52 protein-coding genes are annotated in these 57,671 nt (G+C 54.1%); 20 read left to right on the plus strand and 32 right to left on the minus strand.

Annotated features, from left to right (window positions below; all coding sequences use genetic code 11):
- Positions 1-95: 95 nt before the first annotated feature.
- From AC3DKE_RS05845 to mobA, 11 genes are all read right to left on the minus strand, one after another.
- A complete protein-coding gene (locus AC3DKE_RS05845; protein WP_379068271.1) occupies positions 96-1,514 on the minus strand; it encodes an aminotransferase-like domain-containing protein in 1,419 nt (472 codons plus the stop codon).
- A gap of 278 nt (positions 1,515-1,792) precedes the next feature.
- Positions 1,793-2,662, minus strand: a complete 870-nt coding sequence (locus AC3DKE_RS05850; protein ID WP_487990217.1) for an ATP-binding cassette domain-containing protein — start codon at positions 2,660-2,662, stop codon at positions 1,793-1,795.
- The gene (modB, locus tag AC3DKE_RS05855; RefSeq protein WP_411729722.1) at positions 2,659-3,351 is read right to left on the minus strand and encodes a molybdate ABC transporter permease subunit; all 693 of its coding nucleotides are present in this window, start codon (positions 3,349-3,351) and stop codon (positions 2,659-2,661) included. The genes AC3DKE_RS05850 and modB overlap by 4 nt, the downstream gene beginning before the upstream one ends.
- Complete coding sequence (gene modA, locus AC3DKE_RS05860) at positions 3,348-4,100, minus strand: molybdate ABC transporter substrate-binding protein (RefSeq protein WP_487990218.1); 753 nt, start codon at positions 4,098-4,100, stop codon at positions 3,348-3,350. The genes modB and modA overlap by 4 nt, the downstream gene beginning before the upstream one ends.
- A gap of 1 nt (position 4,101) precedes the next feature.
- On the minus strand, positions 4,102-5,139 hold the full coding sequence (gene moaA / locus AC3DKE_RS05865) for a GTP 3',8-cyclase MoaA (protein WP_411729720.1): 1,038 nt from the start codon (positions 5,137-5,139) through the stop codon (positions 4,102-4,104).
- A complete protein-coding gene (locus AC3DKE_RS05870) occupies positions 5,136-6,359 on the minus strand; it encodes a molybdopterin molybdotransferase MoeA (protein WP_411729719.1) in 1,224 nt (407 codons plus the stop codon). The genes moaA and AC3DKE_RS05870 overlap by 4 nt, the downstream gene beginning before the upstream one ends.
- Complete coding sequence (gene moaB, locus AC3DKE_RS05875; protein ID WP_487990219.1) at positions 6,356-6,922, minus strand: molybdenum cofactor biosynthesis protein B; 567 nt, start codon at positions 6,920-6,922, stop codon at positions 6,356-6,358. Before moaB ends, AC3DKE_RS05870 begins: the two co-directional genes overlap by 4 nt.
- Positions 6,923-6,955: 33 nt before the next feature.
- On the minus strand, positions 6,956-7,375 hold the full coding sequence (locus tag AC3DKE_RS05880; protein WP_340676311.1) for a molybdenum cofactor biosynthesis protein MoaE: 420 nt from the start codon (positions 7,373-7,375) through the stop codon (positions 6,956-6,958).
- 2 nt (positions 7,376-7,377) lie between these two features.
- Entirely contained in the window at positions 7,378-7,623 is a 246-nt protein-coding gene (locus AC3DKE_RS05885; RefSeq protein WP_379068290.1) for a MoaD/ThiS family protein, read from the minus strand.
- Entirely contained in the window at positions 7,620-8,138 is a 519-nt protein-coding gene (gene moaC / locus AC3DKE_RS05890; RefSeq protein WP_379068293.1) for a cyclic pyranopterin monophosphate synthase MoaC, read from the minus strand. Before moaC ends, AC3DKE_RS05885 begins: the two co-directional genes overlap by 4 nt.
- Positions 8,122-8,718, minus strand: a complete 597-nt coding sequence (gene mobA / locus AC3DKE_RS05895; protein ID WP_340676314.1) for a molybdenum cofactor guanylyltransferase MobA — start codon at positions 8,716-8,718, stop codon at positions 8,122-8,124. Before mobA ends, moaC begins: the two co-directional genes overlap by 17 nt.
- An 87-nt stretch (positions 8,719-8,805) precedes the next feature.
- Between mobA and AC3DKE_RS05900 the strand changes: the two genes are divergently transcribed.
- The 13 genes from AC3DKE_RS05900 (at position 8,806) to AC3DKE_RS05960 (ending at position 26,353) form a co-directional block, all read left to right on the plus strand.
- On the plus strand, positions 8,806-9,405 hold the full coding sequence (locus AC3DKE_RS05900; protein ID WP_340676315.1) for an ANTAR domain-containing response regulator: 600 nt from the start codon (positions 8,806-8,808) through the stop codon (positions 9,403-9,405).
- 1 nt (position 9,406) lies between these two features.
- On the plus strand, positions 9,407-10,591 hold the full coding sequence (locus AC3DKE_RS05905) for a CmpA/NrtA family ABC transporter substrate-binding protein (RefSeq protein WP_379068299.1): 1,185 nt from the start codon (positions 9,407-9,409) through the stop codon (positions 10,589-10,591).
- A gap of 260 nt (positions 10,592-10,851) precedes the next feature.
- On the plus strand, positions 10,852-12,219 hold the full coding sequence (locus AC3DKE_RS05910; protein WP_340676317.1) for a CmpA/NrtA family ABC transporter substrate-binding protein: 1,368 nt from the start codon (positions 10,852-10,854) through the stop codon (positions 12,217-12,219).
- Between the two features lie 21 nt (positions 12,220-12,240).
- Complete coding sequence (locus AC3DKE_RS05915) at positions 12,241-13,179, plus strand: ABC transporter permease (protein WP_340676318.1); 939 nt, start codon at positions 12,241-12,243, stop codon at positions 13,177-13,179.
- A 1-nt stretch (position 13,180) separates the two neighbouring features.
- Complete coding sequence (locus tag AC3DKE_RS05920) at positions 13,181-13,978, plus strand: ABC transporter ATP-binding protein (protein WP_340676319.1); 798 nt, start codon at positions 13,181-13,183, stop codon at positions 13,976-13,978.
- A 3-nt stretch (positions 13,979-13,981) separates the two neighbouring features.
- Positions 13,982-16,528 carry a nitrite reductase large subunit NirB gene (gene nirB, locus AC3DKE_RS05925; protein WP_340676320.1) on the plus strand — a complete coding sequence of 849 codons (2,547 nt, stop codon included), beginning with the start codon at positions 13,982-13,984 and terminating at the stop codon, positions 16,526-16,528.
- Positions 16,525-16,884, plus strand: coding sequence for a nitrite reductase small subunit NirD (nirD, locus tag AC3DKE_RS05930; protein ID WP_340676321.1), 360 nt, complete (start codon positions 16,525-16,527; stop codon positions 16,882-16,884). Before nirB ends, nirD begins: the two co-directional genes overlap by 4 nt.
- A gap of 2 nt (positions 16,885-16,886) precedes the next feature.
- The gene (locus AC3DKE_RS05935; protein ID WP_340676322.1) at positions 16,887-18,101 is read left to right on the plus strand and encodes an NAD(P)/FAD-dependent oxidoreductase; all 1,215 of its coding nucleotides are present in this window, start codon (positions 16,887-16,889) and stop codon (positions 18,099-18,101) included.
- Entirely contained in the window at positions 18,101-20,770 is a 2,670-nt protein-coding gene (locus AC3DKE_RS05940; RefSeq protein WP_487990220.1) for a nitrate reductase, read from the plus strand. Before AC3DKE_RS05935 ends, AC3DKE_RS05940 begins: the two co-directional genes overlap by 1 nt.
- A complete protein-coding gene (locus AC3DKE_RS05945; RefSeq protein WP_487990221.1) occupies positions 20,767-21,978 on the plus strand; it encodes an alginate export family protein in 1,212 nt (403 codons plus the stop codon). The genes AC3DKE_RS05940 and AC3DKE_RS05945 overlap by 4 nt, the downstream gene beginning before the upstream one ends.
- 82 nt (positions 21,979-22,060) lie before the next feature.
- Positions 22,061-22,978 (plus strand): PhzF family phenazine biosynthesis protein, encoded by a 918-nt coding sequence (locus tag AC3DKE_RS05950; protein WP_484216413.1) that lies wholly within the window; start codon positions 22,061-22,063, stop codon positions 22,976-22,978.
- A 133-nt stretch (positions 22,979-23,111) separates the two neighbouring features.
- A complete protein-coding gene (locus AC3DKE_RS05955; protein ID WP_340676326.1) occupies positions 23,112-24,071 on the plus strand; it encodes a beta-ketoacyl-ACP synthase III in 960 nt (319 codons plus the stop codon).
- A gap of 98 nt (positions 24,072-24,169) precedes the next feature.
- Positions 24,170-26,353 carry an OsmC domain/YcaO domain-containing protein gene (locus AC3DKE_RS05960; RefSeq protein WP_487990222.1) on the plus strand — a complete coding sequence of 728 codons (2,184 nt, stop codon included), beginning with the start codon at positions 24,170-24,172 and terminating at the stop codon, positions 26,351-26,353.
- Positions 26,354-26,364: 11 nt separating this feature from the next.
- Here AC3DKE_RS05960 and AC3DKE_RS05965 read toward each other — a convergent pair whose 3' ends face one another.
- Complete coding sequence (locus AC3DKE_RS05965; RefSeq protein WP_487990223.1) at positions 26,365-27,360, minus strand: AraC family transcriptional regulator; 996 nt, start codon at positions 27,358-27,360, stop codon at positions 26,365-26,367.
- Between the two features lie 98 nt (positions 27,361-27,458).
- Here AC3DKE_RS05965 and AC3DKE_RS05970 point away from each other — a divergent pair, with 98 nt between their 5' ends.
- Positions 27,459-28,412 carry a sterol desaturase family protein gene (locus AC3DKE_RS05970; protein WP_411729705.1) on the plus strand — a complete coding sequence of 318 codons (954 nt, stop codon included), beginning with the start codon at positions 27,459-27,461 and terminating at the stop codon, positions 28,410-28,412.
- Positions 28,413-28,453: 41 nt separating this feature from the next.
- On the plus strand, positions 28,454-29,233 hold the full coding sequence (locus AC3DKE_RS05975; RefSeq protein WP_379068331.1) for a hypothetical protein: 780 nt from the start codon (positions 28,454-28,456) through the stop codon (positions 29,231-29,233).
- A 24-nt stretch (positions 29,234-29,257) separates the two neighbouring features.
- Here the strand turns inward: AC3DKE_RS05975 and AC3DKE_RS05980 are convergent, their stop codons facing one another.
- The gene (locus tag AC3DKE_RS05980) at positions 29,258-30,154 is read right to left on the minus strand and encodes a fatty acid desaturase family protein (RefSeq protein ID WP_379068334.1); all 897 of its coding nucleotides are present in this window, start codon (positions 30,152-30,154) and stop codon (positions 29,258-29,260) included.
- A gap of 175 nt (positions 30,155-30,329) precedes the next feature.
- Between AC3DKE_RS05980 and AC3DKE_RS05985 the strand changes: the two genes are divergently transcribed.
- Positions 30,330-31,304 (plus strand): AraC family transcriptional regulator, encoded by a 975-nt coding sequence (locus AC3DKE_RS05985; RefSeq protein ID WP_487990224.1) that lies wholly within the window; start codon positions 30,330-30,332, stop codon positions 31,302-31,304.
- Positions 31,305-31,311: 7 nt separating this feature from the next.
- Here AC3DKE_RS05985 and AC3DKE_RS05990 read toward each other — a convergent pair whose 3' ends face one another.
- Positions 31,312-31,956, minus strand: a complete 645-nt coding sequence (locus AC3DKE_RS05990; protein WP_487990225.1) for a TetR/AcrR family transcriptional regulator — start codon at positions 31,954-31,956, stop codon at positions 31,312-31,314.
- A 129-nt stretch (positions 31,957-32,085) separates the two neighbouring features.
- Here AC3DKE_RS05990 and AC3DKE_RS05995 point away from each other — a divergent pair, with 129 nt between their 5' ends.
- Together AC3DKE_RS05995 and AC3DKE_RS06000 are read left to right on the plus strand one after the other, a co-directional pair.
- Complete coding sequence (locus AC3DKE_RS05995; protein ID WP_487990226.1) at positions 32,086-33,255, plus strand: efflux RND transporter periplasmic adaptor subunit; 1,170 nt, start codon at positions 32,086-32,088, stop codon at positions 33,253-33,255.
- Positions 33,252-36,305 carry an efflux RND transporter permease subunit gene (locus tag AC3DKE_RS06000; protein ID WP_487990227.1) on the plus strand — a complete coding sequence of 1,018 codons (3,054 nt, stop codon included), beginning with the start codon at positions 33,252-33,254 and terminating at the stop codon, positions 36,303-36,305. Before AC3DKE_RS05995 ends, AC3DKE_RS06000 begins: the two co-directional genes overlap by 4 nt.
- A gap of 48 nt (positions 36,306-36,353) precedes the next feature.
- Here the strand turns inward: AC3DKE_RS06000 and AC3DKE_RS06005 are convergent, their stop codons facing one another.
- From AC3DKE_RS06005 to ccoN, 18 genes are all read right to left on the minus strand, one after another.
- Positions 36,354-37,115: a COG4705 family protein gene (locus AC3DKE_RS06005; protein WP_487990228.1), complete on the minus strand. Its 762-nt coding sequence runs from the start codon at positions 37,113-37,115 to the stop codon at positions 36,354-36,356.
- 117 nt (positions 37,116-37,232) lie between these two features.
- The gene (locus tag AC3DKE_RS06010) at positions 37,233-38,210 is read right to left on the minus strand and encodes an NAD(P)H-quinone oxidoreductase (RefSeq protein WP_340676337.1); all 978 of its coding nucleotides are present in this window, start codon (positions 38,208-38,210) and stop codon (positions 37,233-37,235) included.
- Between the two features lie 89 nt (positions 38,211-38,299).
- The gene (locus tag AC3DKE_RS06015; RefSeq protein ID WP_487990229.1) at positions 38,300-39,715 is read right to left on the minus strand and encodes a sodium/proline symporter; all 1,416 of its coding nucleotides are present in this window, start codon (positions 39,713-39,715) and stop codon (positions 38,300-38,302) included.
- A gap of 57 nt (positions 39,716-39,772) precedes the next feature.
- Positions 39,773-41,350 (minus strand): AbgT family transporter, encoded by a 1,578-nt coding sequence (locus AC3DKE_RS06020; RefSeq protein WP_487990230.1) that lies wholly within the window; start codon positions 41,348-41,350, stop codon positions 39,773-39,775.
- 116 nt (positions 41,351-41,466) lie between these two features.
- A complete protein-coding gene (pta, locus tag AC3DKE_RS06025; RefSeq protein WP_484216406.1) occupies positions 41,467-43,545 on the minus strand; it encodes a phosphate acetyltransferase in 2,079 nt (692 codons plus the stop codon).
- A 15-nt stretch (positions 43,546-43,560) separates the two neighbouring features.
- Entirely contained in the window at positions 43,561-44,781 is a 1,221-nt protein-coding gene (locus AC3DKE_RS06030) for an acetate/propionate family kinase (protein WP_487990231.1), read from the minus strand.
- 6 nt (positions 44,782-44,787) lie between these two features.
- Positions 44,788-45,333: a superoxide dismutase [Cu-Zn] SodC gene (gene sodC / locus AC3DKE_RS06035; RefSeq protein WP_379068365.1), complete on the minus strand. Its 546-nt coding sequence runs from the start codon at positions 45,331-45,333 to the stop codon at positions 44,788-44,790.
- Positions 45,334-45,415: 82 nt separating this feature from the next.
- On the minus strand, positions 45,416-45,964 hold the full coding sequence (locus AC3DKE_RS06040; protein ID WP_487990232.1) for a DNA-deoxyinosine glycosylase: 549 nt from the start codon (positions 45,962-45,964) through the stop codon (positions 45,416-45,418).
- An 11-nt stretch (positions 45,965-45,975) separates the two neighbouring features.
- Positions 45,976-46,914: an alpha/beta fold hydrolase gene (locus tag AC3DKE_RS06045; RefSeq protein ID WP_379068371.1), complete on the minus strand. Its 939-nt coding sequence runs from the start codon at positions 46,912-46,914 to the stop codon at positions 45,976-45,978.
- A gap of 27 nt (positions 46,915-46,941) precedes the next feature.
- Positions 46,942-47,718 carry a sulfite exporter TauE/SafE family protein gene (locus tag AC3DKE_RS06050; protein ID WP_487990233.1) on the minus strand — a complete coding sequence of 259 codons (777 nt, stop codon included), beginning with the start codon at positions 47,716-47,718 and terminating at the stop codon, positions 46,942-46,944.
- Positions 47,711-47,941, minus strand: coding sequence for a cbb3-type cytochrome oxidase assembly protein CcoS (gene ccoS / locus AC3DKE_RS06055; RefSeq protein ID WP_340676346.1), 231 nt, complete (start codon positions 47,939-47,941; stop codon positions 47,711-47,713). Before ccoS ends, AC3DKE_RS06050 begins: the two co-directional genes overlap by 8 nt.
- A gap of 9 nt (positions 47,942-47,950) precedes the next feature.
- On the minus strand, positions 47,951-50,359 hold the full coding sequence (locus AC3DKE_RS06060) for a heavy metal translocating P-type ATPase (protein WP_487990234.1): 2,409 nt from the start codon (positions 50,357-50,359) through the stop codon (positions 47,951-47,953).
- 21 nt (positions 50,360-50,380) lie between these two features.
- Positions 50,381-50,878: a FixH family protein gene (locus AC3DKE_RS06065; RefSeq protein WP_379068381.1), complete on the minus strand. Its 498-nt coding sequence runs from the start codon at positions 50,876-50,878 to the stop codon at positions 50,381-50,383.
- A 16-nt stretch (positions 50,879-50,894) separates the two neighbouring features.
- A complete protein-coding gene (gene ccoG / locus AC3DKE_RS06070; RefSeq protein ID WP_411730215.1) occupies positions 50,895-52,331 on the minus strand; it encodes a cytochrome c oxidase accessory protein CcoG in 1,437 nt (478 codons plus the stop codon).
- Between the two features lie 102 nt (positions 52,332-52,433).
- A complete protein-coding gene (ccoP, locus tag AC3DKE_RS06075; RefSeq protein ID WP_379068387.1) occupies positions 52,434-53,318 on the minus strand; it encodes a cytochrome-c oxidase, cbb3-type subunit III in 885 nt (294 codons plus the stop codon).
- The gene (locus AC3DKE_RS06080) at positions 53,315-53,500 is read right to left on the minus strand and encodes a cbb3-type cytochrome oxidase subunit 3 (protein ID WP_340676351.1); all 186 of its coding nucleotides are present in this window, start codon (positions 53,498-53,500) and stop codon (positions 53,315-53,317) included. Before AC3DKE_RS06080 ends, ccoP begins: the two co-directional genes overlap by 4 nt.
- Positions 53,501-53,502: 2 nt before the next feature.
- The gene (ccoO, locus tag AC3DKE_RS06085) at positions 53,503-54,126 is read right to left on the minus strand and encodes a cytochrome-c oxidase, cbb3-type subunit II (protein WP_340676352.1); all 624 of its coding nucleotides are present in this window, start codon (positions 54,124-54,126) and stop codon (positions 53,503-53,505) included.
- An 11-nt stretch (positions 54,127-54,137) separates the two neighbouring features.
- Positions 54,138-55,523, minus strand: coding sequence for a cytochrome-c oxidase, cbb3-type subunit I (ccoN, locus tag AC3DKE_RS06090; RefSeq protein ID WP_487990238.1), 1,386 nt, complete (start codon positions 55,521-55,523; stop codon positions 54,138-54,140).
- 440 nt (positions 55,524-55,963) lie between these two features.
- Between ccoN and glnK the strand changes: the two genes are divergently transcribed.
- Complete coding sequence (gene glnK / locus AC3DKE_RS06095; RefSeq protein ID WP_340676354.1) at positions 55,964-56,302, plus strand: P-II family nitrogen regulator; 339 nt, start codon at positions 55,964-55,966, stop codon at positions 56,300-56,302.
- Positions 56,303-56,327: 25 nt separating this feature from the next.
- Positions 56,328-57,635, plus strand: coding sequence for an ammonium transporter (locus AC3DKE_RS06100; RefSeq protein WP_379068395.1), 1,308 nt, complete (start codon positions 56,328-56,330; stop codon positions 57,633-57,635).
- The last annotated feature ends 36 nt before the right edge of the window (positions 57,636-57,671 follow it).

The following is a 57,671-nucleotide window of genomic DNA, read 5'->3' on the forward strand; positions in this document are numbered from 1 at the left end:
GTTGTAGTTATTGAGCTTGGTCATGCTACGAGGATGGGAAGGGGATATAACAGGTACAGATTCGTTTAAAGCAGTGATACAGATGGAGTGGAGCACTAGATGCGTTTCGCCATGTCGCCCAGTTGGGTAATAGCCGATCGCAGTTTGTCATCCAGTGGTGCACCTGCGTTTAAGCGTAGGTAGTCGAAGTGTCTCGGGCCTGCGGAAAATACTGAGCCGGGAAAGATATGAATACCTTTTGCCAGAGCTTGGTCAAATAGCAATCTGGAGTCTATTTGGTCAGGCAGGCCGACCCAGAGTACGCAGCCGCCGGTAGGAGGCTCAATACGAGTTCCTTCTGGGAAAGCCTTAAGTACGGTAGCGACAGTCTCTTGTGTTTGCACAGCAAGCTTTTGTCGCAACTGCTGTACATGCTGCGCATAGAAGCCACTTTCCATGAGCCTCGCCATCAGTAGCTGTGGAGTTGATGCCGTGGTAATGCTGCTGATCTGTTTGAGTTCTCGCAAGCGATGGTGAAAGCGTCCGGGAGCAACCCAGCCGAGTCTGATGCCTGGCATTAATGATTTAGAGAATGAGTTGCAGTAAATAACCATCCCAGCCTCATCGTATGCCTTGGCTGGTAGGCAGTCTCCAGCATAAACAGTATCGCCCCATATATCGTTTTCAATCAGCGGTATGTTGTAGCGAGTGGCTAGTTTCACTAGCTTCTGCTTGCGATCTTCTGACATGGTAAATCCTAGCGGATTTTGTGCATTACATGAGACTAGACAGGCACTTACTTGCTGACGTTTGAATACTTGCTCTAAGGCATCGAGGCATATTCCATTACGATAATCAGTAGGGATTTCAAGCGCTTTGCGCTGCATAACTTCCAGTGCTAGGAGGGTGCCATAGTAGCTTGGAGTTTCTACTGCGACGGTGTCACCACGTTGAGTAACTGTTCTGAGTGCTAGTTCAATAGCCTCCATGCAGCCATTGGTGACTATCAAATCTTCTTGAGCAATGGGTACTGGATAATTCAGGCTGCGCTTAGCTAACTGACTGGTGAACTTAGTGTAGCCATGCGGGTGCATGTAATCCCAAGCGTCTAGAGGCTGCCGGCGAGTTACTCCACGCATAGTACGTAATACATGTTCGATTGGCATGATTTCGCGAGCAGGTAAGGCGATGCCTAAGCGGACTAGATGCTCCTCAATATGAGGCTCCATATAGTGAAAAATATCTTCACTTAAAGATACCTCTACCGGTAGTAGCGGGAAGTGAGCTACGTTACTTGGACAGATTTTAGGCAAGCTATGATTTGTGACAAACACGCCTGAGCGCGGACGAATGTCGATAAGCTCATCGGACTCAAGCTGACGAAAGCACAGCATGATGGTGTTGATGCTGACTCCGAAAACTTGACTGAGTCGACGCATGGACGGGAGCTTTTCTCCTACATGGTAGCTGCCACCCAGTATTTGGTTGCGTAACCGCTGACTGATGTTCTCATAAAGGAAGCGCTCATCTGCCATAGGGCTATTGCCTCGACTACTAGCTTAATTATTGTGATATTGAGTAGAAGCGCAGGCAAACCATGGTCTAAATAAGCGCTTAAGTAGTTAGAGCTTCGCTCACACTCAGTTGAGTGTCCAATTAGCGCGATAATAAAAAGCCGATCAAGTGGCTTGATAGTATCTAGTATGTAATATAGGTGTTATCAAATTAACTCACTGCTCGTGATAATTCGTCGATGAGTACATATAAACGACATCTATTTCATCCCCGCATCATCTCTTGCTGAGTCTGAAAGTTAACGTGCCAGTACTTTTTCTAACGCTTCACAGCGGGCTTTAAGGTGCTGGTTTTCTGCTTTCAATATGGCCATTTCTGTACGCGTTGCATCATAGATTTCGCGCAAGCTAACCAATAGTTCAGGCGCAGGGCCTTGTTGTAAAACCTTGCCATCGACCAAATGAATAATGTCATGCGCCAATGCGGCGACCTCATCGAGATCGTGGCTAACATAGATGATGGGCAGTAGTTGTGCGGCGCAGAGGCGCTGAATATAGGGTAGTACAGTTGCGCGCTGGTGTTGGTCGACACTGGCCAGAGGCTCATCTAAAAGCAGTAATGACGGCTGGCTTAGCAGGGCGCGTGCGAGGGCGACGCGTTGGCGCTCGCCACCAGAGAGCTTCTCTATGCGGTGCTGTAGCAAGGGGGCTAGGGCTAATAGCTCAATGACTTCTTCGGCGGAGACGCGCAAAGTGCGTTTTTGCGCACGGCGTTGAGCATAGTTGAGATTGCCCTGCACGTTTAGGTGCGCAAATAGGTCTGCGCTTTGGCAGACATAGGCGAGGCCGCGCTGATGCGTCGGGACCTGCATTGATGCATCTTGCCAGAGCGTTTGGCGAAAACGAATGCTGCCGCAGGTCATGGCCTGCAAGCCGGCAATACAGCGCAAAAGCGTCGTTTTCCCAGCACCTGATGGGCCATAAATTGCGGTGACACCAGTCAGTGAAAAGTGGGTGCTTATCTGTAAATGAAAGGCTTGTGGGCCATGGCTAAGGTCGATTTCCAGCGCGAGTGTATCGCTAATGTCGTTGTTGCTATTTTCTACGCTAGACGAGCTTATGGTGCCTACGCTGAGGCCGTGCATGCTCTTTTGGGATGGCGCATTCATGGCCGCGATCTCACTAGCATAAGCGCGCGCGGAGATCGGCTATAGAGCACGAGCAAGGTGATGAACGAGAACGCTAGCAGTACCGCTGCCAGTCCATGGGCTTGGCCATAATTCATCGCTTCAACATGATCATAAAGTGCCACCGAGACCACGCGCGTCTCATCGGGAATGTTGCCGCCTATCATTAACACCACGCCAAATTCGCCCACGGTATGAGCAAAGCCAAGCAGGGCGGCGCTGATGAATCCGGGTTTGGCCAGCGGCAATATCACGCTAAAAAAACGATCGATCGGGCCCGCACCTAAGGTGGCTGCGGCGTCGAGCTGGCTTTTCGGTATCGCCTCCATGGCATTTTGGATGGGCTGCACGACAAAAGGCAGCGAGTAGCACACCGAGGCCAGCACGAGGCCGGAAAAATGAAACGGCAAATAGCCCAAGCCCAGCGCGTGCGTGAGTTGGCCAATGGCACCGTGCGGGCCCATGCCCAGTAAAAAGTAAAAGCCGATAACGGTCGGTGGTAGCACCAAAGGCAGTGCGACTATGGCACTGATGGGCCCACGCCAGCGCGAGGCCGTAGTCGCTAACCACCAAGCCAAAGGTGTGCAAATAACTAGCAGCACAATGGTGACGGTGGTGGCGAGTTTCACCGTGAGCCACAGGGCGACGAGGTCATCGGCCGAGAAGCTCATGGCTTGATCTCGGGCGTATCGTAGCCGGCACGGCGAATCCGCTCTTGCGCCGATGCGCTGCGCATGAATTGCCAAAAAGCACGATTGGCGGGCGTGTCGTGCAGCAGTAGCGCATCTTGCCTGATGGCTCGGTGCAGGGTGCTGGGCACTAGCCAATGGCTGCCCGTGTTTGGCTCAGCCTGCCATTGCGCGAGCGCAATGAAGCCCAGCTCGGCATTGCCGGTGGCGACAAACTGATAGGTCTGCGCGATGTTTTCGCCCATGACCCAGCGCGTGCGCGTGGCATCGCTGAGCTTGAGTGCGGTGAGTACGTCGAGCGCCGCTAGTCCATAAGGTGCGAGCTTTGGATTGGCCAGAGCTAAGCGCTGAAAGTTTGTGTGTAGAACCCGGCCTTGAGCATCGACGAGTTTTGCTTGCGACGACCACAGCACCAAGCGGCCAATGGCATAGGTGTAGCGATTTTGCACTGGCGCAAGGCCAGCATCGATGAGCGCTTGCGGCTTACTCGTATCGGCGGAATAAAATAAATCGTAAGGCGCGCCATGAAGAATTTGCGCGGCGAGCAGTCCTGAGGAGCCTGTTACTACGCGTACTTGATGCGCTTGCTCGTGTTGAAAGCGTTCGGCGAGCAGGCGCAAGGTTGGCGCAAAGTTTGCCGCCACAGCCACAGTAATGGTTTCTGCGTGCGTGAGTGCGGGCTGTGCCCAGAGCAATAGACTGACGCAAAGGAAGGCGAGACGAGAGTTCACCTTAGCCACCGCTCACACTCATAAAGCGCACCAATTGCTCGCCATCGTGCTGAAAATCATGGCTCGCGGGCTTATGAGTCAGCGCATTGTGCAGCGCGCGCCGTACTTCATGATCATCAGCGGGATATTGGCGAATGAGATCGCGCAAGGACAAAGACTCTTCTTGTCCTAAGCACAGCAAAAGCCTGCCCTCGGCGGTCAGGCGTAGGCGATTACAGCTAGCGCAAAAGGTGTTGGAGTGTGGCGAAATAAAACCAATGCGGCTGTTCGGATAGCCTTGCGCTTGCATATAGCGCGCAGGCCCAGCGTGGGCATCGGTGTTGATAAGCGGCGTTAACGCGTAGTGCTCGGCTAGGCGCTCGGCAATGTCGGCGCTGCTGATAAAGGATGCAGCGCGATTGCGCCCAACATCGCCCAAGGGCATTTCTTCGATGAAACAAATATCTATCTCACGTGCTAATGCAAAGGCGACTAAATCGAGAATTTCATCGTCATTGCTGCCGCGCAAAATCACGCTGTTAAGGCGTATGCGTTTAAAGCCCTGTGCGACAGCGGCGTCTATGCCAGCAATCACATCGGCGAGTACGCCATGGCGTGTGATGTAGCGGAAGCGCTCGGCTTCTAGGCTATCTAGACTGATATTGAGGCGACTGACGCCAGCTTGTTTGAGTGCGATGGCATGGTTGGCGAGCTGGCGGCCATTGGTGCTGAGTACTAGCTCGTCGAGGCCGGGTAGTGCGGCTAGGTCTTCGCAAATGGCAATGATGTCGGGGCGAGTCAGAGGCTCGCCACCGGTGAGGCGAATTTTGCGCACGCCCTCGGCGACAAACAGACTGGCGAGGCGATGGATTTCAGCGCGCGTGAGCGTCTGTTCGCGCGGCAAAAACTGCATGTCATCGGCCATGCAATAGCGGCAGCGAAGATCACAACGATCGGTGACAGACAGGCGCAGGTAGTTGATTTGCCGGCCAAGGCCATCGATAAGGCCGGTACGCGGAGCGGCGCCGCTGCTAGTGAGGCCGTGCGCAGCGCTAGTCATGACAGCAGGCTGGCATAAGGTAAAAATGGCACCGGCTCGCCAGCGACTAAGCTGCGTCCAGCTTCAATCATCGCCAGGCCATCGCTGGCGCAGGCGGGGCTGAGCATGGCTGAACCTTGCTGTGCATGTAGCGTCACGCCGCCACTGTTGGTGAGCGAAGCGCGAAGATATTGCCGCCGCGGTTTTGCCTTCGGCCATGAAAACTCGGCACTCAGTGCGTAGGCGGCTTCTTGCACATGCTGCTGGCCCTGAAGTCGACGCAGATACGGCTTGGCAATAATCATCGCCGTGATCAATGCCGATGTGGGGTTGCCCGGCAGCCCAAGCCACGGGCGCTGACCGACGCGACCAAAGGCCAGCGGTTTGCCGGGCTGAATGGCGACGCGCCATAGTGCGAGTTCACCAAGTTCGCTGACCACCGCTTTCAGATGGTCTTCCTCGCCAACCGAGACGCCGCCGGAGCTGATTAACACGTCGCATTGGCTGCTTAAAGCACGGAAGGCGGAGCGTAGTGCGGCGGGTTGGTCGGGCACGATGCCGCTATTGATAACATCGAAGCCCCAGCCGCGAAAAAGCGCGGCCAAGCCAGGGCCGTTGGCATTGGCTATTTGTCCGGCAGCCAGTGCTGATCCTGCTTCGCGCAGCTCATTGCCAGTGGATAAAAGGCCTATGCGCAAGGGCTGAAAGACGCTGACTTTGGCTTGGCCTAGGCTGGCGAGCAGAGCGATTTCATTGGCGCTTAAACGTGTGCCGGCGCTGAGTACGAGACTGCCGCGAGCGAGCTCTTCGCCTTGGGCACGGACATTGGCGGCGAGTGTGGTGATGGGGATGCTGATGCGGTCGCCTTCGCGTAGGCAATGCTCTTGCGCTACTACGGTGTCGGCACCAGCGGGTAGTGGCGCGCCGGTGAATATTCGGCGCGCATGGCTAGGTGTTAGTGCAGATCCACTGCCATCGCCAGCGGCTAGGCGGCCATCGATAGCTAGTGATGTCATTGAGGTTTGCAGGTCGGCAGCGGCCACGGCGTAGCCATCCATGGCGCTATTGGCCCACGCTGGTACATCGTGTGGAGCGACAATATCTTCAGCTAAAACTCGGCCAGATGCTGCACTCAGCGGCAATCGGATACGGGCAGTGGGCGCGATCGCTTGGGCTAATAATTGCGCAATGACGGCATCGACGGTGAGCAGTCCGGGGCTGTCGCAGGCAGAAGTAGTCATCCTCGTGACTCGCAAGCGGCGGTGCGGGTATCTCGCAAATGCGGGACGAAATTACAGGGGCGCGTGCGGCTATCAAGCTGCCCACTGAGCAACTCCTGCCATGCCGTGCGGCAGGCATTGGTCGAGCCCGGCAAGCAGCAAATCAAGGTGCCATTACTGATGCCAGCTAGGGCGCGCGACTGCATGGTGCTATTGCCTATATCGGCAAGTGAGACTTGGCGAAAGCGTTCACCAAACCCATCCACGACGCGCTCTAGCAGAGGTGCCACCGCTTGCGGTGTGATGTCGCGCGGCGTGAAGCCTGTGCCACCGGTCATCAACACGACTTGGATGCTGGAATCGTTAATCCAGGTGCAGAGGCGCTCGCGAATTTGCCAGATATCATCGTGCACGATGGCGCGCGCGGCGAGGTGATGGCCATCGGCTTCGAGCATGTCCACGAGCGTTTGCCCTGAGCTATCGGTGGCATGTGTGCGTGTATCGCTGATGGTGAGCACAGCGATTTGTAGCGACTCGGGCGCGCTGCTTGCTTCTGTGCTGTGTGCGGCAATAGGCGATGACATGATGTTTTCCAATACAATTAAGGGGTTAGGCCGTTACGTGGGGATTAGCCAAACGCGCTGCGCGCTGTCCAGCTGGGTTTCGCGCTTCCATAGCGGCACTTGGCTTTTCAGTTGATCCATGAGGTAGCTTGCCGCTTCAAAGGCGGCTTGCCGATGCGCGCTGGCGACGGCAACAAAGACGATAACTTCACCGCAAGCCAAGTCACCGACACGATGCACGATGTCGACGGCGTGCAGAGGCCATTGTGCACAGGCGCTGATCTCTAGCTCGTCGAGCATGCGCTCGGTCATGCCGGGGTAGTGCTCTAAATACAGTGAGCTGACGGCTTGGCCATGGCTGGCATCGCGCACCAGGCCGGTAAAGCTGACGACTGCACCAGCGCTATGGCTGGGCTCGAAGGCGTCGAGTCGGTGACCTGGCCGGATGACATCTGTTGTGATTGATGTGGCCATGTTTAGCCCCCCGTCATCTGCGGGAAAAATGCGATTTCATCGCCATCGGCGATAGCGCTTTTAAGGCTACACAATGTTTGATTACGCGCGCAGCAGAGCTTTGGGTCGGCCAATACAGCCCAGTTATCGCCGCGACCCAGCAGCGCATCGCGGAGATCGGCAATGCTTGTCACATCGACTTCGATGCGTTCTCGCTCAATGCCCAGAGCTTCTCGATAGCGAGCAAATAAACAGAGCTCGATGATCATGTTGTCGGTCTCAAAGTGGCCGCTACGTCTGTGTCATCTGCCAAAAAGTGACCACTGGCACCACCAGACTTTTCTATTAAGCGAATGTGCTCAATGCACATGCCGCGATCTACTGCCTTGCACATGTCATAGAGCGTTAGTGCAGCCACGCTAGCAGCGGTCAACGCCTCCATTTCCACGCCGGTGCGGCCGTTGAGTTTGCAGCGGGTGCGGATGCGCACAGCATCATTTGCGCAGGCTGCTAGTTCGACTTCAACGGCGCTGAGCGCGAGGGCGTGGCAGAGCGGAATGAGATCGTGTGTGCGTTTTGCTGCGCAGATACCAGCTATGCGTGCGACGGCAAAGACATCGCCTTTCGGCATATCGCCGGCAATGAGCCGCTCAAGCGTACTTGGCAGCATGCGCACAATGGCCTCCGCCCGAGCTTCACGCACAGTCACAGCCTTGTCGCTAACATCCACCATCTGCGCATGGCCTTGTGCATCGAGGTGGGTGAATTTAGGGACAGATGGCATGAAGTTGCTCCGGATTATTGATATTGACCAAGCGGCTATCGCCTACGGGGTACTGCAAGGCTTGTGCCTGTTGTGCCAGCAGAAACCGCAACGGGCTTCGCTCACCAGCCAGCCATGCCTGATCTAAGGCAGGGCCTAAGTGGCTAGGCCAGAGGCTAAAGAGTGGTTGCCATTGCTGTGCTTGTTGCAGCATGACTGCTTGATTTTGGTGTGCTGAACTGTGCACTCGTAGCGCATTTAAGATTTCAGTGGTCACTTTTGGTGCATCACAAGGCAATACCAGTAACTGCGTATGCCGGCAGTGCGCTAGGCCGGTGCGAATGCCTGCTAGTGGTCCAGAGAAATCATCATTGTCATCGCTTAGACAGTGCCGGCTATAACGGGCGTACTCATCCTCGTGGCGATTACATGAAATCAGCACGTCATTGCTGACTTCATGTGCCATGTCGGCTAGCCACGCTATTAAAGGGCGGCCATGCCAAGGCAGTAGGCCTTTATCACGCCCACCCATGCGCAAGCCGCGTCCGCCGCAAAGCAGCAGAACGGAGCAAGGTGGCAGTAGGGTCAAGTCAGTATTCATGCTGAATTTATGCAATGACCGTGCCCAACTCAATTTTTGGCATATGCCTTGCAGCAACTAACTATCGATTTTTGAGTATTTACCGCCGTGACCCCACCTTCTCCTGCGCTCAGTGTCATGTTGGTTGATGACCAAGCGCCGCGCATGGCCTTGCTCGAGCAAGCGCTCAGCGATCAGGGCTTTCGCGTGGTCGCCAAATTGATTAGTGCCGCTGGCCTGATTGCCGCTGTGCGTGCCCATGAGCCCGACGTCATCATCATTGATATCGATTCGCCCGACCGCGACACCTTAGACGCCATGGCGAGCTTGCATCGCGATGCGCCGCGTCCGGTGGTTATGTTTACTGCCGATGGTGACAGCAGCACCATTGAGCGAGCGGTGCAGGCTGGCGTGAGTGCTTATGTCGCTGGTGGTGTGAAGGCCGATCGCGTGCGCCCAATTGTGGATGTCGCTATTGCGCGCTTTCGTGAGTATCACGCGTTGCGCTCGGAGTTAGAGGCCACGCGCCATCAATTAGCCGATCGCAAACGCATTGATCAAGCCAAACTTATGCTGATGAAAAGCCGTGGTTTAAGCGAGGAAGAGGCCTACAAAGCACTGCGCAAATTGGCCATGGATCGTGGTCAGCGACTGGGTGAAGTAGCGACCAATGTGCTGGCGGTATTGCAGCTATTAGAGGGGAAATAGGGTGTCTAAGTCTGCAGTGGTGCGTATCGGCTATATGCCGTTGACCGATAGTTTGCCGCTACTGGCAGCCGAAGCGTGGGGCTATTTTGCCGATGAAGGCGTGCAGGTGGCGCTACAGTGCGAAACCTCCTGGGCAACTTTGCGCGACCGCTTAACGGTCGGACAAATTGATGCAGCACCTTTATTAGCCCCCATGGTGTTATCGACAACGCTGGGGCTGGCGGGTCTGCAAGTGCCTTTAATGACTGCCTACGGCCTTGGCCGCAACGGCAATGCCATCACGGTATCAAAGGCGCTGTTTAGTGAACTCAGCGATGTTGCTGTCGCTGACTCGCCGCTAGCGTGCGCCCATGCGCTAGCCGACTGCATACGCCAGCGACGCCAGCGCCATCAAAAGCAACTGGTCTGGGCTGTGGTTTTCCCTTTTTCTAGCCACGCCTATTTGCTGCGCTATTGGCTGGCCTCGGCGGGTATTGATCCTGATCAAGACATCAAGATGGTGGTGTTGCCGCCGTCGCAGATGGCTGACCATTTGCGCTTGGGTCATATCGATGGTTTTTGCTCGGGCGAGCCGTGGAATAGCTGGGCGCTGATGAGTGGTGCTGGCCAGGTCTTGCTCACTGGCCATCAGATTTGGCAAAACGCGCCAGAAAAGGTGCTCGGCGTCAGTGTGCGCTGGGCGGAGCAGCATCCGCAGCAGCATGCTGCGCTAGTGCGTGCATTATTTCGCGCCGGCGAGCGAGTTGCGCGAGAGCCTGAGGCGGCCTTAGGCATACTTGCAGAGCAGTACACAATGGCTGTGCCGCAAGACTGTTTAGCTTTGCCGTTCCAGGGGCGGCTGCCGATAGGCTTGGCGCAGCAGCCGGTGGCCGCGAGCCACTTTCATCAATTTGGTGGAGCCGACGCCAACTTTCCATGGCAGTCGCAGGCGCGTTGGTTATTGCTACAAATGCATTGTTGGCAGCAACTGCCTGAGCGTTTGCCATCTGAACTTATTGCTAGTTGCTGGCGGCCAGACTGTTATCGAGAGTTTTTGCACGACTTAACCGATGCTCCATGTGCCGACGCAAAGGTTGAAGGCGAACATGATCAGTCGGCCTCTATGGCTGGTGTGCGTGACCGCCTAGCCATTCTGCCCGATGCTTTTATTGATGCTGCCTGCTACCCCAGCGTGCTTAGTCCATGATGGTGCATTAGACCCATAGCTAGTGCATTCGTGGTGCAGCGCTACGCGTAAATACCCACATATTGTCCTACAAAATGTGCCTAAGTGATTGAAAGTAGCGTTTTAGCTTGGTTGGCACGGCGGTTGCAATAACTCTTATATGCAAGACCAATGACGGTCTTCACAGCACACAATTTACGTTGAGCAATGGCGCTCACTGCAAAACCCTAGATGTCTGGGGTCAGGCAGTGGGCGTTTTTTTTGTCCAAGGAGATGCATCGATGGCATATCGCAGACTGAAATCTTGGCTTGTAGTGGCCGGCTTAGCCGCCGCACTGCCGGTTATGGCACAGGCCAAAGTAGGCTTTCCGGAAAAAGATGAGCTTAAGCTGGGCTTTATTAAGCTGACTGATATGGCGCCGTTAGCGGTTGCTTATGATCGTGGCTATTTCGAAGATGAAGGCTTGTATGTCTCGCTAGAAGCGCAGGCGAACTGGAAAGTGCTGCTAGATCGTGTGATTTCCGGTGAGCTCGATGGTGCCCATATGTTGGCAGGGCAACCGTTGGGAGCCACCTTGGGCTATGGCACGAAGGCCGAGATCATCACGGCATTCACCATGGACCTCAACGGCAACGCCTGCACTATGTCTAATGACTTGTGGGCGAAAATGAAGAAGCAGGTGCCGATGAAGGGCGGCAAGCCAGTTCATCCGATCTCTGCTAGCACGTTGAAGCCGGTGGTGGATCAAGCCTTAAAGCAAGGTAAGCCACTGAAGTTTGGCATGGTGTTTCCGGTATCGACCCACAACTATGAACTACGTTACTGGTTGGCAGCGGGTGGTATTAACCCCGGATTCTATGCGCCGCAGCGCGGCAATACCGCCGGTAATTTGAAGGCAGACGTGCAGATTTCTGTGACTCCGCCGCCACAAATGCCTTCGACACTAGAGGCTGGCACGATCAATGGTTATTGCGTCGGTGAGCCATGGAATCAGCAGGCAGTCTTTCGTGGCATTGGCGTGCCGGTGATCGCTGATCAGGCCATTCGTAACAATGTCGCGGAGAAGGTTTTCGGGGTTAGCCGGCAATGGGCCGAGGCGCATCCAAACACGCATATTCGCCTCGTGAAAGCGCTGATTCGCGCAGGCCAATGGCTAGATGCAAACAACAACGCCAATCGTCCGGCAGCAGCCAAGCTTATTAGTAAGTCCATCTATGTCGGCGCCGACTATCCCATCATTGCTAACAGCATGACCGGCAAGTTTGAGTTCGAGAAAGGTGATCAACGCTCACTGCCAGACTTCAATGTGTTCTTCCGTTACCACGCTACCTACCCGTTCTATTCCGATGCGGTCTGGTATCTCACGCAAATGCGTCGCTGGGGACAAATCCCTGAAGCCAAGCCTGATGGCTGGTATCTGGAAATGGCCAAGCGCGTGTTTCGCCCTGACATCTACCGTCAAGCAGCGCAGGAGCTGATTAGCGAAGGCAAGTTGAAGGCCAGTGACTTTCCAGACTTCGCCACTGAAAGTGGGTTTCGTCCAGTCAAGGCAACGACGTTTATCGATGGCATCAGTTTCGATGGCCGCAAGCCAAATGCCTATATCGATAGCTTCCGCATTGGCCTGAAAGGCAAGCAAGTTCCTTAAGTTGTGTAAGAGATTGCTCATATGAATTCATTAATGAACGTCACGCGCTCTTGTTTGCGCCAAGCCATAGCTCCGTTATTAGGGCTGCTGGTGTTCCTCATGATCTGGCAAGTGGCATCGAGCCGTATCGATACCATGTTGGGTAAGTTTCCAGGCCCTATGCAGGTTGTGGAGCAGGCGCAAAACCTAGTAGCGGAGCATCGTGCTCAGCGCGCAAAGGGTGATGCGTTTTCTGAGCGCCAAGAGCTTCGCATTGCCGAGCGTTTGGCTGTTGAGCCTGATTGGCAGCCAGTGCGTCGCCAGTACACCGGCGCGCCGACGTTCTTTGATCAGATCATCACCAGCTTGGTGACCGTGCTGGCAGGTTTCGTGGTGGCTTCTGTGTTGGCGATTCCGCTCGGCATCGTGATGGGCCTGAGTCATTTTGCGCATCAGGCCATAAACCCTATCGTGCAGCTGTTTCGACCGGTGTCGCCATTGGCTTGGTTGCCTTTGGTGACTCTGGTGGTGGCTTCGGTCTACACCAGCGCAGACCCCATGATGTCGCGCTCGTTTGTGGTGTCGATGATCACCGTCACGCTCTGCTGCATATGGCCGACGCTGCTTAACACAGCTGTTGGTGTACAGGCGGTGAGCAGTGATCTCAATAACGTCAGTCGTGTTTTGCGCCTGAACTGGTTCACCCATGTCATCAAAATCGTCCTGCCATCAGCAGTTCCTATGATGTTCGCCGGTCTGCGCGTGTCCTTGGGCATTGCATGGATGGTGTTGATTGCTGCCGAAATGCTGGCGCAGAACCCCGGTCTCGGTAAGTTCGTTTGGGATGAGTTTCAAAATGGTAGTTCGCAGTCGCTCAGTCGCATCATGACCGCGGTCATTGTTATTGGTCTGATTGGTTTTGCGCTTGATCGAGTGATGCTGTTGCTGCAACGAAAAGTCGATTGGCAGTCCGGAGAATGACATGAAGACATTATTAGAAATTTCCAATGTGGGCATGTCGTTTAACACGGCCAGCGGTAGCTATAACGCCTTGAAAGAGGTCAATTTAAAAATTGCTGAAGGTGAGTTTGTCTCGCTCATTGGCCACTCCGGCTGCGGCAAATCAACCGTGCTCAATCTTGTTGGCGGCCTGCTGCAAGCGACTAGTGGCGGCATTATTTTGGATGGCAAAGAGGTTTGCGAGCCAGGTCCAGAGCGCGCCATTGTCTTTCAAAATCACTCCTTGCTGCCATGGCTGACGGTTTGGGAAAACGTCGAATTAGCGGTGCGTACAGTGTTTCGTGGGCAAAAAACGCGCGCTGAAATGAATGAGTGGATAGCGCATAACCTGAACTTGGTGCACATGAGTCACGCCTTGCATAAACGCCCCTCGGAGATTTCTGGTGGCATGAAGCAGCGTGTCGGCATTGCCCGAGCCTTGGCTATGCAGCCTCGTGTATTGCTCATGGATGAGCCTTTCGGTGCCTTGGATGCCCTGACGCGTGCACATTTGCAAGACACCTTGATGGAGATTCAGCGCGACCTAAACAACACCGTGATCATGATTACTCACGATGTCGATGAGGCGGTTTTGCTCTCCGACCGTATCGTCATGATGACCAATGGCCCGTCGGCCACTGTTGGCGAAATCTTAGAGATCGACTTGCCGCGCCCACGTCATCGTTTGGCACTTGCTGACGACCCGCACTACACGCATTTGCGTCATAGCGTGCTGCAATTTTTATATGAAAAACAATCACACGTTGTGGCAGGAGATTAAGACATGAAACCCACACGTTTAGTCGTCATTGGTAATGGCATGGTTGGACAGCGCTTCTTAGAAGAGATCATGGCGCGTGAGCTAGCGCTAGAGATCACGGTGTTTTCGGAAGAAGCGCGAGTGGCCTATGACCGTGTCCAGCTCAGCAGTTATTTCTCTGGCGCCAGCGCAGAAGACTTAAGTTTAGTGACTCCAGGCTTCTTCGCTGAGCACGGCATTCGTCTCATGCTCGGCGAGTCGGTGCAGCGTATCGATCGCGAGCGTTGTGTTGTGGTTGGCTCTGCCGGTAGCGAAGTGCCTTATGACACGCTGGTGCTGGCAACTGGCTCATATCCTTTTGTGCCACCGATCGAAGGTAATGATCGGGAAGGCTGCCATGTCTATCGCACCATCGACGATCTCGATGCTATTGCAGCAACCGCTAAAAGCAGTCGTAGCGGTGTTGTCATCGGCGGTGGCTTGCTTGGCCTAGAAGCCGCCAAAGCGCTTAAGGATTTAGGCTTAGAGACGCATGTGGTGGAGTTTGCCCCACAGCTGATGGCGGTTCAGCTCGATGTCCAAGGTGGCACATTGCTGCGTGAAAAAATTGCCGCTCTAGATGTCAGTGTGCATACCGGTAAAGCGACTCAGCGCATTGAAGCAGGAGATTCGCAGCGCCACCGCTTGGTGTTTGCTGATGGCGAGCTAGAAACCGACTTGGTGCTATTTTCGGCCGGCATTCGTCCTCGCGATCAGCTCGCACGTGACGCTGGGATACTGGTTGGTGAGCGTGGTGGAGTCATTATTGATGATCATTGCGCGACGTCTGATCCTGCGATTTTTGCCATTGGTGAAGTGGCACTTTGGTCAGGCCGCATTTACGGCTTAGTTGCTCCTGGCTATGACATGGCGCGTCAACTCGCAGCGCATTTGGCCAAGGATGAGAAGGCCAAGTTTCAAGGTGCAGACATGAGCACCAAGCTTAAATTGCTTGGCGTTGAAGTTGGCTCTATTGGCGATGCGCAAGCACGCACCGTCGGTGCGCGTATCTGTCAAATCGACGATAGCGTCGCTGGCACATATAAAAAGCTGGTATTGAATGCCGCAGGTGACCGCCTTTTGGGGGCCGTATTGGTTGGCGACACCAGCGATTACGGCACACTGCTGCAATATCATCTCAATGACATGGCCTTGCCTAGCTCGCCACTGTCGATGATTTTGCCGGCAGGCGATGGTAAGCCGGCGCTCGGCGTTGATGCCTTGCCGGATAGTGCACAAATCTGCTCCTGCAATAACGTCAGTAAAGGTGACCTCTGCTCTGCTATTAGCCAAGGCTGCTGCACCATGGCGGGTCTCAAGTCAGAGACGCGCGCCTCGGCGACCTGCGGTGGCTGCACAGCACTGGTCAAACAAGTTTTGGATGCCGAACTGAAACGCCAAGGCGTGGCGGTTAACAACCATCTTTGCGAGCATTTTGCCTATAGCCGCCAAGAGCTCTATCACCTGGTACGCATCAATGGCATTCGCCAGTTTGATGCCCTGATTAAAGATCACGGCCGTGGTCATGGCTGTGAGATTTGCAAGCCAGCGGCGGCCTCGATTTTCGCCTCGTGCTGGAATGACTTTGTGCTCGACAAGCCGCATGTGGGCTTGCAAGACACCAACGATAACTTCCTCGCCAACTTGCAAAAAGACGGCAGCTACTCGGTGGTGCCGCGCATCCCCGGTGGTGAAATCACGCCAGAGAAACTCATTGTTATCGGTGAGGTGGCGAAAAAATACGACCTCTACACCAAGATTACTGGCGGCCAACGCATCGATTTATTTGGTGCTCGCGTGGAGCAGCTGCCGCTGATTTGGCGTGACCTCGTTGACGAGGGATTCGAATCTGGCCATGCCTACGGTAAGTCGCTGCGCACGGTGAAATCCTGTGTCGGCTCTACTTGGTGTCGCTATGGCGTGCAGGATTCAGTGGCCATGGCGATCTTCCTCGAAGAGCGCTATCGCGGCCTGCGTTCACCGCACAAATTGAAAATGGCGGTGTCGGGCTGCACACGTGAGTGCGCCGAAGCGCAAAGCAAAGACGTTGGTGTCATTGCCACTGAAAAAGGCTGGAACTTATACCTTTGCGGCAATGGTGGCATGCGTCCTCGTCATGCGGAGTTGTTTGCCAGCGATCTCGATGACGCCACCTTGGTGCGCTATATCGATCGCTTCTTGATGTTCTACATCCGCACCGCCGACCGTCTGCAACGTACCTCGGTCTGGCGCGACAACCTCGAAGGCGGCCTGAGCTATCTGCAAGCCGTGGTCATCGACGACTCCTTAGGTCTGGCTGATGAGCTGGAATCACATATGCAAGCCGTGGTCGACACCTATGCCTGCGAGTGGAAACGCACCATTGAGGATCCAGTGGCCATGGGTCGCTTCCGTCCATTCCTAAATGATGACAGCGCTGACGAAGCCTTGGTCTATGTGCGTGAGCGTGGTCAAAAGCGCCCAGCGCGCCTTAGCGAAAAAGCCACTGATGCGATGGCAGCGAGAATCCCTGTTTTGGAGACACAGTCATGAGCTTAGCAACGCCAACCCACGCCATCTTTGATGATTGGCACGAAATCTGCGGCAGCGATGAAATCATCACAGGCACGGGTATGCCGGCGCGTGTGCTCGGTCGACAGCTCGCCATTTTCAGCACCGATGAAGGCTACTTTGCCCTCGGTAACTGCGATCCATTTAGCGGCGCTAATGTGCTAGCACGCGGCATCATTGGCGACATTGGCGGCAAGCTAGTGGTGGCTTCGCCGGTGTACAAACAACACTTCTGTTTACGCACCGGCATTTGCTTGGAAGACATGAGCGTAACCGTGCCCGTGTGGCGCGTGAACGTGCGTGATGGCCGAGTTTTCGTCAGCGAAGGCGAGCGCTAATCATGACTGCGCGCCGGCTACTCATCATTGGTAATGGCATGGCTGCTACGCGCCTGCTCGATGAGCTGCTGGCGCGCGGCATGTCAGGTTCAGATATTGCCGTTGTCGGTGAGGAAGATGCGCACGGTTACAACCGCATTGCGCTGTCGCCTTGGCTAGCTGGTGAAAAAAGCTTAGAGCAGCTCATTACCCATGATGCCGAATGGTACGCCGCACACGATATTGCCCTCTATCTTGCCGATCCAGTGGTGAGTGTGGCTATCGCGAAGCGTGAAGTTTGCTTGGCATCAGGTCGGGTATTAGCTTGGCAGCAGCTGGTGTTTGCCACTGGCTCGCGCGCCACACGCCTGAGCATTCCAGGCCATGACCTTGCTGGCGTGAATGTCTTTCGCAGCTTGGCCGATGCCGAAGCGATTGCTGCGACGGCGGTGGCAGGGCAGCGCGCAGTCGTTATTGGCGGCGGCTTGCTTGGTCTGGAGGCTGCGTGGGGATTGCGTCAGCGCGGCCTTGAGGTGAGCGTGGTGCATAACGGCGAGTGGCTGATGAATCGCCAGCTCGATGCCGAGGCAGGCGCGTTGCTGGCGCAAGCTTTGAATGCGCGTGGCATAGCCTTGCATTTTGGCGCGCGCAGCGAGGCTTTTGTCGGCGATGGCGAGCTAGCTGGCTTACGTTTGAGGCTGAGTGCAGGGCAGGAGCAGGTTCTGCCCTGTGAGCTGGCGATTATGTCTTTGGGCATCACGCCCGAGATGAGCCTAGCGATTAGTGCTGGCCTGCGCTGTGCGCGTGCTATTTGCGTTGATGCTTGGCTGCGTAGTTCGGCAGAAAATGTTTTTGCCTTGGGTGAGTGTTGCGAGATCGATGGCGAATCCTTTGGCTTGGTGGCGCCGATTTATCAGCAAGCGAAAATTTTGGCCGATACCTTAATCGGCGTGTGTAACCTCGGTTATCGCCGTATCGCCTCGCCAACGCGCCTGAAGGTTACTGGTATCGATTTATTTTCGGCTGGTGAGCTGCACGATCTTGCCGACTGCAAAAGCATTGCGTGGCGAGATACTCAGCGCGGCCATTATCGGCGGCTATGGTTTCGACACCATCAGCTTATCGCCGCCGTACTTTTTGGCGATGTCGATGATGGCGGGGCCTTCTTTGATGTCATCGAGCAAGGCCTGCCAGTAGCCGATCCAGTGGCGCTAATGCTCACGGGCAGTGCCGCCTGATGGCCGATATCAAGACCACTTGCCCTTACTGCGGCGTTGGCTGCGGTGTCACCGCGACGACTTCTGAAGCCGGCGTTTCAGTGCGCGGCGATGAGTCGCATCCCGCCAATAATGGCCGACTCTGTGTAAAGGGTAGTGCGCTAGGTGACACTGTAGGGCTTGAGCGCCGCCTGCTTTATCCGCAAGTAGATGGTCTGCGTGCCAGCTGGGATCATGCAGCGCAGCAGATTGCTCGCCGTATGCAAGACACCATCGAGCGTTATGGCCCCGATGCGGTCGCGTTTTATGTCTCCGGCCAGCTCCTCACAGAAGATTATTACGTCGCCAATAAGCTCATGAAAGGCTTTATTGGCAGCGCTAATATCGACACCAATAGCCGCCTTTGTATGTCCACTGCGGTGGCGGCACATAAGCAAATTTTCGGCAGCGATAGCGTGCCTGGCTGTTATGAAGATTTGGAGCTGGCCGATTTAATCCTCCTGGTCGGCTCCAATATGGCGTGGACGCATCCGGTCGTCTATCAGCGCATTATCGCGGCAAAAAAAGCACGCCCCAGCCTACAAATTGTCGTGATTGATCCGCGGCGAACGGCTACTGCAGACAGCGCCGATAGTCATTTGCAGCTGACTCCCGGCAGTGATGGCTATCTGTTCGATGGCCTGCTCGCCTATGCCATTGCCAATGATCATCTTGACCATGAGTTTATTGCTGCTCATACCGATGGGTTCGCCGCGATGGCCGCCGCATGTTCAGCGCGCAACGCATCGCTGGCGGTCACTGCTACAGCAACAGGTCTATCTGAGGTCGCTTTAGACGCGTTTTATGCGCAGGTCTGTGCCACGCCGAAAACCGTCACGGTGTTTTCACAAGGCATTAATCAAGCCGCTGCCGGAGTCGATAACGCCAGCGCCATTTTGCAGTGCCACTTAGCGCTTGGGCAGATTGGAAAAAGCGGTGCAGGAGCGTTTTCCATGACCGGACAGCCCAATGCCATGGGCGGTCGTGAGGTTGGCGGTTTGGCGAATCAGCTCGCCGCGCATATGGATATTTTAAAGCCTGAGCACCGAGATCTGGTGTCACGCTTTTGGCAGACCGCCGACCTCGCACCGCGCCCGGGTTTAAAAGCCGTGGATATGTTTGAGGCGATGGCCTCCGGCAAAATTCGTTTTGTCTGGATCATTGCGACTAATCCCTTGGTGTCATTGCCAGATGCCAATCGCGTGCGTGACGCCTTGATCGCCTGCGATTGCGTCGTGGTATCGGATTGCGTGGATGACACCGATACCTTACGGCTAGCTGATATTCGCTTGCCTGCCGCTGGCTGGGGTGAAAAAGATGGCACGGTAACTAATTCTGAGCGTTGTATTTCGCGTCAGCGTGCATTCTTGCCTTTGCCTGGCGAGGCCAAGCCTGACTGGTGGGCGTTGAGTCAGGTGGCGAAGCATTTGGGCCATGCTCAGGCGTTTGACTACAGCAATTCAGCGGCAATTTTTCGTGAGCATGCGGCGCTGTCGGCTTTTGAAAATAACGGCAGTCGTGACTTCGATATTGGTGCGTTGGCGACCTGCTCAGATGCCGATTACGACGCCCTGATGCCCGTGCAATGGCCTATGCCGATAGCAAAGCCCGAAGGCACTGCGCGCTTATTTAGCGATGGCCATTTCTTTACAGCATCGGGGCGTGCTCAGTTTATTGATGCGCACCCGCAAGCGGCAAAAACCAGCTCGCCGAGCTTGCCATTTTTGCTCAATAGCGGACGTATTCGTGATCAATGGCACACCATGACGCGCACCGGTCGCAGTGCGCGCCTGCTCAGTCATATTGCCGAACCATTTATCGCTCTACACCCAGATGATCTCGCGCAAATTGGCGCTGAGCATGAGCAGTTACTCAGCGTGCATAACAGTTTTGGCGAGTGTGTCGTGCCTGCCATGGCGGACTCCGGCATAGCCCGTGGTCATGCATTCATGCCGATTCATTGGAGCGCGAGCAATGCCTCGCAAGCACGTGTCGGCAGCTTGGTTGCACCGCTGTGTGATCCTGTCTCGGGTCAGCCAGCCTTTAAACAATCACCGGTAGCGATTACGCCGCTGCGCAGCCAATGGCAGGGCATTTTGATTAGCCGCGTGGCATTGCAACTGCCTGAAAATCAGTACTGGTGTCGACACGACATTGGCGTTTGGCAGATATACACGCTGATGGGCGCTCGCTTGCCTGTATCCGCTGAGCTGATGGCGTTATGGCAAGGCACCGAAGCTCATCCTGCCAGTAGAAAATGGGCCAGCCTCGACGATGCGCTCGGTCTGCGTCACCACATCATTGGCTATGACAATGAGCAGCCGGTGCTTTGGTTTCTCGCGCAACCCGAACGCCCGCGCATCGATGAAGTATGGCTGCTCGATGCCCTCAGCCAGAACCAACTCAGTGCCCGTGAACTATCGCGCGGCGTGCCTAGCACTGGCAGCGATACCAGTGCGCTGGTGTGTAGCTGCCATCAAGTCAGAAGCCAGCGCTTGCTCGATGCAATTACCGATGGCCATCGTAGTGTTGAGGCTTTGGGCGCTTGTACGCGTGCTGGCACCAACTGCGGCTCCTGTATTCCTGAATTAAAAAAACTGCTCGCCGAGCAGATGCTTGTTGTGTCTCCCAACCCAGAGGTAATGCTATGAAAAACATCCCATGTCATGCCATTTTAGCGTGCGCTAGCGTATTGGCTGCACCGACCTATGCTGCTGATTCCGATGCCTTTGTACAGGCTATTACCAATGGTAAGACCACTGTAAATCTACGTCTGCGTCATGAGCTAGTCGATGATCAGGCGCAGTCACAAGATGCTAATGCCACCACGTTGCGCACGCGTTTGAGCTACACCAGCGCGGCGTGGCATAAGCTGAGTGCTGGTCTAGAGTTCGACTATGTTGCCGCTTTGGGCTCAGATCGCTTCAATGACACGCGCAATGGCAACGCCGCATTTCCCGTGGTGGCAGACCCTGATGGCGCTGATTTAAACCAAGCCTTTTTGCGCTATGAGCAAAGTGGCAATAGCGTCACAGTGGGGCGCCAGCGCATCAATATAGGCAACCAGCGTTTTGTGGGTGGCGTCGGTTGGCGGCAAAATGAGCAAACCTTTGATGCTATTCGTGGCCAATTCACGCCCTCTAAAAATGTGCTGGTCGACTACAGCTACATCGACAATACCCAGCGTATTTTTGGCCCAGAAAAAGGTAAGCCAGCGGCCAAGCTAGACAGTGATCATCATGTCGCGATGGTGACCTGGGCACTACGGCCTGAGCTGACCGCATCGACCTATGGCTATTGGCTGAGCTTTGCCGATGCCGCTGCCTTGTCTTCGCGTACGCTTGGCGTAGCGCTGACTGGCGAGCTTAAGCACAGTGATTTAGCACTAGACTATCGTGTCGAGGCCGCGCGCCAGCAGGACTATGACAATAATCCAGTAGCCTTTAGCGCCGATTATCACCACCTTGTGCTGGGCTTACGAGCCGCTGGTGTGCGTGTTGGTGTCGGCGAAGAACTGCTCGGTGCCGATGCCGGCGCTGGTGTTGCGCTACAAACACCGCTTGCCACAATGCATGCATTTCAAGGTTGGACCGACAAGTTTCTCAACACCCCAGCCACGGGTGTGAAAGATCGGTATATCGATCTTGGCACCAAGGTCTCTGGTGTGGCTTTAAAGGCGGTATGGCATGACTACACAGCCGATACGGGCTCAGCAAATTACGGACAAGAGTGGAACTTGCAGGCCAGTAAAACTTTGTTAAAGCGCTACACACTGACCGCAAAGTACGCAAATTATCGCGCCGATACACTCGCGAGAGATACGCAAAAAATCTGGCTAATGGCAGAGGCGGCGTTTTAGAGGGCAGCAATAGTTAGGTATAAACTATTGCTGAGGCGGAAAGTTAACGTGTCAATTTAGAAAATAATAAAGGATGTTGGTCATGACTCTTGCTTATTCCCTGCTTGATGTATTTGCTGACTCGCCGTTTCAAGGGGTGCAGGTTCCTGTAGTTTCGCTCAATGGTCAGGCGCTTTCTGATGAGCATAAGCAAGCCTTAGCGAGTGAGTTTTTACAGAGCGAAACGGTGTTTATTGACGCTAGTTCTGAGGCTGAGCCAGTCAGTGTATTTAATAGCAAAGGCCGCTGTTTATTTGGTGCACACACGATTCTTGCCGCATCATACGTCGCTTATGAGCAAGGCTTAGTAATTGACAAGGGCAAGTACAGCACACTGACTTTTACGCAGCAGAAGCAGGTTGTTGAAAGCTTTATTGATAAACAAGAAAATGGCCCTGGCGCCATTCAGTACTCACGTACTCTGGCGCCGACCATTGACCGCTATACGCCTGAAATTGCACAGCTTGCGGCTTTACTCAACACTGAAGAGCGCCATATTTCATTTAGCAAATATTCGCCGATGGTAGTAAGTGTAGATCGGCCAGTATTTGTCGTTCCATTCACGCGCCCTGAGCATGTTATTGCAGCCAGCCCTAATATTGAGCGCTGGTCTGAATTAGCAGGCCAAGTTTATACCCCGCAAATCTTCTTATTTTCGCCTGGTAGCATTACAGGCCAAACTCAATTTCATGGCCGCCTACTGAATATGGATCAGCCTCGAGATGATTTGCCCCCGATTGGTAGCATCATGCCCGAGTTTATTGCCTACCTCGCTGAGCAAACTGCGACTGCGCCGGGCACCCATATATTTTCGATTGATCGTGGCAGCATGACGACGCGCAAAAGCATTTTGCATGCTGAGTTTGACAAGCGCTCAGGCAGGGAAGTGCGCTGCCGCATTGGTGGTAATGTCATTAAGATGGGTAAGGGTGAGCTGTTCTACCCGATGCTGACAACTTAACTCGGCGTTTCTGGAAGCAGGTATTTTTGCAATTTCCAGCGCCTGTCGAACATAGACTTTTGACCTAAGTAGCGCACGTGACTGATTGGTCACGTATACTGCCGCCAACAATTTTTGTTGCTGAGCATTTACCATGGTTTATTCCAAAATTGTCGGAACTGGCAGTTACCTACCTGAGCGCATTGTCACCAATAGTGAGTTGCAAACACGCATTGAAACTAGTGATGAATGGATAGTTTCGCGCACGGGCATTGAGGCGCGTCATATTGCCGCTGAAGGCGAGCAAACCACTGATCTTGCTGAACATGCGGCTCGAGCCGCTATGGATTCCGCGGGTGTTTCAATTGAAGACATTGACCTCATCATTGTTGCCACCACCACGCCAGATAAAGTCTTTCCTAGCACGGCGTGTCTGCTACAAGCGCGTTTAGGCGTGAAGCAGGGCGCTGCATTTGATGTGCAGGCGGTGTGCACCGGCTTTGTTTATGCGCTAGCCGTTGCTGATAAATTCATCGCCTCTGGGCAGCATCGCTGCGCATTAGTTGTGGGCGCTGAGATTTTTTCACGGCTATTAGACTGGAGCGATCGCCGTACTTGCGTGCTATTTGGCGATGGCGCGGGTGCAGTGGTGTTAAAGGCATCAGAAACGCCGGGCATTTTGTCTAGCCATCTGCATTCCGATGGCAGCATGGGGCATATCCTGCAAGTCGATGGTGGTGTGTCAGCTGGCAAAATAGCCGACAACCCGTATTTGCAAATGGATGGTGCCGCGGTGTTTCGCCTAGCCACGCGTGTGCTGCATGAGTGCGCGATGGAGGCCTTAGAGCACAACGGCTTTGGCGTGGATGATCTTGATTGGCTAGTCCCGCATCAGGCCAATATGCGCATCATCAATAGCACGACCGACAAACTTGGCTTGCCACGCGAGCGCGTCATCACCACGGTGGCGAATCATGGCAATACCTCGGCGGCGTCTGTGCCGCTAGCGCTCGATGCTGCGGTGCGCGATCAGCGTATTAAGCCTGGCCAATTGGTGCTCATTGAAGGCGTCGGCGGCGGCATGACCTGGGGATCGGTGCTCTTTCGCTTATAACGCGAGCCCGCAATCAGGACGGGCGCCTGCAAAATCGGGATAATGGCTGCGACTAGTGGCCGTCGCGCGCCAGACCCCGTAATGCAGGTGCCTTTGTAATGGAAATTAATGTCAATTTTCTCGACAATCTTAGAGTTGAAGCTAAGTTTGACGATTTCTCGGTCATTGCTGACCAACCCATTCGCTACAAAGGCGATGGCTCGGCCCCCGGCCCATTCGATTATTTCCTAGCGTCATCGGCACTGTGCGCGGCGTATTTTGTTCGGGTCTATTGCTTGGCGCGTGACATCCCCACTGAAAATATTCGTTTATCCCAGAACAATATTGTCGATCCTGAAAACCGCTATAAGCAGATCTTCAAAATTCAGGTTGAGCTACCAGAAAGCATTTCTGACAAAGATCGAGAAGGCATTTTGCGCTCGATAGATCGCTGCACAGTGAAGAAAGTTGTGCAGACTGGGCCAACTTTTGAGATTGAGGCGGTAGAGAGCCTTGGTGCAGATGCTCAGGCGCTTTTGATGACGCTGCCGGCGGACGGTAGCCAAACATTCATCGAAGGTAAAGATCTGCCATTGGAGCAGACCATCGCCAATATGACGGCTATCTTGCAAGACTTAGGCATGAAAATCGAGATCGCCTCATGGCGAAATATCGTGCCGCATGTGTGGTCTTTGCATCTGCGCGATGCGGCTTCACCCTTGTGTTTCACCAATGGCAAAGGCTCCACCAAAGAGAGTGCATTGTGCTCAGCGTTAGGCGAGTTTATCGAGCGCCTCAATAGCAATTTCTTCTACAACGACCAGTTTTTTGGCGAAGACATCGCCAATAGCGAATTTGTGCATTACCCGAATGAGAAGTGGTTTAAGCCAGGCCCCGGCGATAAGTTGCCTGCGGGCATTCTCGATGCGCATTGCTTAGCGCTGTATAACCCCGATGATGAGCTTCGCGGTTCTCATCTTATCGACACCAATTCGGGCAATCGCGAGCGCGGCATTGTGGCGCTGCCATTTGTGCGTCAGTCCGATGCGGAGGTCGTGTATTTCCCGTCCAATTTGATCGAAAACCTTTTTCTCAGCAATGGCATGAGCGCGGGCAACACCCTGGTCGAGGCGCAAGTGCAGTGCCTATCGGAAATCTTCGAGCGAGCGGTCAAGAAAGAGATTATCAATAGCGAAATCACGCTGCCAGATGTGCCACGGCAGGTGCTAGAAAAGTATCCGAATATTCTCCAAGGCATTGATGCGCTTGAGGCGCAGGGCTTCCCTGTGTTGGTCAAAGATGCCTCGCTGGGCGGTGAATTTCCAGTAATGTGCGTGACGCTGATGAACCCCAGAACTGGCGGTGTCTTTGCTTCTTTTGGCGCTCACCCTAGTTTCGAAGTAGCACTGGAGCGCAGCCTCACCGAGCTATTGCAGGGCCGCAGCTTTGAAGGCCTAAACGATGTGCCGCTGCCGACGTTTAACAGCATGGCCGTGACTGAGCCGAACAATTCAGTTGAGCACTTTGTTGACTCGACTGGCGTGGTGTCGTGGCGCTTCTTTAGTAGCAGTGCCGATTACGATTTCTGCGAATGGGATTTCTCCGGCACCACCGAGGAGGAGGCCGCGCGTCTGTTTGGCATCCTTAGCGCTATGGGCAAAGAAGTTTACGTTGCCGTGCGCAATGACTTGGGCGCGCCGGCTTGCCGCATTTTGGTGCCGGGTTATTCCGAGGTGTATCCAGTCGAAGATTTGATTTGGGATAACACTAATAAGGCCTTAGATTTCCGCGAAGATATTCTCAATTTGCATACGCTAAACGATGAGCAATTAGCGAGTTTGGCCGAGCGCTTGGAAGATAGCCAGGTCGATGAGCAGACCGACATCATCACCCTAATTGGCATTGAGTTTGATGAAAATACGGTGTGGGGTCAGCTCACCATGCTTGAGCTTAAACTACTGATAAACCTAGCCTTACAAGAGCATGAGCAAGCCCTAGAGCGGGTCGAATCCTTTCTACAGTTCAATGACAACACCGTTGAGCGCGGGCTGTTTTATCAGGCAGTGAGAGCGGTGCTCGAAGTCCTTCTTGATGATACTTACGAGCTAGACGACTACCTGTTTAATTTCAAACGCATGTTTGGCGAGCAAGTTATGGAGGCTGTGGTCGGCTCGGTGGAAGGCACGACGCGCTTCTATGGTTTGACGCCTACCAATATGCAACTTGAAGGTTTGGATAAGCATCTGCGCCTGATCGAAAGCTATAAGAAGCTGCATGCTGCTCGTGCGGCGAGAAACAGCTGAAGCTGTCCTGCCTAGTTAGCTTTTCGCCATTTCAGCGGTGTTGTGCCGCTCCACTGGCGAAAGGCTCGCGTAAACACACTTTGATCGGCAAAGCCCAAGAGCAGGCTAATTTCCGGCAGCGACAAATCGCTATCGCATAAATAGTCTTTTGCGAGCTCAAAGCGTAGTGAGTTAACCAGCGTTTTAAAGCCCATGCCTCGTGCTTCCAACGCACGGTAGAGACTGCGCTCAGCGAGGCCAATGCGCATCGCGACTTGCGCCATCGTTGGTGCGCCATCTTGCATAATGCCCAATATCGCTTGCTGCACATCAGACAGCAGTGGGTCGAGCTTAGGCAGTGCTTGCAGCATGGCTTCAGCCTGTCGCTCTAGCAGGCCTGAAAGGTAGGGGTCCTGGGTGTTCACCGCCAATGTCATGAAGTGCGCGGGGAAATGCAGCTCACTGACGCTGGCGAGAAACTCCACCGGGCAACCATAAAATCGCTCGTATAAGGCGCGATGAGCTGGCGGGCTATTTGGCGATTTCATCAAGATAGGTTTGATGTCATTACGGCCAGTGAGCAGCGAAATAAAGCGCATTAAGCCAGAGAAAAAAACATCATCCGAGAGCTGTGTGGAGCGCCGTTCTATGCTCCAACCTACGATCACAACGCCAGCTTCGGCGCGAAATACTGTGGGTACGAGGTTGTGTAGTAGAGGCTGAAACCGATGGAAGCGCATCAGAGCTTGGCCTAGCGTGGTGCTGTAAATACCCAAGTAACCGAGCACGCCGGCGTGATGTGGCTGCAGACATTGGCCAATTTTCAAGCCTAAATCATCGCGAGGGCAGAGTGCATGTATCGCCTCCAGCAGCTGCCACCAGGTCTCAATAGCCACTCGCGAACTAGTACGTAATTCGCGTAACTGTGTGCGCAGATCAACCGCCTGCAGGTCTTCCTGATCAAGAAAGCTGCTGAGCAAATCTAAGGCGCTAGGGTCTATTGATGCCGCTGACGATGAGTTTTTCATCTGGCAGATAATGCATAGAATTGGTGATATTGGTCAAGAGCGCTGGTCAGCTCATCTCTACCATGTGTCGTGTAGAAAAACTAAAAAGAGGAAAGACCATGGACGCCGTAACATCATTTTTTATGCCTTGGCTGCAAACGTTTTTTGGCGACAACATTGATTGGAAGCAAGTGTTTTTGATTGGCATGACGCCATTGTTTCTACTGGCCTTTGTTATTGAGTTTGCCGTGCAAAAGCGCCGTAAAAACACTGCTAGCTTTAAGCTCAAAGAGATCTTCGCCAACCTGTCTTTAGGGGCGTCGTATCAGCTGTTTGAAGCCCTTGTGTGGGTGTTGTTTACCGCCGCTGTGTTTTCCTGGGCCTATGGTTATCGCTTGATGGATATTCCAGTGAATGCTTGGACTGTTGTGCCAATCTATGTCGCCGTGGAACTGTGCTTTTATATCTATCACCGCAGTTCGCATCGCGTGCGTTGGTTCTGGACTGCACATGTGCCGCATCACAGCGGGCAGGTGATGAACTTCACCACGGCCATGCGCCAAAGCCTGCTTAATGCCTTTGTCGGCATTTGGATTTTCTACATTCCGCTCTGCCTGTTAGGTGTGCCACCAGTCGTTGTCATGTTCTGCTTGGCGGTGAACTTGGCCTACCAATACTTTATTCACACCGAGACTATTGGCAAGTTGCCGGCATGGTTTGAGGCCATCTTCAATACGCCATCGCATCACCGCGTTCACCATGGCCGCAACCCTGAGTACATCGATAGAAACTACGGCGGCACATTGATTATTTTCGATCGCTTATTTGGCACTTTTGAGCCCGAGGTGGCGAAGGCTGAGTTCGGCATTACGCAGCAAATCAATTCGTATAATCCCGTGGTGCTTAACCTGCACGAAGCCGTCGACATGATGCGTGATGTCATGGCGCCGGGCCCAGTGGCGCAGCGCGTGAAGCATTTGATTATGCCGCCAGATTGGGAGCGCGAAGGCCATACGCCAATACGCACTTGGTCGGTGACACCGCATTCGATCGCTATCAAGCCTAAGGAATAAAGTGGTTTAATTGCCCTCTATTTTTCACGAGCATTTAAACCATGAAAGAAGAAATCATCGCGCTGTCAGAGCACTTTTGGAGTATTCGTGGCGTATTTAAAGTCGCGGGCATTTTAAATATCGGCACCCATGCATCCTTGGTTAAGCAAAAGACTGGCAAGTTCATCTTGCTCGATGCTTACACTTTGCAAGGTGAGCTGAAATCTACAGTCGATGCGTTGACCCGTGACGGCCAAGATATTGAGGCCATCATCAACCTGCATCCTTTTCATACCGTTCACGTGCGCAATGCTCACCAACAATATCCAAAGGCAAAGCTTTATGGCACTCAGCGTCATTTAGAAAAATTTCCTGAGTTGCCATGGCAGCCTGAACTGACTGATTCCGACGCGTTTGCAGGCTTATTTGCCGATGAGTTTGAGTTTTCTGTGCCCGCTGGTGTCGACTTTATTTCGCACAATGAGCACATTCACTTTTCATCTGTGTTGGCCTATCACAAGCCATCGCGCATTATTCATGCCGATGACACGCTAATGTATTTGCAGCTGCCTGGCTTGTTAGGAAAGCTTAAAAAGCCTGAAGTGACTTTCCATTTGACCTTGGCAAGTGCTTTGCAAAAGCGGCCTTTAGCGGCGCAGGAGTTTAGGGCGTGGGCTGTGCAACTGGCGGCGCAATGGCAGGATGCCGAGCAGCTGTGCGCCGCTCATTCGGCCGTACTACTACCCGACGCTCTGCAAGGGCGATCCATCCCTTCGAGAATTCAAACTGCCTTGGCGAAAGTAGAGAAAGTATTGCTGCGCCATGAGCAAAAATACGGCTAAGCCATGTGCCTGTTGCCAAGTAGCTTATTGCGGCGTGCTTGGCGACACCGGTAAGCGGCTAAAAATGCCAATAATTGGTGTGTCGTGAGCCCGCAATATCGGCTCAATATCACGGTGCAAGGCGTGATATTGGTAAAACGGCACGCGTGGGAAAAGGTGATGGATGGAGTGTAGGTTTTGCCCAAACCAAAACCACTCAACAGGCTTCATCCATGCCGGCATGATTAAGCTGCTCGTGGTGCGATAACGCTGTGTTTGGTCGTAGGGAAAATGTGGCCGATAGGCGAACCAATACGCAGTAAAAATTCCACCAGAAATATAGCCTAAAAGTATTACAGCGAAGGTGCCTGGCTGATCGACAAAGGTGAGAAAAGCAATTCGCCAGCCTAATGATGCAGCGACCTCTAGGCAGTAAATGCTCCGCTCTTTTAGCGATGCAGCAGCCCAGCCGTGTTTGACGAAAAAGCTATTTTGCGTCCACAGAAACTTAAAAATCGTGGTGATGAAAGACACGGCGCCCTTACCCATGCCGCTGACAATGAAGTCGGGGTCTTTGTCGGCTTGGTTGGTATAGCGGTGATGAGTAAAGTGCTCAATACGGTGAGAGGCATAAGGAATGGCAATGATGGGCGCGACTAAGTAGCCGCAGAGATCATTAACCCATTTGTACTTATCGTTTTGACCATGGATATTGCCGTGAGCCGCCTCATGCAGCGGGGTATATGACATATATGTCAGTGCCGCACAGGCGATAAACGCCAGCCATGGCGAAAGCGCGCCGCTAGCAAATAATGCCAAACATAAAATAAAAGCAGTCACGACACTGACGGTGAGCGCGATTGTCGGCCAGGCCATTTTGCCCATATAGTGCTTGGCGCTGGCAATGGCTTGCTTGTTCAATACGGCGCGATCAATTTCCATCGTTAGTATTCCTCGTAGTGCTAACTTAGAACCATAGGGCTTCATAGCAAGCATCACTACGGCCGGTGTGGCCATCTGTAGTGAATCTGCGGCCACATTCAGTAACGGAAAAAGGGCTCCACCATCTATGTCCACGCATGAAGAACAGCTGCACCCCGCTGCTGTGAGCCAGGTCATGATCAACTTTGCCCTGCATCGGGGCATGGATAGGGCTAGCTGTTTACTCGGCACCGGTATATCCGAAGAGGCACTATCTAGCGCTGAAGGCATGGTTAGTCGCGAACAGGAAATGCGACTTATTGAGAATATGATGCTGGCCATGCCCGATGGCCTTGCCATGGGTTTTGAACTTGGTCTGCAATATAGCTTGGCTACTTTTGGGGTTTGGGGCTTTGCCTTGCGCACAAGCAAAACTTTGCGTGACGCGGTGTTGATAGGCATTCGCTATCTGCCGCTAAGCACGGTCTACTGCAAAGTCGCCTTGATCGATGAAGGCGATGAGTTTGGCATCAGCCTTGATTCGAGTGTTATATCGCCACATCTTCGGGAGTTTTTGCTAGAGCGTGATATGGCAACCACTATCAATTTAATCAAAGAGCTGTCGCTATCGGGCTTTGGTATAAAAAAATTGCAATTTGCTGGGCAGCCCAGCATTGATGCCACGCTCATCGAGAAGCTCTGTGGCATCAAGCCTGTTTTTTTCGCACAGAAAAATAGCATTACGGTGAGTCGAGCAGAGGCAGATTTGCCATTTGCTAATTACGATGCCGGCTTAGTGCTATTGCTAGAAGAGCAATGCCGTTTGCGTATGCAGCGAATAAGCGTTTCTGGCGTGTCGGGGCGAGTGCGACAAAAATTATTAGGTGACTTAGGTTTGAGTAGCTCGCTGGATGACATGGCGGTAGCGCTCGCCATGTCGCCACGAACACTAAGGCGCAAGCTAGAGCAAGAGGGCGCAAGCTTTCGAGATATTGTTGATGAAGAGCGTAAGCAGATTGCCATGCAGCTGCTGGAGAACTCATCGATGAAAATGGATGAGTTGGCAGCGCATTTGGGCTTTATGGACTCGGGTGGGTTCGTGCGTGCTTTTCGTCGTTGGCTGAGCTGCTCGCCAAGCGAATATCGTGAGTCAAAAAGGGTAGCTGTTTAGCTAACACCTACGAAAGATTTTGCTTGCCATAGCGCGCGATAAACATCGCCACATTTTCGTGAACTAATAGCGCATCGGCCTCGGCGCTAGGCTTGCCTAAGCCCATGGTGGCCTTTAGGTGCGAGCGGCCCAAATTCAGCGCTAAAAACTGATCGGCTGCTTGCGATATATGGCTAATGGCCAAACTTCCGGCAGCCACGGCGGCCTTCAAATAGTCCTGTACATACAGGTTCACATGTTCGGGGCCGGCGCTGTAGAAGCGCGCGCAAATATCGGGATGCGTTGTGGCTAGACCAAACATGACACGGTGGATGCGGATGACATCATCGGCGCGCATGAGTGAGATGAACTGCTGGGCAATGAGAGTAAGCGCTTCGGTTGGGTGCTTCGGATCAAGCATGTCATCGCTAAAGCCGGCAAATATACCTGTAGTGCGATAGGCCACGCAGGCCTCAAACAGCGCATCTTTACTAGCAAAGTTGTTATACAGCGTCATTTTCGAGACGCCGGCAGCGCTCGCCACCGCGTCCATACTGACGCGATCATAACCATGCTCGAGGAACTGCTGTGAGGCAGCCTCGAAGATTTTTTGCAAGCGTTTTGGGTCGCGTGGGCGACCGCGCTTAGCAATCGCTGGCTGATCTTTGCTCATGAGTTTACTTGACAGTCTATTTAATAGGTTTTATTACTATACGGCATGGTCTAGTTAATGGTCAAAGTCTGTCCTGTTTGCAGCATAAATACTAAAAGAACATCCGCCACTTTTGTTGAGCTTGTCATCATGAACGCACGTTTTCTACGTTATTCCTCTAGCCAATGCTATGTCGCTAGCGCCATTTTTTTTGCATCCGCGCTGCTTACGTTGAGTGCTTGCTCGTCAAGTGATGCAGAGGTCGATGCTGAGCTACGGCCAGTATTGGTGATGACAGTTGGGGCTAGTGGCAATGCCATGAGCACTGAACGTAGTGTGCCAGGTGTAGTGAGCGCGCGTTATGCCAGCGATCTCGGCTTTCAAGTCGCGGGACGTATTGCTAAACGCTCAGTTGAGCTTGGGCAAACAGTGCGCAAGGGCCAAGTGCTGATGCAGCTCGATGGCAGTGACTATCAGCTCGCATCTGCTGCTGCGCAAGATCAGGTACTTGTGGCTAAAACACAGTATGACCAAGCCAATGCCGATGCCAAACGCATGGTGACCTTGGTCAAGGCTGGCGCTATTAGCGTGGCAGAGAGTGAGCGTCAAACTGCCCGTGCTGAAGCAGCTAAAGCGCAGTATCAGCAAGCTCAGCGCCAAGCCGATTTATCGCGAAATCGCCTGCGTTATTCCAGCCTAGTCGCTCCATACGATGGCGTGGTGACGGCCGTTCGTGCCGAGGCAGGGCAGGTTATTGGCGAGGGCGTGCCGGTGGTCTCAATAGCTAAACCGGGCGAAATGGAAATTGCCGCTGACATCCCTGAAGGCTTGATGGCCACTGTCTCCAAGCAAGAAGCTGAGGCCGATATTTGGGGCTCGGATGCGCCGCGTATCACTCTGCGTTTACGTGAAATTTCGCCAGCTGCCTCGCAACCACTACGCACTTATCGTGCGCGTTTCTCCTTACACAATGCCACGCCAGAGCAGCTTGCAGCATTGCATTTGGGCATGACCGCACAGGTCGTGATGAAGTCTGCTGAGGCGCCATCTACGGCGGTTATCTTGCCCGCGACGGCTTTAGTGAAAGCGCGCGATAAAGTCTCAGTTTGGCTAGTTAACGATAAAGCGCCGACCTTGCAGAAACAGGCTGTGCAAGTGCTGAGTTTTAATAACGAAACAGTGGCCGTGAAAGGCGTGCCGGATGGCGCAAAAGTAGTCATCGCGGGCGTGCAAAAGCTCGATGCCAAGATGCAGGTTCGTGCTGTTGAGCGCAGTGGCGCCGGCTTGAATCAGCCAGCAGCCGCTGGGGCGCGTCCATGAAAGGTTTCAACCTTTCCGAATGGGCGGTAAATCATCGCACCATCGTCTTATTTTTAATGATTTCCTCACTGCTGGCGGGCATTTTTTCGTTTACTAAGCTAGGCCGTTTGGAAGATCCAAACTTCAACGTACCGGCTATGACAGCCGTGGTTGCCTGGCCTGGTGCTAGTGCTGAAGAATTGCAAAATGAAGTGCTCAATCGCATGGAACGTGCCGTGCAAGAGTTGCCTCATTTGAACTTCGTGCATAGCTTTTCGCGCCACGGCTATGGCGGCATGACCTTGAGCATCAATGGCCGACACTCAGGCGATGAGCTGAAAGCGCTGTGGTATCAGGCGCGCAAAAAAATTGGCGATATAAGCGCTGAGTTTCCTGCCGGCGTACGTGGGCCGTTTTATAACGACGAATACACCGATGTCTACACATCACTGTATGCACTACGCGGCGATGGCATTACTCAGGCCGAGCTGCAGGAGTTCGCTGAGCTGGTCAAACGCCGCCTGCAAACGGTGCCAAATACCAACAAAGTTAATATCCTCGGCAAGCAAGATGAAAAAGTCTATGTTGAGCTTTCCACGCGCCGTTTAGCCTCACTTGGGCTAGCGCCGCAGGCCGTCTTTGCCGCCATTGCGCAGCAAAACCAGGTGCGTCCTGCAGGCTCTATCGACACCAAAAGTGATCGTGTTTTTGCTCGCATCGATGGCAGCCTGCACTCAGCTGCCGATGTAGCTGGCGTCAGTGTTGAGGCCGGTGGTAACTTGCTGCGCTTAGGCGATATCGCCAAGGTCTACAGCGGCTATGAGGATCCTTCAGATTTTCGTATTCGCCACAATGGCCATCCCGTTTTAGCGATCGGTGTCACCATGGTGGCCGATGGCAATATCCTCACCTTGGGCCGCGACTTAGCTGCCGAGATGGAGAAAGTTCGCGCCGATCTGCCCGTGGGCATCGAGATCGAGCAGTACGCCGACCAATCACAAGTCGCTGAGCAATCGGTATGGGAATTTGAGAAGGCCTTTTTAGAAGCACTGGTCATCGTGCTAGCAGTGTCGTTTCTATTCCTCGGCTGGCGCACTGGCATTGTCGTGGCCGCCTCGGTGCCACTAGTTCTGGGCATTGTCGCCGTCATCATGTATGCCTTTGGTTGGCATTTAGATCGCATCACCTTAGGCGCACTAATTATTGCGCTCGGTCTATTGGTCGATGACGCCATCATCGCGGTGGAAATGATGGTGGTGAAAATGGAGCAGGGCTGGGATCGTGTTCGCGCGGCCACGTTTGCTTATACGTCGACAGCATTTCCCATGCTCACCGGTACCTTGGTGACCATTGCAGGCTTTATGCCAGTAGGTTTTGCGCGCTCGACATCGGGCGAATACGCTGGTGGTATTTTCTGGATTGTCGGCATAGCGCTGATCGTTTCATGGTTTGTCGCAGTGATTTTTACGCCGTATTTGGGCGTACTAATGCTGCCCAAAGATTTAGCCGAAAAAGCCCATCACGACCCCTATGACAAACCGGTTTATAAGCACCTAAGGCGCTGGGTTGATTACTGTGTGCAGCATCGGAAAGTGGTACTGATCGCCACAGCTAGCCTCTTTGTGTTGTCTATTTTTGGCATGAAACTAGTACAGCAGCAATTTTTCCCAACCGCATCGCGTCCAGAGCTTTTGGTGGAGCTTCGCTTAAAAGAGGGCTCCTCAATTAAGGCCACGCAGCATGAAGTTGAGCGTTTGGAAAAAATCTTGGCGAAAGACAAAGACATCGAGTATTTCACTGCCTATGTTGGTCAAGGCTCACCGCGCTTCTATATCTCTCTGGCGCCAGAACTACCCAACCCTGGCTATGCCCAGTTTGTTATTCAAACCGATGACTTGGAGGCGCGCGAAGCAGTGCGTACTCGCTTAATGACCTTGTTTGATAAAGACCAAGTATTCCCAAATTTGCGCGGCCGTGTGCTGCGTCTAGAGTTTGGTCCGCCAGTGGGTTTCCCTGTGCAATTTCGCATCGTTGGGCCTGACCCCATGGAAGTGCGCCGGATTGCTTATGATGTGCGTGATGCCGTGCGCGAAAGTAAGTTAGTGCGCGACACACAGCTAGATTGGAACGATCAAGTCCGCTCGATGAAGCTGCGTGTTGATCAAGATAAAGCACGCCTTTTAGGTGTCAGTAGTGCCGATATTGCCGATCTCGTGCAAACCGCGCTATCCGGTGCGCCGGTGAGCCAAATTCGTCGTGGCGAAGAGCTTATCGATATTGTGGTTCGTGGCACGCCAGAGGAGCGCTCGCGTATTGATAGCATCGGTGATTTGTCGCTGTTTTCGCGCACTGGCGGCGTAGTGCCATTGAGCCAAGTGGCCAGTCTCGAACCGGTGTTTGAGGAGCCAGTACTGTGGCGGCGAAATCGCCATTTGCAGCTCACCGTGCGCAGTGACTTAGCCGATGGTGTGCAAGCGCCATATGCCACGCAGCAAATCATGCCGACCTTGCAGCCGATCATTGATCGCTTGCCACCGGGTTATGAAATTCAGCAAGGTGGTGCGATTGAGGAAAGTTTGAAGGCGAACAAGGCGTTATCGGCAGTATTTCCGATCATGCTAATCGCCATGCTGGCATTTTTGATGTTCCAGCTGCAGAGCTTTTCACTGATGTTTATGGTGTTTATGACCGCGCCATTAGGGCTGATTGGTGTGGTGCCCGCGCTGCTGATATTCAATGTGCCATTTGGCTTTGTTGCGCTGCTTGGCGTCATCGCATTGGCAGGTATGATCATGCGCAACTCGGTGATTTTGGTTGACCAAATTGAGCAGGATATCAAGCAAGGTCATGAGCCTTGGCAAGCTATTGTTGATGCTACGGTGCGCCGTTCGCGGCCGGTGGTGTTGACGGCGGCAGCGGCTATTTTAGCCATGGTGCCGCTGTCGGGTAGTGTGTTTTGGGGGCCGATGTCGATCTCCATCATGGGCGGCTTGGTCGTCGCCACCGGCCTTACGCTACTGTTTGTGCCAGCGCTCTATGCGGCGTGGTTTAAGGTGAAGCGCAGCGCTTAATTGCTCGTTGATTTTTTACCTAAGCCTAAGCGGTTGCTAGGCTTAGGTTTAATGGCTTGCTCGCTCTGCCGGCCTTTGCCGAAAGAGCAGCAAGCACATCACGATAAAAGCCATAAGCACTGCCGAGGCGGTGAATCGGCTCAGACCCAAGCCACCGGCGGCCAATGGTTTATCCAAAAAGTCGCCAACCACTGCGCCTAAGGGCCGAGTCAAAATAAATGCTGCCCAAAACAGGGCGGTGCGCGAAATATGAGTCCATAAATACGCGGCCAAAACCACCAGCAACATAAGACCAAATATCACTGCCGCGCCGCGATAGCCAAGCCCCGCTGAGTCTGCCGTCCAATCGCCCAATGCCGTGCCCAGGGTTTGCGAAAATAATATCGTGACCCAGTAAAAGTACTCAGCGCGTGGCGTGCTTAGTGAATGGATGGATATTGAGCCTAGGCTGCGATGCCAGATGAGTAAGGTGCCGAATAAAAGACTCAGCAGTAGCAAGGTGCCGCCAGCATAGCCAATGCCTAATGATCTATCGGCAAAGTCGGCAAGTGTGGTGCCAACAATGGTGGTGGCAATAATCGTCGCCCAGTACAGCATTGGGTGAAAAGTGGTGGCTTTGATTTGTGCCCTAAGCGTGAGTAAAAACAAGCCAGTGAAGAGCACGGTGCTGAGCAGATAACCAAGATTTAGCGACATCGAGGCTGCGTCGCCAGCCGTTTCGCCAAGCGTTGTGGCTGCGATTTTGATTATCCAAAACAGCAGTGTGACTTGCGGAACCTTGACCAAGGTATCGGACATATTTTCTTGCATGAGCTATGTGCCTTTTTCAGCACTAAAGCAGTGCCAGCCCACACAATAGCCAGCAGCGCCTGAACCCAAGCTTGCGGCTATATTAAGTTTTGCTCATGTTTAAGTAACGCGCCGCGATCAAACTAAGCTTAGAACAACTTTGCCCATGCCATCGCCTGATTCTAAATGACGATGGGCATCGGCTACGTGCTCTAGGGCAAAGACTTGATCGATCACCGGTAAGCAGCGCCCTGCAGCTAATGCCGGCCAGACTCGCGCGTGTAGTTGTTCGGCAATGGCCGCTTTCTGCGCACTGCTGCGGGCGCGCAAGGTCGAGCCAGTAATCTGCAAGCGCTTGAGCATAATCGGCATTAAATTTAGCGTGGCGCTGATGCCGCCCATCATGCCGATAATCACTAAGCGGCCGTCGTTGGCGAGCAGACGCAGGTTTTGTTCTAGGTAGTTGGCGCCAACAATATCGAGGATGACATCGACGCCTTCGCCATCGCTGAGCTGCACAATGGCTTCAGCAAAATCGTGCTCGCGATAGTTCACTGCAACGCCGCCTAAGTCTTCAATGAGCTGACATTTTTCCTTGCTGCCAGCGGTGGCAAAGCAGCGCAGCCCTAGCTCGCGCCCAAGTAGCAGCGCCGTAGTGCCAATACCGCTGCTGCCGCCATGGATCAGCACGCGCTCACCGGCGCGGGCGTGGCCGAGCTGTACAAGGTTGGCCCAGACCGTGAAAAATGTCTCTGGAATGGCTGCTGCCTGCTGCATGGATAAGCCGATGGGCATCGGCAAGCATTGGCCCGATGGCACGGCGCAGTAGTCGGCATAGCCGCCGCCATTAGTCAGCGCACAAACGCGATCGCCGAGCTGCCAGCCGCTGACATCGGGAGCAATGGCGACAATCTCGCCAGCGACTTCCAAGCCAAGCACCGGATTGACGCCAGCGGGCATAGGGTAGAGGCCGCGGCGCTGCAAAATATCGGGCCGATTAACGCCGGCTGCATGCACATTAATCAGGACTTCGCCGGCAGCGAGTGTTGGTAGTGCGCCATGGCGGATGATCATGACCTCGGGGTCGCCGACGGCGGTGCAATCAACGAAGCGCATAGAAGCTGGTAGTACTGGTGAGGGCGCGGCTTTTGAAGACATAAGCGGTTGTTACTCACTAAATGAGTGGAAAAATGCCTAGGGCAATGTCACTGCGCGCTAGGCGTTACTCGCTTGTGACGTGTGACGATTAGCGAGAGCGCCAATAATGCACCACCAGCAGTCATGCCCGCCATGCCTTCGTATAGCGCTGATTGCCATCCTAAATAGCGCCAGGCAATGGCGACACTTAAGCCAACAATGACGGCGGCGAAGCGTGCCCAGCGCGGCGGCTGCGCGCCCATCACGCGGCAAATCAGCAGCGGTGCTAAGGCGCTGGCCAAGCCAGACCACGCCATGATGACCAAATTAAACACGCTTTGGGTGTTGCTCAGCGCCCATATAAGCGCCAAGGCGGTGATGATCACGGTGCCCCACTTCAGCCGCGATAATTTGTTCGACCCTGGCACAAGATCATGGGTGAGCGCGGCCGAGCAGCTCAAGATTAACGAGTCGGCGGTGGAGAGCGTGGCGGCGAAAACGCCTGCCAATACGAGGCCGACCAAGACCGGATGTAGTAACTCCAGCGCCATAGTGGGTAGGGCTAATTCGGCATCGAAGTTGGCCGTATCGGGCAGATACAGTCGCGAGAGCAAGCCAACGCCGGTAGCCATCGCGTAGAAGGCGATAAACCAGAGGTAGTACCACAGTCGTGCGCGATTCATATGCGCGCCGTTATTTAGCGCCATAAAGCGCACCATGACATGTGGCTGGCCGATCACCGAGAGCCCCGCGAAAAACCAGCTCACGGCAAACAGTACGCCGCCGGCCAAGCCCGGTAATGCGAGGTCTTTCGGGTAGGCATTCATATAGCCGGGGATGCTGTGGAGTTGTTGCCAGACAGCCTCTAGGCCGCCAAGGTTAAGCGTGGCAACAATCAGCATCAGGCTCATGGCACCGATCATCACGAATGATTGTGCGGCGTCAGTCCACATGGAGGCGCGAATTCCGCCGGCCAAGCAGTAAAGCAGCACAAGGCCGGCACCGAGGAAAGCACCAGTGGCCATTGGCCAATCAAACAGAACATGCAGTGCCTTACTGCCGGCAACGAGCTGTGCGCTGGCATAGGCCAATAAAAATACCAGTGAGATGAGTGCGAGCAGGCGCTGTAGCAAGACATCGCGCTGGCCGTTCCAATGGCTGAGGATGTCGGCAAAGCTAACGGCGCCTGTGGCTTCGGTGAGGCGGCGCAGGCGGGCGTGGACATAGCGTGAGGCCACGTAGTCGCCGCTGATCCAGCCTATCATCAGCCAGATGGCGGCAAAGCCGGTGGCGTAGGTGTAGCCGATGACACCAATGAACATATAACCGCTGTTATTGGTGGCGACTGCCGAGAGACCGGCGAGTGCCGGCGATATATCACGACTGGCTAAGTAGTAATCGTCGGCAGTACCACGACTTTTGCGCGCGGCACTAACGCCGACCAGCGCAAAGCCGGTAAGAAACAGCAGGAAACTCCAAATCACGAAACACCTCGTAGGCCATAACAGCGCCCAAGCGAAGCTCAGACACCACAGTTGTGGTTATGAAACAGGACCCAGTGGCCAGCCGAGGCTGAGCCATAGTCCGAGAAATCCACCCCACAGCACGAGTAAAATCAGTGAGTAGGGCAGCATGAGAGCGACCAAGGTGCCAACGCCGGCGGCAGGCTGATAGCGCTGCGCGAAGGCGACGACCATGGCGAAGTAGGGCATCAATGGCGTGATGATATTGCCGACGCTATCGCCCACGCGGTAAGCCGCGAGCGTGGATTCGGCGGGGATGCCGGCGAGCAGCAGCATGGGCACGAAGACAGGTGCCATTAGGGCCCACTTTGCTGAGGCGGAACCAATGAATAGGTTGATGGTGAAGGTGGCTAAGACAAATAGTAGCAAAAGAGCAGTGGGTGCTAGGGCGGCTTGTTGCAGTGTGGCCGCGCCTTCAATGGCGAGTAGCTGGCCGAGCTGGCTCCAGTTAAACCAAGCGACAAATTGTGCGGCAAAAAACATCAGCACGAGATAGCTGGCGAGACTTTTAAAGGTGTCTTCCATGGCGGCGACAGAGTCGCTGGCGCGCGACCATCGGCCGCTAAAACGTGCGTAGAGGATGCCGGCGACACCGGCGGTAAAGGCAATGACGACGACGATGCCTTGTACTAGCGGTGAGCGTGAAATGCTGCCATCGGGGCCGCGTAAAGCGCCATCGGCGGGCCACACGGCACATACGCAGGCGGCAATGATGAGCAGCGTCCAGAGCAGGGCGGCGAGGCTGCCGGCGCGATGCAAGGTGCTGTCGTCATGTTCATCGGCGGTGTGTGTTTGCAGCTGGGCGGCGGCGGTTTTATCTGACTCGGCAACATCTAGCGCCATACCCGGCGCATGCTTTACCGCGTCATGCGCCATCATCGCTTCTGCCGCTTGCAGTCGCGGCTGAACAATCCACGCATTAATCGCGGTAATCACCAGCGTCACCAACAGCGTTGAGGCGGCAATAAAATAGTAGTTGGCGGTAATCGCCACGGTGGCATCGGGCGAGACGGTGCGTGCGGCCTCCGTGGTGATGCCGGCCAAAATGGCATCCACTGGGCCGATCGCGATATTGGCGGAAAAGCCCGCTGAAACGCCGGCAAACGCGCAGGCAATACCGGCTAATGGCGGCAAGCCAGCGCGCGCAAACAGCAGGCCGGCGAGCGGAATGATCACGACATAGCCGGCATCGACAGCAAGGCTAGACAAGACACCGGCAAAGGCCACGATAAAGGCCAAGCCACGGCCGCCACTGAGGCGTACCAGACCCGAGAGCATGCCGCCGAGCAGTCCCGAGCGCTCGGCTAGGCCAAGGCCCAGCATGGCGATCATAACGCTGCCGACGGGCGCGAATTGAGTGAAGTTAGTAACGCTGCTGGCCAGCACATAACGCAGACCATCGAGCGAGATTAAGTTGGCGGCGGTGACCACGCGGCTGCCATCGGGCCAAGGTGCTTGCCAGCCTAAACCGCTGGCAATAGCAGAGAGCACGGCGACGCCAAAACACAGCCAAACAAATAGCCAGGTTGGGTGCGGTAGTCGGTTGCCGAGGCGCTCAAAACGGTCGAGTGTGCGATTTAAAAATGATGAGGGCATGGGTCGGGGCTGTATTTTTGTTAGCCCCGACCTTACCCAAATGCGGCTAGCGCCGCAAACCGAGTGCGACTTTTATACTTAGTCAGTGCAATCTTGGCATTGGCTAAGCTTGAGTTTTAAGCCTTTGTCGCCGCCTGAATCGCCGTTAGCGCGATGGTAAAGACAATGTCATCGACCAATGCGCCGCGTGACAAATCATTCACCGGTTTATTTAAGCCCTGCAGCATGGGGCCAACACTGACGCAGTTGGCGCTACGCTGCACGGCTTTATAAGTGGTGTTGCCGGTGTTTAAGTCAGGGAAAACAAACACGGTGGCATGGCCGGCAACTGCGCTATTCGGGGCTTTTTGCTTGCCGACACTAGCGATGGCGGCTGCGTCGTATTGCAGCGGGCCATCGAGTGCGAGATCGGGACGCGCGAGCTTGGCTAAGCGCGTGGCTTCGCGGACTTTTTCGACTTCATCGCCAGTGCCTGAGTCGCCCGTGGAGTAGCTTATTAACGCCACGCGGGCAGGGATGCCAAAGGCTTCCGCCGAGGCCGCACTTTGCAGCGCGATATCAGCTAGCTCTTGCGCATTAGGGTCTGGGTTCACCGCGCAGTCGCCATAAACCAAGACTTGCTGCGGCAGCAGCATGAAAAATACCGATGACACGAGCTTATAGCCGGGTGCAGTTTTGATCAGCTGCAGTGCTGGGCGAATGGTGTTGGCGGTGGTGTGCACAGCGCCGGAGACTAGGCCGTCGACTTCATTTTCGGCGAGCATCATGGTGCCGAGGACAACGGTGTCTTCGAGTTGTGCCAGTGCCATCGGGGCATTTAAGCCTTTGTGCGCACGCAGCTTTACCATGGCTTGAACATAGTTTTCGCGCACGTTATCGGGGTCGATAATGGTTAGTTCAGCTGGCAAGGTGATGCCGTTGCTGCGGGCTACCTCATGCACTTCGCTAGGTTTGGCTAGTAACACACAATCAGCAATGCCTCGAGCTTGGCATATGGCAGCGGCCTGTACGGTGCGCGGCTCGGCACCTTCGGGCAAAACAATGCGCTTTTTAGCGGCTTTGGCGCGACTTACTAATTGATAGCGAAATGCTGCCGGCGTCATGCGCACGACCGGGGCTTGCCCGCAGCGTGATTGCAGCCAATCTTGATCCAAATGGCCGGCCATAAATTCGGTGATGGCCTCGGCACGCTCGGCGTCGTCGAGTGGGATTTCCGGGTTTATCTTTGCTAAGGCGCGCGCGGTATCGTAGGAGCCGGAGGCCACGGTAAATACTGGCAAGCCGGCATCGATGGCTGGGCGGCAGAGTGTGAATACGCGTTCATCGGGCTGAAAATCGGTGCAGAGCAAGAGGCCGGCGAGCGGTACACCATTCATTGCTGCCAAGCAGCTAGCCACGATGATGTCATCTCGATCGCCGGGAGTGACGATGAGCACGCCGGGCTGCAGCAGCTGCACGGTATTGGGCATGGCGCGTGCGCAGAGCACGGTTTTTTTCACGCGACGGCGAGCGGCATCGCCAACGGAAATGGGGCTGGCCTGCATCAGCGCCATGACATCGGCCACGCGCGGTGTATTTAATGACTCATCCCAAGGAATGCAGCCGATGAGATGGAAGTCATCGCGAGCGAATAATGGCGAGGAAGCACGTAAGGCTTTGGCATACTCTGCACTGGGTAGTTTGTTGACTACGGCACCAATAATGCAGGCTTGGTCAGGGCCGCCAAATTGCTGAACATTGAGCGCAATACGGTCGGCAAAGGCTTCAGCATTTTCTTCATGCGGCGCGCTAACAATAATGGCTTCCGCGTTGAGGCTATTGGCAAGCGCAACATTTACTTGCGTGGCATAGCTCGACTGCTGCGTGGGCACCATGCCTTCAATAATGACCACATCGTGGCCTTCAGCCGCGACATGAAAGCGCGTTAATAAGGCTTCGAGCAGGTCGTCGAGATTGTGCTCTGCGATGTAGCGCTCGGTATCACTCAGAGCTAGAGGTTCTGGCGAGTCGATATTGTGCGTGAGCTTCACCAAACCAGTGGAGCGCTCAGGGCCAACATCGTTGTAGTGGTGCTGTGCGACGGCCTTGAAAAAGCCAACGCTGAGACCGGCGCGAGAAAGCGCACGCACCATGCCTAAGCTAGTGGACGTGAGGCCAACGCGGGTGCTGGTCGGGGCTAATAAAAACGCGTGCATGGCGGTCCTTTTGATTTAGTGGATAGCGGCCAAGACGGCGAGGGTTTCGAGCACAATTTGTCGCTCTTCATTAGTGGGAATAACCCAGATGGCCGTGTTCGTGCTAGAGCTTATGCGGCCTGATTTTCCGCCAACAGTTTGCTGGTTAAGCTCGTCATCTAGCGTGGCGCCAAGCCAGCTTAAGTGCGCCATGGTTTCGCGGCGAATATCTGGCGCGTGTTCACCGATGCCGCCGGTGAAAATCAGGCCATCGAGCGCGGGTAAGGCGCAGCGCATGGCGGCCAACGATTTCGCCAAGCGATAGCAAAATACGGCGATGGCTAAGCGCGCGCCATCGTGGCCATTGGCTCGTGCTTCTAGCAAGGTGCGCATATCGTTGGACAGGCCAGACAAGCCCAGCAAGCCACTTTCGCGGTTGAGCATGGTGTCGATACGCTCCAAGCTCCAGCCCAAACTACGCTGCAAATGGCCATGCAAATTGGGGTCAACATCGCCGCTGCGCGTGCCCATGACGGTGCCTTCTAGCGGCGTAAGTCCCATGCTGGTGTCGACGCTTTCGCCATTGTGCACAGCGCAGGTGGAGACACCATTGCCTAAGTGCGCAACCAACCAGCTGCTGTTTTGATAGCTCAGGCCGGCGGCTTCGGCAGCGCGCTCACTCACGTAGCGATGGCTGGTGCCATGAAAGCCATAGCGGCGCACGCCATGGTCACGATACAGCGCATCTGGGATGGCATAGCGATAGGCCATTTCCGGCAGTGTTTGGTGAAATGCGGTGTCGCAGACGGCGACATGCGGCAATGTTGGCCAAGCCGCCATGGCAGCTTCAATGCCGGCAATATTGGCGGGGTTGTGCAGTGGCGCTAAGCCGCTATTGGTCTCGAGTATGGCCAGGCAATCGGTATCGATGAGCGCGGCATTTTGCAAGTCTTCACCACCATGTACCACACGATGGCCGATGGCTTTCAGCATGGATTGATAAGGTGCTAGGCAGGCCACAATGGCGGCAAAGCCTTGCTCATGTGAGGCTTGTGCCAAGATTTGTTCGGCTTGCTTATCCTCAGCAATGCGCCAATTAAGCGTGGCCTCGGCGCTGCCCAAACGCTCAATCTCACCACGCACAATGGGTTGTGGTGAGTCGCAAGAGATCAGGGCAAATTTAATCGAAGAACTGCCAGCATTAATAACCAGCACTGCCGAGGTTTGAGCTTCGGCAGCTGAGAAAGGGATGGTCATTTTTGCTTATTTCGCGGCTGCACCAACCACACCACAGGCCATGCGCGCGCCGCCACCACCAAGTGCTGTGGGATGGTCGTGATGATTATCTCCGCCGACATGCATCATCAAGGAATGGTCGCGCATGTCATTTAGCTTGAGTCGCGGCGCCAGCACAGGATTTGTCGAGCTGCCATCGGCGTCAACAAATAGCACGGGTAGGTCGCCTAAATGGCCATCACCCCAGGGCGAGCCGTGTTTGCCACTGTTCTTTGGGTCGAAGTGACCGCCCGCTGCCAAACCCGGCACCATTTTGCTGTCTTTTTCAGCGGCCTCGCAGCTTGGGTTGGTGTGCATATGGAAGCCATGTTGGCCGGGCGTCAGGTTTTTTAAGTTTGGCGTGATGACCGTGCCGTAGCGGTTGTGGCTGAGCGTGATGCTTCCGACGCTATCGGCAATGCCGGCATCGGTCACTTGGTGCATTTCAACGACGATATCTGCAGGTTTGCCGGCGAAAGTGGCTGTTGAGGTGAGTATCAGCGCGCTGGCCATCAGGGTGCGAGTAAGCGTCATAAGTCTTCTCTCTTATAGTCGTTAGTGAGTATTGCTTTAGCTATTTTGGACTGGCTAAAGCTAAGCGTTAATGCCGATAGACTCAAGCCTGCCGCAGAGCTAGCTGAAATACAGCCTGCCATTGCTGGGACTTTTGCGGCAATGGCAGGGCGGCATGAGCCGGGCTGGTCGATGGCAAGGTATGGCAATGCAGGCGTTGCTGTTGCGCTGCTGAGAGTGTTGGCCACACCAAGCGATGAAACCATTTGCTGGCGGCTTGGCCATTAAGAGCTATATGCGATATGCGGCTAAATTCGTCGAATAAGTGGCTAAAATCGTTTATCTGTAAGCTATCGTTGCGGATGCTTGCATCTAGGCTGCCTTTGCGTTGCGCCTTTGCAAGCACATCCCAAAGGCCGCAGTTGGCTTGCAAAAGTAGCGCGTAACGCTCATCGAAATCATCAGGAAGTGCGGCTAGGTCGTGCTCTGTGGCGAGATATTCTGCCGCGATAGGCCAAAAGCCATTGCGAGGGTGTGCGTAGTACTTAGCTGCGGCTAGCGATGCGACCCCCGGCATGCTGCCTAAAATCAGCAGCCGGGTGTCGGCATTGACGATAGGGGCAAAGCCTATGCAATGCGCGGCATCGGACATTTTCGCAGTGCTTAGTTCAGCTCGCCGGCTAAAAAGCGCTGATATAGCGCTGCGCTTTGCTTGGGGCGTTCGAGCTGCGGCATATGACCAATATCTTTATAAACATAGGCTTTGGAGCCGGCAATGCGCTGCCAAACACTGACCATGCTCACGTCTAGCAGCTGGTCTTGATCACCCCAGATGATCAGCGTTGGCGTGTGAATATTGCCCAATTCAGTGTCCATCACGCCGCCTAGCTGTTTAAAAATATACTCATGGCGCGGCACACGAGCGATAGCTTCTGCGGCCACAGCATCGAGGACAAAACCTGGCACAAAGGGCGGCTCAATCATGGTGATGTCGTAGAAGCGCTTCCAGCCATCAACCGTGGTGGCGAAAAAGCCATTTTTACCGGCCGCAATTTGCTTGCGCAGCGTGCTTAAGGTTGGGCTGCTAACACCAGCAGCATTCATCAGCGCAAGGCTATGTGTTTGCTCAGGATGGCGCAGCGCAAATTGCGCCGAAATTTCGCCGCCCATGGAGTTGCCGATAAGGTCGACTTGCGGGTTTTTCGGCGCCATGGCCTTGATCAAATCGCTAACGCGATCGGCCTGTGTGGCAGGGTCATAAGCCGCCGTGGGCAGAAAGCTGGATTGGCCAAAGCCGGGCAGGTCCATGGCAATGATGCAGCGATCTTTAGGCAGCGATTTTGCCATGCGGAACCAATGTGCGGCGCGTGCTGTGAAGCCGTGAATCATCACGATGCACGGTGCTGGGCTGTCGATGTGACGGCTAAAGACAACGATGTCATGGTTATCGACGCGATAACTGCTGCGTTCGAGGCTTGCCATATGCTGCTCTAGGCCGAGCGCGGTTTCTTGTACCCAATCGCCGATGGCGGCTTGGGCGGGGTTAGCGAAGGCCATTAGGCCAAATAGTAGTGAGCTTAGGCGTAGCGATTTTAGAATCATGGCTGATTTCTCGTTGCTGATTTCTTGTTAGTGATGAGGCATGTCGTGATCCATGCCCGACATATCATGATCCATTGCTGGCATCTCGTGATCCACAGCTCCCGCCGCATGACCACCGTGCTGATGGCTGCTGTGCATCTGCGTGCCGAGCAGTGTCCACAGACCGAAGAGAATAATCAACAGGCCAGCGGTTTTACGTGTGCCAGGTCGCTGCAATACGCGTTTGATTTGGCCGGCGGCAGTGCCAGTCAGCAGCAGTGTGGGCAGCGTGCCCAGACCAAAGGCCAACATCACTAGCGCTGACTGGCTCGGATCGGCACGGGTAATGGCTAGTGTCATCGCGCTATAGACAAGGCCGCAGGGCAGTAGGCCCCAGATCATACCGGCAGCGATGGCGTGGCCAGGATGGCGCACTGGAAACATGCGTTGGCGTATTGGTGCTAAAGCTTTCCACAGCGGCCCGCCTAAACGTTCGATTTGCGCCAAGGCCAAAAACCAGCCGGCCATATAGGCGCCCATCAAAATCATAAAAACGCCAGCAATGATGCGGATGATTTGCTTCGCAGGGCCAAGGTTTTGCAGATCGGCGAGCAAATAGCCGGCAGTTAAACCGAGCAAGGTGTAAGTCAGTAAGCGGCCGCTATTGAACACCAGTTGCCAGAGCAGAAGACGCCAGCCTTGGCGTTGATCGGCAGGTAGGGCAAAGGTGAAGGCGCCACTTAAGCCGCCACACATGCCAACGCAATGCGTGCCGCCGAGCAGACCCATAGTGGCCGCCGTAAACAGCCAAGCAAAGTCAGTCATTGCCAGTGTCCTTGGCTTTCGCAGCCTGAGCTGCACGCTCCGCATGGCGTTGCTCTTGCGCGGCTAAGTCGCGGCGGCGCTGGCTTTGGTCATCCATCAAAATGCGATGCGCTGGGCCTTCCATATCATCGAATTGCTCGCTTTTTATGGCCCAGAAAAACACATAAATACCGATGCTGATAAAGGCCAAACTCAGTGGCACCAACAGATAAATAACTTCCATAAAAACCCTTTAGTGAAGCTTGGCGCGGCGTAAGCGCAGCGCATTAAACACCACAACCAATGAGCTTAGCGACATGCCTAAGGCGGCAGCCCACGGTGGCACAAAACCTAAGGCGGCAGGCGGCAAGATGGCCAAGTTATAGGTCACAGCCCAGCGCATATTTTGTTTCACGGTAAGCGCTGTGCGCTGGGCGAGAGCGAAAGCGGGCGTTAATGCCGCCAGTCGGTCGCCCAAGAGCACGGCATCGGCACTGGTTTGTGCCCAGTCTGTGCCTGAGCCCATGGCCACGCCACAATGCGCTTGCGCGAGACTAGCGGCATCATTAATGCCGTCGCCAACCATTACGACGATTGCACCTTCGGCCTGCCAAGCGGCAATGCGCGCTTGTTTTTGCTCAGGGCTTTGCTGGCCATGAACAATGTCTATGCCCAGTTCTTCGCCGATGCTTGCCGGCAGCGTCGAGGCATCGCCTGATAATAAAACCGTGATTAAACCCTTAGCGCGGCAATTGGCAATGACTTCAGCCGCTTCCGGGCGCAGCTGGTCGCTTAAGGCAATGCGCAGCAGCGGCTGATGATCTTTGCTCAGCCAAACCACCAGTGTGTCGTCGGCTTGTTGTGGTGCTTTAGCCAAGGCAAAAGCTGCGTGGCCTATGCGATAACAAGCGCCATCATGCAGTACTGACATGCCGAGGCCAGCATGCGCTTCGGCTTTGCCGCTCAGTGTCATTAGCGCAATGTCTTGCCCGGCAACATAGCGGCATAAAGCACGAGCTATTGGATGGCTTGCGCCAGTCTCCATTGCCGCAACAAAACTCAAGGCTTGCTCAAGTGGCAGACTGGGCTCGACTAAATCACAGGCGCTAACTTGCAGTGCGCCAACGGTGAGCGTGCCAGTTTTATCAAATACGATGTGCGTGGCTTCAGGCAGCGTGCTTAGCACATGACCACGCGTAACCAAAAAGCCAAGCTCGGCTAAACGCTGCGTGGCGACGGTTAAGGCCGTTGGCGTTGCCAATGAGAGTGCGCAGGGGCAGGTTGCCACCAGCACCGCGAGTGTTGCCCAGAAGGCTTGTGATGGGTCAACAAACTGCCAGCCAATATAAACAAAGACGGCTAAAACCAGTACGCGAGCGACGAACCAATGCGCAAGGCTATCGGCGCGTTGGGCAATTGCCGGTTTTTCTGCAAGCGCGCGCGACATCAACTGATGCAAAGTCGCCAACACAGAGTCATTACCGCTGCGCACCACGGTTGCGATCAAAGCCTGCTCGCCAGCAATGCTGCCGGCTAAAATTATCTCGCCTTGACGCTTGCGCAATGCCATCGGCTCACCCGTGAGCATGGCCTCGCTGACATAGCCCATGTCTTGCTCAAGCTGCGCATCCACCGGCACCGTATCACCGGCATCGATGAGAATGCGCTCGCCGGCTACAAGCTCATCACTGGGCGTCGAGTGCCATTGTCCGCTGTGCCAACGCTTGACCAAGCGCGGGTTGATGGTGAGCAAGTCAGCCGCGCGTTCGCCGGCGCGCTGGCGGGCTTTTAGCTCGACAAATCGGCTAGTTTGTAAGAAGAAAATAAACATACAAACCGAGTCAAAATAAGTCTCACCTTGACCGATGACTGTGGCGTACCAGCTCGCGAAAAATGCACCAATGAGCGCGATCGACACCGGCACATCCATGGTCAAATGCCGCGCTTTCAATGCCAACCATGCTGAGCGATAAAACGGCCAACCAGCCCAAGCAAACACAGGAATGGTGACTAGGCCTGAGATATAGCGCATGTAGTCGCGATATTCGGTGTCGATGCCCTGAAATGCGCCCAAGTACAGACCAATGCCAAGCATCATCGCCTGCATGGTGCCGAGGCCGGCGAGGGCGACGCGAAAGAGTTGAGTGCGCGCCTGCTGTTTCAGTGCGGCGGCATGCGTGTCGCGTTGGAATGGGCGGGCCTTATAGCCAATATGCTCAAGCTCAGCCAATACCTGACTTAGCTGAATGGTGTCGTCGTGCCAACGCACGCGCAGTCGATGATTGCTGAAGTTAACGCTGGCCTCAACAATGCCAGCGGACTGCAATAAGCGCCGCTCGATAAGCCATGCGCAGGCCGCGCAACTCAAGTTTTCGATGCTCAGCTCGGCAATCGTAAGCTCACCTTGGTGGCTAACAAATTCGCGCTGCACGGCGGCATGATCGAAACGCGCCAAGAGTTCTGCCGGTGCGGCAGCAAAGGCCGCGCCGGGCTGGCTATCACGACTGAGATAATAATCACTGAGGCCGCTACTTTCGATGCTCTCCGCCACAGCCAAACAGCCGGGGCAGCAAAACGCTCGCGTTTCGCCAAGCACAATCGCCTGAAATGGGCCAATGCGCTCGGGATTAGGCAGGCCGCAGTGATAACAGGAGAGGGTCACAATGAGTGAGTAATCAACGATCTATTGCGCTGATAGATCAATATTGCCGTCAGCGGGCAGATTGATGTCTTTGCTCATATGCCAATCGCTGGTGCTGAGATCAAGCGTGTAAAACCCGACTGGTGCCTTGGCAAGTTGGCCACGATATTCGCCTGGCGATACCGCCGTCAGATTCAGTGTTTGATCACGCACTTTTTGCGTCACATGATACAAATTCAGCTTCAGGCTAGCAGGCCACTGCACATCCTTGTTGCCCTGCATGCTGACCAAGACCTCGCCAGAAATATCATCGAGGATGATATTTGCATGCATATTGAGCTCGCGCGCGACGTCTACACGCGCGAAATCCTCATTGATGGACTTGCCGTCTTGATACCAGTCGCCAGACACCACATCGTCTCTATTCACTACTGCTGTGTAGACAAAGTACAGCGAGCCCATGATAGAGATAAATGGCAAAACAATGATGAACCAGACCCAAAATTGGCGGTACCACGGGCGTTGTGCGGTCGTACTCATGCAACTTATCCTCTGTTTAGCGGCGTGGCATCATAAAGGTGCTTTCGGTCGAATCCTGTATGGACTCATCATCGATACGAGTAACCACAAACTCAATATCGGCACTGCGACCCTTCATGTCGGTATCTTGCAGCGTTACGGTTAATGGCACCGTGGCGAGTTCGCCGGCCTGCAAGGTCATGTACTTTGTGCCGCCTTCCATGGTGACGGGGATGGAGTCACAGCGAACTTCAATACGGTACTGATAGTCTTTTTGCGACTTGTTCTGCACTTTTAGCGTGTAGCTGTTTTCGATTACGCCATCGTAGCTTTCAGTAAAGAGTGCGCCGCGATCACGCATGGCCTCGATGGATAGCGGGGTGCGCATGAAGAGGGCAAAGAGCAGTGCCGAGATCATCACGGTCAGCGCCAAGCTGTAGATGATTAAGCTCGGGCGTAGGAAATGGTATTTGCCATCGCCGGTATTTTCTAACAGATTTTCCGTGGTGTATTTCACCAAGCCACGGGCATAACCCATCTGATCCATGACACTGTCGCAGGCATCAATACAGGCTGCGCATTGGATGCATTCGAATTGCAGGCCATCGCGAATATCGATGCCAGTAGGGCAGACCTGTACGCAGAGTTTGCAATCGATGCAGTCGCCTAAGCCAACCTCTTCACTGCTTTGATGGCGGCCACGTGAGCCGCGCGGGTCGCCGCGATAGTTATCATAGGAAATAATCAGGGTGTCACGGTCAAACATGACGCTTTGGAAACGGCCGTAAGGGCAGATGTGCAGACAGACTTGCTCGCGCATCCAGCCAGCGTTTAGATAAGTTGCGCCGGCAAAAAATAGCATCCAAAACAGCATCCATGGATCCATGCTGAGCGTGGTGAATTGTTCCCAGAGATCGCGCATGGGCGTGAAATAGCCAATAAAGGCAATGCCGGTGCCGATAGAGACGACAGCCCAACCTGAGTGTTTGATTATGCGTTTGATGAATTTACGCAAGCTCATCGGTGCTTTATCGAGGCGCAAGCGGGCGTTACGGTTGCCCTCAGCGACTTCCTCGATCCACATAAACACCTTTGTCCATACCGTTTGCGGGCAGGCATAGCCACACCAGACGCGCCCAGCGAGCACGGTTACAGCAAAAAGTGCGAAGGCGGCAATGATGAATAGCCAAGATAGGAAGAAGAAATCTTCCGGCAAAAAGGTCCACCAGAAAATATAAAAATGTCGATTGGAGAGATCGAATAGCACCGCTTGGCGGCCTTCCCAGTCAATCCATGGCAGCAGAAAGAAAACAGCCATGGTGAGATAGAGAGTCACGAGACGAATATTTTGAAATAAACCAGTGATGGCGCGGGCATGAATTTTTTCACGCTTGGCGTAGAGGTCTGCTGATTTCGGTTGCACCACACGCACGGGGTCTGGAGATAAGTCGCGAGTGGGAATCTGATTACTCATGGCACCGGTGTCCTAAGGTCAGCGGGGCGTAGATTATACGCGAGGGTGCTGCTGATGAGCTGCGACATATTGCCGCAGCTCACCGATCTCACAACAACTAGTCTATTTGTGGCTTAGTGAATAAACGTAGGCAGCCATCAAGTGCACACGGTCTGGACCTAGTGTTTTATCGAAGTTAGGCATACGGTTTTTGCGACCGTAATACACTGTATCGAGCACATGACGCTCAGCACCACCGTATAACCAAATAGTATCGGTTAGGTTAGGTGCGCCAATGGCTTGGTTGCCGCGACCGTCAGCACCGTGACAACCGGCACAGACAGCAAAGCGCGGTTCGCCGGCTTTGGCTAGTTCGTTGTCAACATTACGTCCAGACAGTGACAAGGCATAGGCAACCACTTCTTTCACGCCTTGTTCGCCCATGGCGTCTTTCCATGCTGGCATCACGCCTTGGCGGCCGTGTGTCAATGTCTCAACTAGCTTCTCGGGCTCGCCGCCGTACAACCAATCGTTGTCGGTCAGGTTGGGATAGCCTTGGCCGCCGCGGGCGTTAGAGCCATGGCAGAGCGCGCAGTTGTTGGCGAAAATACGGCCGGCAATGCGCATGGCACGATCATCTTTGGCCAACTCAGGAATCGGAGTGGCGGCAAATGATTTGTACAGTGGGCCAAACTCGGTGTCGTAGTTGGCTTGGTCTTGGCTGTGTTCACCATGCGATGTCCAGCCCAAGAGGCCTGGAAACTTGCCAAGGCCGGGGTAAAGCGCGAGATAGCCCAAGGAGAAGGCAATCGACAGCCAAAATGAAATCAACCACCAGCGTGGTAGCGGGTTGTTGTATTCCTTAATGCCGTCGTACTCATGACCTGTTGTGCCATCTTCTGCCAAGTCCGACAGATCCATTTTGCGGGTCCATAGGAGCAACCAGCTCACACCAATGATGTTTGCTAGCGACAGAACGATGATGTAACCACTCCAAAAGTCACTCATTTTTTATCTCCTTTCGGGGTCTGCTTGGCATCGATACCGTGAATCGGATCGGTATCGATAGCCAGTTGTCCATCAGCCTCAAAGCGTTTGCGGTTGGACGGTTTAAATGCCCACCAGCAAATAGAGAGGAACGCGATCATCGCCAATATAGTGGCAATGCCATGCAGAGTGCCTTTATCCATGATTAGCGAATCCCCCGATCTTTGAAGGCGTGACCGAGCTGCTGCAAATACACCACAACAGCATCTAGCTCGCTATGGCCTTGAACAGCATCAGCGGCGCCAGCAATGTCTTCATCGGTGTAAGGCACGCCAAAACCACGGAATGTTTCCAGTTTTTTCGCGGTCATCTTGCCATCGAGCTGAGTGGTTTCAAGCCATGGGTACGATGGCATGATGGACTCAGGTACTACATCGCGTGGATTGTTCAAGTGAGCACGGTGCCATTCGTCAGAATAACGGCCGCCAACGCGAGCCAAGTCTGGGCCTGTGCGCTTGGAGCCCCACAGGAAGGGATGTTCCCAGACCGACTCACCAGCGACCGAGTAGTGGCCGTAACGTGCTGTTTCTGCACGTAAAGGGCGCACCATCTGGGTATGGCAAACGTGGCAGCCTTCGCGGATATAAACATCGCGGCCTTCCATCGCCAATGGGCTTAGTGGCACTTGGCTGCTAACCGGCTGCGTGGTTTCTTTTTGAAAGAACTGCGGAACTAGCTCCACCAAGGTGGCGAAGCTAATGGCAATAACAATAAAGAAAATCAATAAGCCTACGTTTGTTTCAACTAACTCATGTTTTGAAGATGCCATGATCGTACTCCTTACGCCGTGGCCGGCTGATCTTTTGGCGAATCGTTATAGATGGTCATGGCAACGTTGTAGGCCATGATCAGCATGCCGCTGAGGAAAAGCAGACCACCGATCAAACGGCCAACATACATTGGGTGGCTGGCCACTACGCTTTCAATAAAGCTGTAGGTCAGCGTGCCGTCGGCGTTAACTGCGCGCCACATCAGGCCTTGTGTGATACCGGAGATCCACATGGAAACGATGTAGAACACGGTACCAATGGTTGCGAGCCAAAAGTGCAAGTTGATCAGCGGGATGGAGTACATCGCTTTACGATCAAATAGACGTGGAATCAGTACATAGAGTGAGCCGATGGTGATCATCGCCACCCAACCCAAAGCGCCGGAGTGCACGTGGCCAATGGTCCAGTCGGTGTTATGTGACAGCGAGTTCACGGTTTTGATCGACATCATTGGGCCTTCGAAGGTGGCCATAGCGTAGAACGACAAGGCAACAACTAGGAAGCGAATGATGGGGTCGGAGCGTAATTTATCCCATGCACCAGAGAGCGTGAGCACGCCGTTGAGCATGCCGCCCCAGCTTGGTGCGATAAGGATGATCGAGAACGCCATACCCAGTGATTGCGTCCAGTCAGGCAATGCTGAGTAGTGCAAATGGTGCGCGCCGACCCACATATAGACTGAAATCAAAGCCCAGAAGTGAACGATCGATAGGCGATAGGAGTACACCGGACGGCCAGCTTGCACGGGTACGAAGTAGTACATCATGCCCAGGAAGCCTGCGGTGAGCAGGAAGCCTACGGCGTTATGGCCGTACCACCACTGAATCATCGCATCCATCGCACCGCCATACATGGAGTATGACTTGAAGGCTGAGATAGGGATTGCCATCGAGTTAACGACGTGTAGTAACGCGATGGTGATAATAAAAGCACCATAGAACCAGTTAGCCACATAGATGTGCGAGGTTTGGCGCTTCACGATGGTGCCGAAGAACACCACGGCATAGGCAATCCAGACCACCGTAATGAGAATGTCGATAGGCCATTCAGCCTCGGCATACTCCTTCGTTGAGGTCAGGCCCATGGGTAGCGTGATGAATATCAAAATGATGACGAGCTGCCAGCCCCACATGACAAAGCTTGCGAGTCGCGGCAAATATAGCGGCGCCATACAGGTGCGCTGTACTACGTACAATGACGTTGCCATCAATGCCGTGCCACCAAAAGCAAAGATCACCAAGTTGGTGTGCAATGGGCGTAGGCGACCGAATGAGAACCAAGCGGTATCGAAGTTTAAAGCCGGCCAAGCGAGTTGTGAGGCGATGATCACCCCAACACTCATACCAATAATGCCCCAGAAAATAGTCATGATGGCGAGCTGCCTAACTACCTTCATATGGTATTGCGGATGGGCGACTGTCTGTGCGTGGGACATAGCTGCTTCCTGTTTAACAGATTAGAACGTCAGACGAACACGTCAGCGGTTGCGCACTAAGCATGCAAGCGCAGGGGCTTCTGGGCAACTCGGCAAGTGTCGGACATGCTGCTAAATAACCTTTCAACATCAATGGGTATATTTAGACGGGCGCATTTTAGTGCCAATAGCGTTTTGGTGCACCGACAAAATGCAGCTAATTGGCCTTTTTTTGCTTTTATTTACAACTCATCAACACAAATGTGCGTTTAATTTGCATGTTTTGGTGGGTTTTTGACGATGGCCTAAGAGACCTCATTGAAAATAGGTTATGGGAGAAATCACTAACTCTGGGTATGCTATCTCACGAGTTTAATGATGCTCTTCCTACCTAACCTCATTGCAACCTCAAGGACTCACTTATGAAAATGATCTCTGCCGTGATTAAGCCGTTCAAACTCGATGATGTACGCGAAGCATTGTCTGGCGTTGGCATTACTGGTCTTACCGTCACCGAAGTTAAAGGCTTTGGTCGTCAGAAAGGCCATACCGAATTGTATCGTGGTGCCGAGTATGTGGTCGATTTTGTTCCTAAGGTTCGTCTTGATTTAGCCGTCAGTGATGAGCAGGTCGACAGCGTGATTGAAGTTATTACGCAAGCTGCTGGAACTGGAAAAATTGGCGATGGCAAAATCTTTGTTAGCAATTTAGAGCATGTTGTGCGCATTCGCACAGGTGAAACCAACGACGACGCCATTTAAGGCTCAGTGTTTTGAGGAGAGCATTGTGTATTTTCGCAAACTGGCCGTAGGCCTATCTGCTGTCGCTTGCGCCAGCCCAGTGTTCGCGGCCGATGCCGCGCTCAGTTCCGGTAATACAGCCTGGATTTTAACCGCCACGGCCTTAGTGCTATTCATGACCCTCCCGGGCTTGGCCTTATTCTATGGCGGCTTGGTTCGTACCAAGAATGTGCTTTCAGTCCTCATGGCGTGCTTTGCTATTGCCGGTGGTGTGAGCATTTTATGGTTGTTTGGCTTGTATTCCCTGACTTTTGGCGATGGTGGCAGCCTTCAGCCAGTCATTGGTGATCTATCGAAAGCCTTTTTTCAGGGCATTAGCACCGACTCCATGCAAGGTGACATCCCTGAAATACTGTTTGTCGCCTTCCAGATGACCTTCGCCATCATCACTCCAGCACTCATCATCGGTGCGTTTGCCGAGCGTATGAAGTTCTCGGCGATGCTGATCTTTTCGATGCTATGGACTGCTGCTGTCTATGTACCGGTGGCGCATTGGGTCTGGGGTGGCGGCTTTTTAAGTCAGCTCGGTGTGATCGATTTCGCCGGTGGTATCACCGTGCACATCACGGCCGGTGTTGCGGCTTTAGTTGCTGCTCTGGTGATTGGGCCGCGTAACGGCTTTCCAAAGCATGCTATGCCACCGCATAACCTGACTATGTCCGTAACAGGTGCAGGTATGCTCTGGGTCGGCTGGTTTGGTTTTAACGCCGGTTCTGCACTCGCTGCCAATGGTTCGGCAGGCATGGCCTTATTGGTGACACATATTTCGGCCTCGGCCGGCGCACTGATGTGGATGGCCTGTGAGTGGAAGCGCTTCGGCAAACCTTCAATGCTGGGAATTGTCACCGGTATGGTGGCAGGCCTTGGGACTATCACTCCAGCGTCTGGAAATGTTGGGCCGATGGGGGCGTTGCTTATTGGTCTATTGGCTGGTTTGGTCTGTTTTAACATGACTCAAATTGTTAAACGCCGCTGGGAAATTGATGATTCGCTTGATGTTTTCCCTGTGCACGGCATTGGCGGTATTTTGGGTACGCTGTTGGTCGGCGTGCTTGCCAGTCCGAACTTGGGCATTTTTTCAGGCCAAGGTTTTTCGGGCGCCAATGACAGTATTGCGAGCCAGTTCGGAGTACAGGCACTTGGTGTTGGGGTTACGATTATTTATACCGCTGTGGTTACTTGGGGCTTACTCAAGCTGACAGGACTAATCACTCGTGGCTTACGCGTCAGCAGTGAGCAAGAGCGGACAGGTTTGGATTTGGCGCTGCATGATGAGCGTGGTTACGACCTCTAGGTTTTGCCTATCAAGTGATGGCTTCGCAGTGCGCTG

It is taken from the genome of Paraperlucidibaca sp., assembly GCF_982810325.1.

What these genes read in the sequence shown, in the direction of transcription:
- AC3DKE_RS05950 (WP_484216413.1), top strand. Translation starts at nt 22,061, where the DNA reads ATGACTCTTGCTTATTCCCTGCTTGATGTATTTGCTGACTCGCCGTTT.
- AC3DKE_RS06040 (WP_487990232.1), bottom strand. Translation starts at nt 45,964, where the DNA reads ATGTCCGATGCCGCGCATTGCATAGGCTTTGCCCCTATCGTCAATGCC.
- AC3DKE_RS06010 (WP_340676337.1), bottom strand. Translation starts at nt 38,210, where the DNA reads ATGCGCTTCGTTGATTGCACCGCCGTCGGCGACCCCGAGGTCATGATC.
- AC3DKE_RS05970 (WP_411729705.1), top strand. Translation starts at nt 27,459, where the DNA reads ATGGACGCCGTAACATCATTTTTTATGCCTTGGCTGCAAACGTTTTTT.
- AC3DKE_RS05980 (WP_379068334.1), bottom strand. Translation starts at nt 30,154, where the DNA reads ATGGAAATTGATCGCGCCGTATTGAACAAGCAAGCCATTGCCAGCGCC.
- AC3DKE_RS06065 (WP_379068381.1), bottom strand. Translation starts at nt 50,878, where the DNA reads ATGAGTACGACCGCACAACGCCCGTGGTACCGCCAATTTTGGGTCTGG.
- nirD (WP_340676321.1), top strand. Translation starts at nt 16,525, where the DNA reads ATGAGCTTAGCAACGCCAACCCACGCCATCTTTGATGATTGGCACGAA.
- pta (WP_484216406.1), bottom strand. Translation starts at nt 43,545, where the DNA reads ATGCACGCGTTTTTATTAGCCCCGACCAGCACCCGCGTTGGCCTCACG.
- AC3DKE_RS05965 (WP_487990223.1), bottom strand. Translation starts at nt 27,360, where the DNA reads ATGAAAAACTCATCGTCAGCGGCATCAATAGACCCTAGCGCCTTAGAT.
- modB (WP_411729722.1), bottom strand. Translation starts at nt 3,351, where the DNA reads ATGAGCTTCTCGGCCGATGACCTCGTCGCCCTGTGGCTCACGGTGAAA.
- mobA (WP_340676314.1), bottom strand. Translation starts at nt 8,718, where the DNA reads ATGAATACTGACTTGACCCTACTGCCACCTTGCTCCGTTCTGCTGCTT.
- moaC (WP_379068293.1), bottom strand. Translation starts at nt 8,138, where the DNA reads ATGCCATCTGTCCCTAAATTCACCCACCTCGATGCACAAGGCCATGCG.
- AC3DKE_RS05915 (WP_340676318.1), top strand. Translation starts at nt 12,241, where the DNA reads ATGAATTCATTAATGAACGTCACGCGCTCTTGTTTGCGCCAAGCCATA.
- AC3DKE_RS05995 (WP_487990226.1), top strand. Translation starts at nt 32,086, where the DNA reads ATGAACGCACGTTTTCTACGTTATTCCTCTAGCCAATGCTATGTCGCT.
- AC3DKE_RS05870 (WP_411729719.1), bottom strand. Translation starts at nt 6,359, where the DNA reads ATGACTACTTCTGCCTGCGACAGCCCCGGACTGCTCACCGTCGATGCC.
- AC3DKE_RS05920 (WP_340676319.1), top strand. Translation starts at nt 13,181, where the DNA reads ATGAAGACATTATTAGAAATTTCCAATGTGGGCATGTCGTTTAACACG.
- AC3DKE_RS06020 (WP_487990230.1), bottom strand. Translation starts at nt 41,350, where the DNA reads ATGCCCTCATCATTTTTAAATCGCACACTCGACCGTTTTGAGCGCCTC.
- AC3DKE_RS05850 (WP_487990217.1), bottom strand. Translation starts at nt 2,662, where the DNA reads ATGAATGCGCCATCCCAAAAGAGCATGCACGGCCTCAGCGTAGGCACC.
- AC3DKE_RS06000 (WP_487990227.1), top strand. Translation starts at nt 33,252, where the DNA reads ATGAAAGGTTTCAACCTTTCCGAATGGGCGGTAAATCATCGCACCATC.
- AC3DKE_RS05935 (WP_340676322.1), top strand. Translation starts at nt 16,887, where the DNA reads ATGACTGCGCGCCGGCTACTCATCATTGGTAATGGCATGGCTGCTACG.
- ccoO (WP_340676352.1), bottom strand. Translation starts at nt 54,126, where the DNA reads ATGGCATCTTCAAAACATGAGTTAGTTGAAACAAACGTAGGCTTATTG.
- AC3DKE_RS05990 (WP_487990225.1), bottom strand. Translation starts at nt 31,956, where the DNA reads ATGAGCAAAGATCAGCCAGCGATTGCTAAGCGCGGTCGCCCACGCGAC.
- moaA (WP_411729720.1), bottom strand. Translation starts at nt 5,139, where the DNA reads ATGACTAGCGCTGCGCACGGCCTCACTAGCAGCGGCGCCGCTCCGCGT.
- AC3DKE_RS06050 (WP_487990233.1), bottom strand. Translation starts at nt 47,718, where the DNA reads ATGACTGACTTTGCTTGGCTGTTTACGGCGGCCACTATGGGTCTGCTC.
- AC3DKE_RS06045 (WP_379068371.1), bottom strand. Translation starts at nt 46,914, where the DNA reads ATGATTCTAAAATCGCTACGCCTAAGCTCACTACTATTTGGCCTAATG.
- AC3DKE_RS05945 (WP_487990221.1), top strand. Translation starts at nt 20,767, where the DNA reads ATGAAAAACATCCCATGTCATGCCATTTTAGCGTGCGCTAGCGTATTG.
- ccoG (WP_411730215.1), bottom strand. Translation starts at nt 52,331, where the DNA reads ATGAGTAATCAGATTCCCACTCGCGACTTATCTCCAGACCCCGTGCGT.
- AC3DKE_RS05845 (WP_379068271.1), bottom strand. Translation starts at nt 1,514, where the DNA reads ATGGCAGATGAGCGCTTCCTTTATGAGAACATCAGTCAGCGGTTACGC.
- glnK (WP_340676354.1), top strand. Translation starts at nt 55,964, where the DNA reads ATGAAAATGATCTCTGCCGTGATTAAGCCGTTCAAACTCGATGATGTA.
- AC3DKE_RS05955 (WP_340676326.1), top strand. Translation starts at nt 23,112, where the DNA reads ATGGTTTATTCCAAAATTGTCGGAACTGGCAGTTACCTACCTGAGCGC.
- AC3DKE_RS05910 (WP_340676317.1), top strand. Translation starts at nt 10,852, where the DNA reads ATGGCATATCGCAGACTGAAATCTTGGCTTGTAGTGGCCGGCTTAGCC.
- AC3DKE_RS06005 (WP_487990228.1), bottom strand. Translation starts at nt 37,115, where the DNA reads ATGCAAGAAAATATGTCCGATACCTTGGTCAAGGTTCCGCAAGTCACA.
- nirB (WP_340676320.1), top strand. Translation starts at nt 13,982, where the DNA reads ATGAAACCCACACGTTTAGTCGTCATTGGTAATGGCATGGTTGGACAG.
- AC3DKE_RS05985 (WP_487990224.1), top strand. Translation starts at nt 30,330, where the DNA reads ATGATCAACTTTGCCCTGCATCGGGGCATGGATAGGGCTAGCTGTTTA.
- AC3DKE_RS05880 (WP_340676311.1), bottom strand. Translation starts at nt 7,375, where the DNA reads ATGGCCACATCAATCACAACAGATGTCATCCGGCCAGGTCACCGACTC.
- ccoP (WP_379068387.1), bottom strand. Translation starts at nt 53,318, where the DNA reads ATGAGTGACTTTTGGAGTGGTTACATCATCGTTCTGTCGCTAGCAAAC.
- AC3DKE_RS05960 (WP_487990222.1), top strand. Translation starts at nt 24,170, where the DNA reads ATGGAAATTAATGTCAATTTTCTCGACAATCTTAGAGTTGAAGCTAAG.
- moaB (WP_487990219.1), bottom strand. Translation starts at nt 6,922, where the DNA reads ATGTCATCGCCTATTGCCGCACACAGCACAGAAGCAAGCAGCGCGCCC.
- AC3DKE_RS06080 (WP_340676351.1), bottom strand. Translation starts at nt 53,500, where the DNA reads ATGGATAAAGGCACTCTGCATGGCATTGCCACTATATTGGCGATGATC.
- AC3DKE_RS05940 (WP_487990220.1), top strand. Translation starts at nt 18,101, where the DNA reads ATGGCCGATATCAAGACCACTTGCCCTTACTGCGGCGTTGGCTGCGGT.
- ccoN (WP_487990238.1), bottom strand. Translation starts at nt 55,523, where the DNA reads ATGAAGGTAGTTAGGCAGCTCGCCATCATGACTATTTTCTGGGGCATT.
- AC3DKE_RS05885 (WP_379068290.1), bottom strand. Translation starts at nt 7,623, where the DNA reads ATGATCATCGAGCTCTGTTTATTTGCTCGCTATCGAGAAGCTCTGGGC.
- ccoS (WP_340676346.1), bottom strand. Translation starts at nt 47,941, where the DNA reads ATGGAAGTTATTTATCTGTTGGTGCCACTGAGTTTGGCCTTTATCAGC.
- sodC (WP_379068365.1), bottom strand. Translation starts at nt 45,333, where the DNA reads ATGACGCTTACTCGCACCCTGATGGCCAGCGCGCTGATACTCACCTCA.
- AC3DKE_RS06030 (WP_487990231.1), bottom strand. Translation starts at nt 44,781, where the DNA reads ATGACCATCCCTTTCTCAGCTGCCGAAGCTCAAACCTCGGCAGTGCTG.
- AC3DKE_RS05975 (WP_379068331.1), top strand. Translation starts at nt 28,454, where the DNA reads ATGAAAGAAGAAATCATCGCGCTGTCAGAGCACTTTTGGAGTATTCGT.